This window comes from Streptomyces sp. NPDC001135 (assembly GCF_053598395.1).
Window position 1 is genome coordinate 57,672 of the sequence record NZ_JBSFKD010000010.1, and the last position, 57,671, is coordinate 115,342.

Sequence of the window (57,671 nt, forward strand, 5' to 3'; positions counted from 1 at the left end):
GTGTCGGTGATCGTGGTGATCAGGCGGCGGCCGATGCCGCGGTTCTGGTGGCCGGGGTGGACGTGCAGCTCGGTGATCACGAAGGAGTCGTCCAGCCAGAAGTCGTTGCCGCCCGCGCGGAGGTAGGGCTCCACGACGGTGGACCACCAGTGGGTGCGGGAGTTCGGCATGCCGTACACGAACCCCACGAGGTGACCGCCCACCGTGGCCCCGAGGGCCCTCGCGCCCCGGTACTGCATGTGGCGCTGGACGATCTGACGGCGTACGGCGACCTCGTCGGGGCCGAGGCCGAAGGCGACGGCCTGGACGGCGAGGGCCTCGTCGACGTGGGCTACGAGGTCCAGGGGGCCGATCACGAGGTCCATGACGGGAGCGTACAGGTGGGTACAGGGGTTCAGAACAGCACGCTCATGAAGGCGCCGACCTCTCGGAAGCCCACTCTGCGGTACGTCCTTCTCGCCGCAGTGTTGAAGTCGTTCACGTACAGGCTGACGACCGGGGCCACGTCGGCGAGCGCGTACCGCAGCACGGCCGCCATGCCGGGGGCGGCGATCCCCCTCCCCCGGTACTCGGGAGCCACCCACACACCCTGGATCTGGCAGGCCTGGCTGGTCGCCGCGCCGATCTCCGCCTTGAAGACGACCCTGCCGTGCTCGTCGAGGCGTGCGAAGGCGCGGCCGGCACCGACGAGTTCGGCGACGCGGGCCTGGTACAGCAGCCCGCCGTCACCCGCCAGCGGCGATACGCCGACCTCTTCCGTGAACATCGCCACGCACGCCGGCATGATCGTCTCCATCTCGTCCTTGCGGACGCGGCGGACGTAGGGGTCCGGGGCGATGTCGGCGGGCATGCGGTCGGTGACCATCAGGGGCTGGTGGGCTCGGACCTCGCGGGCGGGGCCCCAGTGGGGCTCCAGCAGGCGCCACAGCGTGGCGGTCGGTTCGACGGGGCCGACGATGGAGGAGCAGCGCCGGCCGGACCGTCTCGCCCGGTCCGCGAAGGCGCGGACGGCGCGCGGGGTGGCGCAGACGGGGACCAGGTTGGCGCCGGCGTAGCACAGTGACGTGAGCATGCCGTCCTCGTACCAGCCCCACATCTCGCCCCCCAGGCGCCACGGGTCCAGCCCGGCGACCTGGACCCGGGCAGCCACGAAGGCGTTCGCCACCGGCTCGCGGTCGAGGACGGCGAGCGCGGCGTCGAGGTCACTCGGTTCGAGCACCCGAGAGGTGGTCTGGGTCAACACGTACGGGGCCTCACCCTGGGGTTCTGCTGGTCTCGGAACTGTACCCCGAGGGATTGCGGAACGCTTCCGGGTGAGAACGGCTGCGGCCCGGGCCGGTGCAGGTCCCGGCCGGCCGCGGGCATCCGGCCAGCGCGCCTTCGCCCGTCTCGGGCAAGGGTGGATCTTCCAAGCCCGGCCGGAGGATCGCCGCCGACCACCCCGTCGAGACCGCCTGGCGATCAGGATGCCACCCGAAGAGCAAGCCCCCAGCCCGAGCCTTCTTCCCCTTCCCGTGCGCTGACGCGTCGACAGTTGGTCAAGAACGTAAATAAGTTGACCATAAGATGGCGCCTCCCCAACTCGTTGAACTAAGGAAACAGATGGGCAGACAGATACGGCGCTTGGCGGCACTTCTCGCCCCTCTCGCCCTCGGTGCGGCAGTGCTCGCTCCGGCCACCGCTGAGGCGGAGACCGTCGTCTCCGGGAACTACACCGCGGTGTTCAACTACCCCACGCCCACGACGTACGACTCCTCGATCAACACCTCGGTCGGTGACCTGATCGATCTCGCGGCGCCCAACTCGACCCTGTACATGGGCATGTACTGGTTCAACAGCTCGGCCCTGCAGGCGAAGCTCTCCGCCGCCCAGAGCCGCGGCGTCACGCTGCGCATCATCTCCGAGTCGGCGAACCGGCCCAGCAGCAACCTGGACGGTCTGACGCTGACGGGCAACTCCAGCCTCACCTGGTGCTCACGCGGGTGCCTGGGCAACGGCTCGGGCGACACGAACGCGATCGACCACGACAAGTACATCGTGTTCGACGCGCTCACCGACGGACGCACGAACGTCGTCTGGCAGAGCTCACAGAACCTCGCGGGCGGCCAGGACGGCGAGATCAACAACGCGGTCGTCGTGTCCAACAACGCGGCCCTCGCCTCCCGGTACCGCGCGCACTTCAACGACCAGATCAGGCATGCCGGCGACAGCCTGCACACGACGTACGACTACACCACGGGCGACCCGAGCTCTCCCGTCGAGGCGTTCTTCTTCCCCCGCGACACCGCCTCGGACGCCACCCACTACGGCAACGCCGACATCCTCGCCTCGTTCATCGACAAGGTCGACTGCTCGATCGACGGAAAGATCAGGATCTCGGCGGCCGAGCTCGACCAGCGGTCCACCCGCCCGGCCGTCTACGACGCCCTGCAGGCCAAGCGGTCCCAGGGGTGCAGCGTCGACGCGAACATCCGCGATCTCAGCAACGGCGGCGGCAACAACGGCGTCAACGACCTGACCGCCCTCGACATCGCGGCCTACGGCAACCGCCCCGGCGGGTGCCGCTACAAGTCCTCGGCGACCGCCTCCTGCAACCACGGCACCACCCACTCCAAGTACCTGCTGACGGAGTGGACGAAAGCCGACGGCAGCAAGGTCCAGCATGTGTACACGGGCTCCCACAACTGGACCTCGGGCTCGCTGAAGACGAACGACGAGACGCTGCTGCGTATCGACGACCCGGCGGTCTACCAGGCTTACGTCGCCAACTTCACCAAGGTGCACTCGGGCGCCGTCGACATCGACGCCTCGAAGTACGGCTCGACGTCCCAGCACTACTCGCGGGTCAACGTGCAGGCCGACGGTGACCAGCACTACAGCGCCATCGCCTCCGGCGGCACCTCGTCCGTCTACACCGCGGTGGTGTACGAGCAGGGCGACCGGCACGACTCCTCGGACACCGAGCTGGGCACCGACGTGTACATCCGCATGTACAAGGACGGCGTCGCGCTGTGGAACGAGAAGCTGCTGAGCAACAGCGGCACCGCCGGCAACACGACCTGGTCGCACCAGAAGCCCGACGTCGGCGTGGACGACCAGGGCAACGCGATCGTCGCGTGGGCCAAGGACGACGACGGCAACAAGTTCGCCGACATCGCCGTGGTCAAGGTGGCCCCGGGCGGCACGGTGACCGCGCTGCCGCGCCCGCACGCCTCCGGCAGCGGGGACCAGCTGCGGCCGACGGTCGCGGTGGCCGGCGACGGCTCCTACACCGTCGCCTGGGAGAGCACGGCCGACGGCTCCACGCTCAACCAGATCTACGCGAGCAGTTGGTCCGGGACCGGTGCGCTGCGCTACCAGGACGTCCAGGTCAGCACGATCAACTCGGGTGCAGCCGGGTCGAACCGCCGCCCCGACGCGGCGATCGACGACGCCGGTAACACCGCGATCGTCTGGGAGGAGGACGCGGACGGCAACGGCGGCATCAACATCGGTCTCGCGAAGCTGAACGCCTCGGGCGGCTTCGCCGTGGCCCGCAAGGTGGCCAACTCCCTCGCCGACGGGCAGCAGACCGTTCCCGCGGTGGCGTCGGCCGGCGACGGCCGGTTCGTCGTGGCGTGGACGGACGAGTACACCACTGGCACCGGCACGCTGGTGCGGCCGCAGCGGATCTACGACCGCGTCTTCTCCGCGACCGGCAGCGCCGCGGCGGCCGAGCAGCGGACCACCGAGGACGCCACCAGCAGCGGCCCGTACGTCGACAGCGAGCGGCCGGTCTCCGACCAGGACACCGCCGATGTCGCGGTCGCCGACGACGGCAGCTTCGTGGTCGCGTGGAAGGAGGCCTTCGACGTGAACGTCGGCGGGACCCTGTACGCGGGCAAGGACGACGTGTGGGCCCGCGGCTTCAACGCCGACGGCACGACGACCGGCCGGCTCCCCGCCTACCGGATGAACGTGGTGACCGGCGGCGGCCAGGGCGGCCCGGCCGTGACCCTGGCTTCGACCGGCCGGCTCGCGCTGACGTACTCGGACGACTACGACGGCAACGGCTTCAACGAGATGCGGCTGCGGGACGCGTTCAGCAACTCCTGAGCGCACAAGGGCGGCACCCCTGGCATGGGGTGCCGCCCTTGGTACTGCGCTCGCCCGCGCATGGATTTCATGTGCACCACTTCAGCCCCAGTAGTACTCGGACCATGGTGCTGTCCACGGTCCACGTGGCGTCACTGCGGCACCTCGGCCATTGTCAGGAGCCCATCGTGGGTGTATTCGATCAAGATACGGTCGTCAACGGAAAACAGCCACACATCCGCACTTGTGTACAGGATCTCCTCGGCATGTCTTTTTGCCTCTTCTGCAGGCAGTGCAACAGTCGGGACTACGGCGTTGCCCCAGAAAATGACCAAGAGGGATTCCGGCGAGGTGGCGCGTGTCAGCCAGCCACCCATCACCTCAGCCGCCTCGCGTTCTCCAGAGGTGAACTCCTGGTCCAGGAAATCGACCGCCTCCCAGTCGATACCTTCCCAGGCGGAGTGAGGAAACCTGTTCAGGCTGCACGCCTCGAAAGTGTCGCTTTCCCCTTTCTCGAGGATCATCACATCCTGCCGCTCTTCGGGTTTCATCCCTCTCAGGAGATCATCGAGTCGCGCCCTGCCGCTGCCGTACGGGTGACGGTTACTCACTATGTATTCCTTTTCAGGATTCGCAGCATGTCCGCTTCTGTTCCGTCCCACCGTACTGCATAGCGAGCCTCGCCCTTTCCGATGGCCACATTGATGTGCGGCCCCTTGACGGGGTCATAGTCTATGCGGAATTGCTTCCATTCGCCGTTGACCCGCGTTTCAAATCCCACAACCTCGCCGTGAGCCGCAGAGTTCTCCAACCTGCTTATGTAGGGCTGCCTCGTATGAGGGTCGATTTCCCCCATGATGTCGAGAGCCTTGTTCCTTGCCTGCTCGAAACTGTCGAACGGTATGTTCCCGTCAGGATCCTTTCCGACGGTTATCTCCGGTGGGCGCTTCGGCTTCTTGTCGTACTCCGGAGCCAGGCCCAGCGGGTCACACCAAGTGTGTGGATTGTCGACGTACGCCGAGGGATTGGGCGCCGGTGCGAGGCCGAGGGGGTCGGGGGTGAGATACCGGGCGGCTTCGGGGTCGTAGTGGCGGAAGTAGTTGTAGTGGAGGCCGGTCTCGGGGTCGTAGTACTGGCCCGGGAAGCGCAGGGGTGTGTAGGTGGTGCTGTTGGCCGCCCATGCCGTCGCTCCCCAGAGGGTGCTGCGGGTGCGCCAGGCGATGTCGCCGTGTTCGTCTATGAGTTCGTTCGGGGTGCCGACGAGGTCGGTGACTATGGCGAAGAAGCGGGAGTCGATCTCGTCCTGGGGTGCCTCGGCCGCGGTGATGCGTTCCGTCTGGGCCAAGGGGCGCAGGCCCTGGTGGTCCCAGGTGAGGGTGACCGGGTTGGGGAGGGCCGAAGAGGTGGTCGTCTGCTCGCAGAGAGTGGTGCCGTCCCAGGTGAAGTCCACCCTCTCCAGGACCGTTTCGCCGTCCTCGGCCAGGCGGAGTTTCGCGGTGCGGCGGCCCAGGGGGTCGTAGGTGTAGCGCCAGCGGGTGCCGTCCGGCGTGGTCGCCGAGGTGAGGCGGTCTTCGGTGTCCCATTCGTAGTGCCAGGTGTCCGGCTTGCGGGACAGGCGGGTCTTCTGGCGGAGGGTGATGCGGCCCAGTGCGTCGTGTTCGTAGCGGACGTGGCCGGCTCGGGTGATGCGGGTGCCCGTGTAGGTGCGGGGGCCGGTTGCCTCCGCGCCCGGGTGGTTCGTCGGCCAGGTGGCTTCTGTCTGGTTGCCCGCCTGGTCGTAGGCGTAGCGTTCCGTCCAGCCCGCCGCGTGGACCGCCGTCACCCGGCCCGTCGCGTCCAGGTCGAAGCGGCGGGTGCCGGAGAGGTGGTCTTCCACGGCGGTCGGATTGCCGTCGGCGCGGTAGGTGTACGCCCGGCTCTGCAGCGTGCGGCCCTGCGCGCCGGTCACCGACTGGGTGGTCAGGCGGCCCAGGGGGTCGAAGGTGTGCTCCAGGGTGATCGTTTCGGCTATGTGGCGGGTCAGTTCGCGGCCCGCCTCGTCGTAGGCGAAGTCGATCGTGCGGCCGTTGGTGGTCAGCCGGGTGCGGTTGCCCGCCGCGTCGTACGACCACGTGGAGACGGCACCTGTGGGTGTCGTGCGGCCGGTGCGGCGGCCCAGGGAGTCGTAGGTGTACGTCAGCGTGCGGCCGTCGACCGTTTCCGAGTGCAGGCGGCCGTAGCGGTCGCGCAGCAGTGTCAGGGTCGTGCCGTCCGGGCCGGTGGCCTGGGCGAGGTTGTCGGTGAAGTCGTAGGCGTACGTGGTGACGGCGCCTGCGGCGTTCTTGGTGGTGATCCGCCCCAGCGCGTCACGCTCGAAGGACGTCACCTCGCCGAGGGCGTTCCGGCATGAGGTCAGGTGGCCCGCCGGGTCGTGCTCGTACGTCAGCGTGCGGTCGTCGAAGTCCGTCTCCGACAGCAGGCGGCCTGCGGGGTCGTAGGCGTACTCCCACGTCAGGCCCTGCGGGTTCGTGACCTTCGTCAGGTGCAGTTCGCTGTCGTGGGCGAACTCGTAGCGGACGCCGTCCGGGCCCGTGCGGGCCGACAGGAGGTCGAAGTGGGTGTATTCGAAGTGGGTGACGCCACCCAGGGGATCGGTGTGGCTGGTGCAGTTGCCCTCGCCGTCGTACGTCCAGCTCTCCGTCGTGCCGTCGGGAGCCGTGCGGCGCGCCAGGTGGCCTTCCACCGTCCATTCCAGGTGGGTCGTCGCGCCGGTCGGGTCCGTGATCGCGACCGGGCGGCCGAAGGCGTCCCGGGTGTAGCGGGTGACCGCGCCCAGGGGGTCGGTGACCTCGACGGGGAGGCCCGCGCGGTTGCAGATCACCCGCGTCGTGTTGCCCAGCGGGTCCGTCACCGACGTCAGGTGACCGGCCTCCGAGTAGGTGAAGCGGCTGGCCTGTGACGCGGGGTCCGTCACCGATGTGCGGTTGCCCCGTTCGTCGTAGGTACGGCGGTGGGTGTTGCCGTCCGTGCCGGTCACCTTCACCGGCAGGCCCAGGTCGTTGTACTCCGCTCTCGCCTCACGGCCGTCCGGGCGGACGACCGAGACGAGGTTGCCCTCGTCGTCGTAGCGGAACGTCGTCGTGTGGCCCAGGGGGTCGGTGTGCGACAGCAGGCGGTTGTAGCGGTCGCGGGTGAAGCGGGTGGCCGCGCCCAGGGGGTCGATCTCGGTGACGACCTGGCTGTTGGCGTTGATGAGGTAGCGGCGGGTGTGGCCCTCGCCCGTCACCGTGGTGGTGACGCGGTGGCCGGTCGCCGGGTCCGTGTCGTCGTACGACAGGCGCAGGGCCATGTGGCCGTGTGAGCCGCTCTCGGCGATGCAGCGGTCCCGGTCGTCGTACTCGTAGGTGTAACTGCGGTCGTTCGTGTCCGTCCAGGACACCACCCGGCCGCGGTCGTCGTAGCCGAAGCGCAACGGGAGACCCGAGGAATTGAAGACCTCCGTCAGGTGGCCCTCGGCGGAGTAGCCGTAGCGCTTGATCTCCACATCGGTGCCGTCCGGGGCCGCGCCCGCCAGGTGCAGGGCCGTGATCCGGTCGCCCGCTGTCGTGATCTTCAGGCGGTAGCCGGCGGAGGAGGCGATCGCGAGCGGGGTGCCCTCGGTGTCGTACTCGAAGGTCAGCCAGTTGCCGTTGCGGTCGTCTATCTGTTCCAGGACCGCCCGGTCTTCCGTCTGGTCGGCAAAGTGCCAGACTCGGCCGGAACTGGGGTCGGTGATCGTGTAGCCCTCGTCGACCCGGGCCAGCGGCCAGCGGCTGCTGCCGTGGGCGGGAAGCGACGGGGCGCCGGGCTCGGGGTGGGGGTAGGTCAGGAGGCGGCCGTCCTCCGTGACGAAGATGACTCCCTCGGCGTCGATGGCCAGGTGCTGGTCGACGGTGGAGGACCAGGACGGGCCGAACCAGTGGCCCAGGCGGTAGCCGGACTCCACGCGGCGGGTGAAGGTCAGGGGCAGGGTTCCGGGGAGTGCGACATCCGTCTGCGGCAGGTACATCTTGCCGGTGACCAGGTCGACCGGGTCGGTGTTGTCGTCCTGGACCTTGTTCTTCGGGTTCTCCGCCACGCCCTCCGGGTCCTCGCCCGCGGCCCGGCGGGCGTCACCTGCCGCGGCCCGCTCACCCGCGCTCAGGTCGGAGCCGAGGCCGTCGAGTTCGCTGGGCAGGGCGCGCGCGCCGGGGATGGAGATGCCGTCGAAGAGGGCGCGGAAGCCGCCCGCCTCGCCCGCCGCCTTGGCGAGGGCTCCCCCGCCGCCGAACATGCCGCCGAACACCATGCCGGTCGTCGCCGCGTCGCTCGCCTCGTCCAGGCTGAAGCCCTTGCTCTCGCCGGTGGCGATGGCGACCGGCTGGGTGACGGCCAGGTCGACGGCGACCGACTCGACACCGCCGAACGCGGCCGTGGCCAGGGTGGTGCCCGCGATCGTGGCGACCTCGGTGGAGACCTCGATGCCCAGGGTCCCCGCGAGTTCCACGATGCTCGCCGTGGCCGCCGCTGCCGCGCCTTCGGAGATACCGGCCGTGAAGATGGCGAGCGCGGTGCCCGCGACGATGGTCGCGCCGACGATCTCCAGCTCGTGTTCCAGCTTCTTGACCGCCTTGTGCACGACGTCGGCGTACTTGTCGAGCGCCTTGGCCATGCCCCGGGCGGCGTCGGCCATGTCCTTGAGCCAGCCGTGGCCGTTGTAGTAGTAGCGGCGCCAGTACGGGTCGTCGAAGGCGGAGATCGCCTCGCCCTTGTTGTTGTCGATGATGCCGCGGGCCGACTTGTTCGCCGCGGACAGTACGTCTTCGATGTCGTCGGCGAACTGCCGCCAGGCCTTCGCCGCGTCCCGCAGTCCGTCCTCGTCAGCCGCCGGCCACCACATGCCGGTGAGGTCCTGGACGATCTGCTTCGCCTTGTCGGCCGCGCTCACTTCGGCTGGCCCCCGCCCTCGCCGTGGCCGTCGTGCTTCACCTGGATCCGGCTGAACATCGAGCGGACGAGCTGCTCGTTGTCGATGTGGCCGTCCGCCATGTCGGTCATCGCCTGCTCGATGCTGGCGAGTCCCTGAGCGAGGATGGTCGCGGCCTTCTCGATCTTCGTGACGTTCGGTCCGTAGACCTTGTGGAACTCCTTGCCCTGCTTGTCGTCGCCCCACGGTGAACCGGCCGCCGCGAGCGCCGTCTTGAGCTTGGTGAGCGCCTTGGTGAGATCAGTGCTGTGCGTGTGGAAATGCGGAGCCGTCTGCTTCAGATCCGCCATCTTGATGTCGAGTATCTTGCCGTCGCCGCCGCTGCCGCCCTGGTCACCCATGGTGCCGCGCCCCTCCCCGTCAGTCTGCTCACCAGCCCGAAGACCCTAGTGGGCATGACGAGTTCGCAATCGGGAGCGGCACCAAAGGGACGGTAAAGTTCCGTTCAGGATTGCGTAAGCCCGAGGAACGCCTGCCAGGCGGCGGGGGGCAGCGTGAGGGTGGGGGCGGTGGTGGGATCCTGCTTGGAGTCGCGTACGTGGATGGTGGTGGGGCTGGTGGCGACCTCTACGCATTCGCCGCCCTCGCCGTCGCTGTAGCTGCTCTTGAACCACACGAACCTGGTCGGCTCTTCGACATTCATGTCTCTCCCAGCAACTTCTCTACGAGGGCCAGTGATTCGCGCGGGGACAGGGCCTGGGCCCGTAGGAGACCGTACCGCTCCTCCAGTTCCCTGACCGTCGAACGATCGATGAAGAGACGGCTGCTCTTGTACGCCTCCACATACGCGATCCTGCGCCCTTTCGTCGTCTCGATCAAGGTGAATCGTCCGGAGAGGGCCGCATGCTCCCCGCAGCCGTCCGGCATTACCTGGATCTCCACGTTGGACCGCTGACCGATGAGCAGGATCTGCTCCAACTGGCCCCGCACGACACCCCGTCCGCCCAGCCCCTTGCGCAGAACCGCCTCCTCCATCACGAAACTGATGGTGGGCATCGGTTTCCGTCCGAAGATCTCCTGACGGGCCAACCTGGCTGCCACGCGCTGCTCGATCGTCGCCTCGTCCAGCGGAGGTCGCCGAACGGTGAAGACCGCCCGCGCGTAGTCCTCCGTCTGAAGCAGACCTGGCACGGTCTGAACGGCGAAGAAGTGCAGCGCGACAGCCTTCTTCTCCAGCACCGCCGCGTCCTGGAAGAACGCCGGATACTGCGCCCTCTCCATCTCCTCGATGAACTCGACCAGCACCCCGTGCGCGTCCAGCGCCTCGTCGGCCTGCATGATGAACCTCGCCGAAGGGATGCGCCTGCCCTGCTCGAACGACGCGATGGTCGCCCCCGAGTAGCCAGTGATGCGGCCGAGTTCGGCCCGTTCCATGCCCCCCTGGGTCCGCAGCCGCTTCAACAGCCGCCCGAAGATGAGCGGTACGCCCGAGCCGGGCTCGGACTCCCCCTCCGCCTCCGGTACTTCTTGCTCTGCCTGCACTTCGTCGCTCACATACACCCCCAATGCCCTCGCGCCACCGCCGGTCACGGCGCGCCCGCGTACAGCCGCACCTCCCGCTCGTACAACGCCTGCTGGTCAAGGTGCTGCCGCTGTTCAACGTTACTGAGCGTGCGGAAGCGTAAGCAGCATAAAGTCAGAAATCTCCACCCCCGAATTCACCATGCGCCTCACCTCCACCCCGCGCGGAGCGCGGCTTGCCCGGCGGCTCGTCTCGCACCGGCTGGACGAGTGGGGGCACCCCTACGACGGACCCGTCAATGAAGCCGTCACACTGATCGCCGCCGAGCTCGTCGCGAACGCCGTACGGCACGGGCACGTACCCGGTCGGGACTTCCGGCTCCAGCTCATCGAGTCGGCCGGAGCCCTGCGGGTGGAGGTTTCCGACACCCGTGCCGAGCGGCTGCCCGAGGTACGGGTTCCGCAGGATGAGTCCGGCCGTGGGCTGCTGCTGGTGGAGGCGCTCGCCGACAAGTGGGGTGTCACTCCGCGGGAACGCGGCAAATCCGTCTGGGCGGAGGTACACGTGAGTCCCGCCACCACACGGTGACGGGACTCGCAGGACAGTCGAAGGGATCAGCCCGTGACCGACACCGACGGCTCGCCCGACTCCACGCCCTCGTCCTGCATCTGCTCGGCCAGCTTCATGGCCTCCTCGATGAGGGTCTCGACGATCTTGGACTCGGGGACCGTCTTGATGACCTCGCCCTTGACGAAGATCTGGCCCTTGCCGTTGCCGGAGGCGACGCCGAGGTCGGCCTCGCGGGCCTCGCCGGGGCCGTTGACGACGCAGCCCATGACGGCCACGCGGAGGGGGACGTCCATGCCCGTCAGGCCGGCGGTGACCTCCTCCGCCAGCTTGTAGACATCGACCTGGGCGCGGCCGCAGGAGGGGCAGGAGACGATCTCCAGGCCGCGCTGGCGCAGGCCGAGGGACTGGAGGATCTGGAGACCGACCTTGACCTCCTCGGCGGGGGGCGCGGACAGGGACACGCGGATCGTGTCGCCGATGCCCTGGCTCAGCAGGGCTCCGAAAGCCACCGCCGACTTGATCGTGCCCTGGAACGCCGGGCCGGCCTCCGTGACACCCAGGTGCAGCGGGTAGTCGCACTGCGCCGCCAGCTGCTTGTACGCCTCGATCATGATCACCGGGTCGTTGTGCTTCACCGAGATCTTGATGTCGCGGAAGTCGTGCTCCTCGAACAGCGACGCCTCCCACAGGGCCGACTCGACCAGGGCCTCGGGGGTCGCCTTGCCGTACTTCTGCAGCAGGCGCCTGTCGAGGGAGCCGGCGTTGACGCCGATGCGGATCGGGGTGCCGTGGTCCTTGGCGGCCTTGGCGATCTCCTTGACCTTGTCGTCGAACTGCTTGATGTTGCCTGGGTTGACGCGGACCGCGGCGCAGCCGGCCTCGATGGCGGCGAAGACGTACTTGGGCTGGAAGTGGATGTCCGCGATGACCGGGATCTGGGACTTCCTGGCGATGGTCGCGAGGGCGTCGGCGTCGTCCTGGGTGGGGCAGGCCACACGGACGATCTGGCAGCCGGACGCGGTCAGCTCGGCGATCTGCTGGAGGGTGGCGCCGATGTCGGACGTACGGGTCGTGGTCATCGACTGGACCGAGACGGGCGCATCTCCGCCGACCGCCACGCTTCCGACCTGGATCTGCCGGCTCTTCCGGCGCTCGGCGAGCTTGGTCGGAACGGACGGCATGCCGAGAGAAATCGCAGTCATCTGCTGTGCAACCCCAAGTCGTGGATCAAGGTCCGGTCCCGCGGGCCGGCGGGCTCCAGGCTTCGAGGTTACGGCACGGGCCTTGGCGCGAGCACATCCCACCCGGCAAACCCACCCGATGGAAGGCGGCCCGGAACCACGCGTCCCGGGCCGCCCCGAACGTCGGATGACGGGGAGATTCTCCCCGGGTTAACCACGTCCGGCCGACCACGTCCGGCTCGTCGCCCCGCTAACTGATCTTGACCGGGTTGACGAGGTCCGCGACCAGGACGAGCAGGGTGAAGCAGACGAAGATCCCGGCCACCACATACGCCACCGGCATCAGCTTCGCCACGTCGAACGGGCCGGGGTCCGGGCGGCGCAGCACCCTGGCCACGTTCCGCCGCAGGGCCTCCCACAGGGCGCCCGCGATGTGCCCGCCGTCGAGCGGGAGCAGCGGGAGCATGTTGAACAGGAACAGGGAGAGGTTGAAGCCGGCGAGGAGCATCACGAATCCCGCGACCTGCTGGGAGGCGGGGATGTCGAGGGTGGCGATCTCGCCGGTCACCCGGGCCGCTCCGACGATGCCCATCGGGGAGTCCGGCTCGCGCGGGCCGTCGCCGAAGGCGGCGTCCCACAGGCCGGGGATCTTGCCGGGCAGGGCGGCGAGCGAGTCGACGGCGTCACCGACCCGGTCGGACATCCAGGTCACGGACTGGCCGAAGTCCTGGTGGACGACGCCGGTGGCGGCGCTGAAGCCGAGGAAGCCGGCCTCGACGTACTTGCCCTGGACGTACTGGCCGCTGGAGTCCTTCTTGGCGACCCTGTTCGTCGCGATCGTCGTGTGCAGGGTCAGCTCCTGGCCCTTGCGGTCGACGACGATCGCGACGCTCTTGCCGGCGCTGTCGCGGATGAGGTCCGAGAGCGTGTTCCAGTCCTTGGTCGCGACGCCGTCAAAGGAGACGATCCTGTCGTGCGGCTTCATGCCGGCCTGCGCCGCCGGGGACACCGGGTCGGACTTCTTGCAGGTGTCGCGGTGCTGGCTCTGGTCGATGGAGCACGGCGAGACCGAGGCGACGGTGGTGGTCTGCTGCTGGATGCCGAAGCCCATCAGGACCGTGAAGAACAGGCCGATCGCCAGGATCAGGTTCATGAACGGGCCCGCGAACATGACGATGACGCGCTTCCACGGCTTGCGCGTGTAGAACATGCGCGTCTCGTCACCGGGCTGCAGTTCCTCGAAGGCGGCCGAGCGGGCGTCCTCGATCATGCCGCGCCACGGCGAGGTGGAGCGGGCGGAGACCCGGCCCTGGTCGTCGGGCGGGAACATCCCGATCATGCGGATGTAGCCGCCGAGCGGGACGCCCTTGATGCCGTACTCGGTCTCGCCCTTCTTCCGCGACCAGATGGTCGGGCCGAAGCCGACCATGTACTGCGGGACGCGGATGCCGAAGAGCTTGGCCGTGGACAGGTGCCCCAGCTCGTGCCATGCGATCGAGACCAGCAGGCCGACCACGAAGACCACTATGCCGAGGATGAACATCAAGGTCGTCATGCACGCGCCTCCGCGGTCGCCGTCGTGGCTGTCAGTTCACGGGCCCGGGCTCGCGCCCAGGTCTCCGCTTCGAGGACGTCCGACACCGTGAGTGAAGTTCCCGTGTCCGGGGTGCCGTGCTCCTCGACGATCCGGGTGACGGTTTCCATGATCCCGTTGAAGGGCAGGGCGCCGCTGCGGAAGGCCTCGACGCACTCCTCGTTGGCCGCATTGAACACCGCCGGAGCGGTCCCCGCGAGCCGCCCCACGTGCCGGGCGAGGTTCACCGAGGGGAAGGCCTCGTTGTCCAGCGGGAAGAACTCCCAGGTGGAGGCCCTGCTCCAGTCGAAGGCGGGCGCGGCGTCGGGGACGCGTTCGGGCCAGCCCAGACCGATGGCGATGGGCCCGCGCATGTCGGGGGGCGTCGCCTGGGCGATCGTGGATCCGTCGGTGAACTCGACCATCGAGTGGACATACGACTGGGGATGCACGACCACCTCAATGCGGTCGAAGGGAATGTCGTAGAGGAGGTGCGCCTCGATGACCTCCAGGCCCTTGTTGACGAGGGTCGCGGAGTTGATCGTGATCACCGGGCCCATGGCCCAGGTGGGGTGGGCGAGGGCGTCCTCGACGGTGACGTGCGCCAGCTCGGCCTTGCTACGGCCGCGGAAGGGGCCGCCGGAGGCCGTCACCACGAGCTTGCGGACGTCGGCCCGCGTCCCCGACGCCAGCGCCTGGAAGAGGGCGGCGTGCTCGGAGTCGACCGGGATGATCTGCCCCGGCTTGGCGAGCGCCTTGACCAGGGGCCCGCCGACGATCAGGGATTCCTTGTTGGCGAGCGCGAGGGTGCGGCCCGCCTCCAGGGCGGCGAGGGTGGGGGCCAGGCCGATGGAGCCGGTGATGCCGTTCAGCACCGTGTGGCAGTCGGAGGCGGCGAGCCGGGTGGCGGCGTCCGGTCCGGCGAGGATCTCGGGGAGCGGCTCGCCGGGGCCGTACTCGGCGGCGAGGGCCTCGCGCAGGGCGGGTACGACGTCCTCGCGGGCGACCGCGACGGTCCGCACCCGCAGCCGGTGCGCCTGCTCGGCGAGGAGGGCGACGCGGCCGCCGTTCGCGGACAGGGCGGTGACCCGGAAGCGGTCGGGGTGGCGCAGCACGAGGTCGATCGCCTGGGTGCCGATGGATCCGGTGGAGCCGAGGATCACCACGTCCTTGGGGCCGTCGCCCGCGAGGGGGTCGTAGACGAGGTGCGGATCGGCGAGGGGTGCCGGATGGGTGGGGCTGTCGGTCATCCCTCCATTGTTGCCGCAAGCGGTGACGGTCCGGACAGGGCGTCCCCCGGGCGGGTGCGTGAACGGGTTTCGTCACCGTGTGGAGTGACCTTCCCCTCGTGAAGTCTCAGTGAAGATCATGTGATAACACTTCACTCGCATCACTTTCGCGGACGACATCGCGTCGGACACGTACCAGGGCCGCCGCGCCCACGTCTGGAACCACGGCCGGGACACGGCCACCCTCACCAGGGTGAGCGGGTCCAAAGTGGACTCCTGTTCCTGGACCACGCGGGCCCCGAGCGACAAGTACTGCTGAAAATGTGCACGTCGGGTCCCGGGAGATGGCATCCTTCTCCGTCGGGGCCCAGTCAAGAAGGGCCAAAGGGGGAGGAGTTCCACCATGAACCGTATGCGCGCGACCGCGGCCGTCCTGGCCACCGCGGGAGTTCTGAGCGCCGCTCAGCTCGGCGTCGCCGGAGCGGCATCGGCCGCCACCCGGACGTCGACCAGCGCCGGCTGCCCGATCAACATCGTGTACCCGAGCCGCTTCTACGTCGACTCGCACGGCTGGGTCACGAACGGGGGCCTGTACTTCGGCATCAAGAGCAAGACGTCCCAGAGCTTCAAGAAGGTCACGTTCAACGTCACGAACGTCAAGAACCTCCGCTTCGGCAAGGCCAAGCCGACCGGCGGCCGGATCACCCGCAACTCCACCACGTCGGTGTCCGTCTACACGGGGACGTTCAAGGGCAAGGCCAGCCTCGGCTTCAGGGTGCCCTCGCACCTGCTCAACAAGAACTCCTACCAGCTGAAGTTCAGCCTGTACGGCTCGGGCTGGAACTGCGCCGTGAAGCAGGGCACCTGGGGAGCCTGATCCCAGGCGCCCTGTCGGCCGGCGCAGGAGGGGCTCAGTCGCCGTAGGGGCGGCGCTCACTCGGCCGGGTAGCCGGTCCGGGGGTCGCGTCGGCGATCCACGGACCGTCCCCGGACGGGTCGACGATCCCCTCCTCGAGCCAGGTGTAGGCCCCGCCGAGGACGCCCTTGACCACACTGCGGTCGAGGGCGTCGGTGTTGGTCCACAGCCGGCCGAAGAGTTCCTCGACCCGGATCCGGGCCTGCCGGCAGAAGGCGTCGGCCAGCTGGTAGGCCTCGCGGCCGTGTTCGTCCCGGCCGCGCAGCATCTCGGCCCGGACACAGGCCGCGCTCATCGCGAACAGCTCGGCGCCGATGTCCACGATCCGGCCGAGGAAGCCCTGCTTGGTCTCCATCCGGCCCTGCCAGCGGGACATGGCGTAGAAGGTGGAGCGGGCCAGTTTGCGGGCGGTGCGCTCGACATAGCGCAGGTGCCCGGACAGGTCGACTCCGTGCTTGAACTGGCCGTAGGACGTGGGAAGCTGACCCGGCCCGGCGACCAGCTTCGGCAGCCACTTGGCGTAGAAGACACCCGCGTTCGCGCCCGCCTTCGCCTTGTCGGACAGGGACTTGTCGGGGTCGATGAGGTCACCGGCGACCGTGAGGTGGGCGTCGACGGCCTCGCGCGCGATCAGCAGGTGCATGATCTCCGTCGAGCCCTCGAAGATGCGGTTGATGCGCAGGTCACGCAGCATCTGCTCGGCCGGGACGGCCCGTTCACCGCGCGCCCTGAGGGACTCGGCGGTCTCGTAGCCGCGTCCGCCGCGGATCTGGACCAGTTCGTCGGCCATCTTCCAGGCCATCTCGGAGCCGTAGAGCTTGGCGAGGGCGGCCTCGATACGGATGTCGTTGCGGTCCTCGTCGGCCATCTGCGAGGACAGGTCGAGGACGGCCTCCAGGGCGAAGGTGGTGGCCGCGATAAAGCTGATCTTGGAGCCGACGGCCTCGTGCAGCGCGACCGGCTTGCCCCACTGCTCGCGCTCCGCCGACCATTCGCGGGCGATCTTCAGGCACCACTTGCCGGACCCCGCGCACATCGCCGGCAGTGACAGCCGGCCGGTGTTGAGGGTGGTGAGCGCGATCTTCAGGCCCGCGCCCTCGGGGCCGATGCGGTTCGCCGCCGGGACCCGCACCTGGTGGAACCGGGTGACCCCGTTCTCGATGCCGCGCAGCCCCATGAAGGCGTTGCGGTTCTCGACGGTGACGCCCTCCGCGGTCGCCTCCACCACGAACGCGGTGATGCCGCCCTTGTGCCCCTCGGACTTCGGGACGCGCGCCATGACGACGAGCAGGTCGGCGACCACGCCGTTGGTGGTCCACAGCTTCACCCCGTCGAGGACGTAGTCGTCCCCGTCCGGTACGGCCGTGGTGGCCAGCCGCGCCGGGTCGGAGCCGACGTCCGGCTCGGTGAGCAGGAAGGCGGAGATGTCGGTGCGGGCGCAGCGCGGCAGGAAGGCGTCCTTCTGCTCCTGGGTGCCGAAGATCTTCAGCGGCTGTGGTACGCCGATCGACTGGTGGGCGGAGAGCAGCGCGCCGACGGCCGGACTCGCGGAGCCGGCCAGGGCGAGGGCCCTGTTGTAGTAGAGCTGGGTGAGGCCGAGACCGCCGTACTTGGGGTCGATCTTCATGCCGAGGGCGCCGAGCTCCTTCAGGCCCGCCACGACCTCGTCGGGGATGCGGGCCTCGCGCTCGATGCGGGCGGAGTCGATCGTGGACTCGCAGAACGCGCGCAGCTTGGCGAGGAACTCCTCGCCGCGCAGGACGCTCTCGGGGTCCGGGAGCGGGTGGGGGTGGATGAGGTCGAGCCGGAAGCGCCCGAGGAACAGTTCCTTGGCGAAGCTGGGCTTGTGCCAGTCCTGCTGCCGGGCGGCCTCCGCCACCTGGCGTGCCTCGCGCTCGGTGACGGTGGTGCGTGAAGTGGTGGGGGCGGACATGAGGCTCACCTCGCCGCGAAGAGGGATGATTCGGACCGTTCGCTACCGACCAGTGCTACTGGATCGTTGGTACCCGAAACGGGCCGACCCCACCACCCCTCGCGGTCCGTTCAGCGGAATTCCCAGCCGATGGCGGTCAGCCGATGTCGACGGATGAGGACTTCGCGTCCAGGCGTCCCGAGCCCTTGAGGACCTCGATCCCGGACTCGCTCCCGGAGACGTACTACGGTTCGTGCGCCGCCCGCGTGAGAGGGGGCCGGCACCGGAAGGCAGCGGTGCCGGACCCCTCCCCTCAGGGCGGGCCTGCACCCCCAGCCTACATGGAAACGATTCCCATTACCTAGTATCGCTGGAACCAGTGGGCGCGGAAGTGGCGGGCGGTCGAGAAGGGCTGCTGCGGATCGGTGAGCAGGCGGTGGACGAACTCCCCGGTCGACCCGTCGAACCGGTAGGCGGTGCCGTCGTCCTCGTAGGCGATGACGGGCCACGCGTCGGGGTCGGGGCCCTCGGTGAGCCAGTGGAACGTGTCGGCCTGCTCACTGTCGGCCCACTTCAGCAGCCCGCCCGGAGCCGGGTAGGGCCAGTGCGGCTCCCACAGCCGGTTGCCGTGCACCTCGGCCCACCGGGCCAGCCACTCGCTGTACTCGACGAGGTCGGAGTGCGGGTCGCCGGGCAGGTAGAGCTGGAGATAGCCGTCGAAGGCGCCGCGCCCGAACACCTCGGCCAGCCGCTTGTAGTCGCTCGGCAGCGCGGTCCCGAGCCTGGCCTCGGCCGCCGCCCAGTCGACGGCGTGCGGCCGGTCCGCCACCCATCCCGTGACGGCGACGACCCGGTCCACCCAGGAGGCGTCCTCCGGCAGCCCCGCCGCGGAGGGTGCGGTCCGCCCGGCGATGACGACGACGGTGCGTACGCCGTCGCCGGTGCGGGCGGTACCGCAGCCGACCCAGCGCCCGCCGGCGGCCCACGCGCACATCTCGACCACGTCGCCGCCGAACGGAGCGAGGAGCGGCAGCCCGGTCCGCTCGGAGGCCGCCGGGTCGGCGCTCCCGTCCCTGACCAGCGTGCGCGGCTGTCCGTACCAGCCGCTCAACTCCTCGCGCAGCGCGGCCGGCCCGGTCCCGTCGGACGCCGTCAGGCACACGTGCCCCCTCGGATGCCCGGCCTCCCGGCACTCCAACTCCCGGTTGTGCGACCAGACCAAGGGGTGGATGGCCGCGAGCACTTCATGGGTGTCCATGGCGGGGCAGTGAAGCACATGCCACTGACAGCGGATCGCACGGAGGTGCTCCCTGCCGTACCGCTGGACACGCCGACGGCCCGGGTCGGGGACCCGGGCCGTCCTGGGGACTTCCCCTGTGTGTGGCGGAGCGTCAGCCGTGGTGGGCGGCCTTCGCCAGGGCCGGCACGAAGCGCAGGGCGTCCAGAGTGCCCACGCCCGTGGCCATGTCGTAGCCGTTGACCGCCTTGTAGCCCTTGACACCCTGGTAGGTGTTGTCGGTGCCGTCGTTGACGTCGACGATGCCCGGGTTCTTCTGCTTGAGAAGGGTGTAGAGGGCGCCGTTGATGTCCCCGACGCGGTGACCGGCCGCCTGGTCGGCGAGGGCGACGATGCCCGAGAACAGCGGGCTGGCCTCGCTGGTGCCGCCGCTGACGTCCCAGCCGGTGGCGGTCGGGTCGTAGCTGGAGTAGACCCAGGCGCCGCCGTTGACCGCGGCGGCCATCGAGATGTCCGGGGTGCCGCGGCGGGTGCCCACGACGTTCTTCACGCCGTCCTGGAAGGACGGACGCGTGAACACGTGGGACTGGCCGCCGCCGCCCGCGCCGTAGTCGTTGTAGACGCTGTCCGGCTTGACGCGCTCACCCTTGTCGTTCAGGTGGAGCTGGGTACCGCCGATGGAGGTGACCAGCGGGTCCGACGAGGGCCAGGAGTTGACGCGCTTCTTGTAGTACGTCTTGCCGTCCAGCTTCATGTCCGTGGCGCCGCCGTCACCCGAGGAGGCGAGGACGGTCACGTGCTTGCGCTGGGCGTCCTCGAAGGCGTACCGCAGCTTCTTGATGCTGGAGAAGTCGCCCTTGTCGAAGCCCGGGAAGGTGTTCTCGGTGGCGCCGAAGCTCTGGCTGATGACATCGCCGACGCCCTGGTCGATCAGGTGCTTCTCGGCGGACATCATCTCCGGCAGACCGGTGGTCCCCTCGGTCTCCGCGACCGCCGTCTCCACCAGGACGATCTTGGCGCCGGGCGCGACGGCATGGGCCATCTCGACGTCCAGGGTCGTCTCACCGGCCCAGCCGGTCATGTCGGAGTTCTTGGGGTCGAACTTGGGGACGTGGCCCCACTTGACCACCTTGACCTTGGTGCTGGGCAGCCCGAACTGCTTGCTGTACACGTCCAGATCGTGCTGGACGGTCGGGGACCCGAAGGAGTCGACGATGACGATCGTGCGGCCCTTGCCGGTGATCCCCTTCTTGTACAGGGGGTTCAGGTTGTACGCGGTGCGGTACTGCAGCGGGTTGTAGCAGTTGATGTGCCACTTGGCCTGGCACTGCGCGATCGGGAGCGGGCTGGCCACGCCGTGGACCAGGTTGTGCCCCGCGATGGCCGGTGCCGCGAAGGTGTGCGGTACACCGGCGGGCGCGGCGGTGGTGGCGCCGGCCTGGGAGGTGGCCGCCAGTGCGGCGGCGGCGAGCGCGACGGTGGCGGCGGACGCCGCGACGCCGCGCCCGGTACGGGCTATGTGCATGTGGTCCCCTGAGTGTTCCTGAAGCGTCCTGAGCGGGAGGACCCGGCCCGGACGAACTGGTCAGGCGCATCTCATCGGGTGGGTCATGGACAGAACAAGACACAGGGCAACACTCTTGAACGACCGATGTCGAATCCTTTACCAGGGGCCAGAAAACGGGGAAACGGACACAGGGTTATCCCTCGGTCCGGGAACAGGAACGGCCGGAGCCCCCGCACAGTGGGCTCCGGCCGTTCTGTCCGACCTGTCCGTGGCAGGTCAGAGCGCGAGACCGGTGAGAACCAGCACGCGCTCGTAGGTGTAGTCCTCCATCGCGAACCGCACGCCTTCGCGGCCCACACCGGACTGCTTGGCGCCGCCGTACGGCATCTGGTCGGCGCGGTAGGACGGGACGTCGCCGATCACCACGCCGCCGACCTCGAGGGCGCGGTGGGCACGGAAGGCGACCTGCAGGTCGTGGGTGAACACGCCCGCCTGGAGGCCGTACTTGGAGTCGTTGACCGCGGCGAACGCCGCGGCCTCGCCGTCCACCTTCTGCACGGTGAGGACCGGCCCGAAGACCTCCTCGCAGGCGAGGGTGGCGTTCGCGGGTACGTCGGTGAGGACGGTCGGCGCGTAGGAGGCGCCGTCGCGGTCGCCACCGGTGAGGAGCGTGGCACCGGCCTCGACGGCCTCCTTGACCCACGACTCGACGCGCTTGGCGGCGTCCTCGCTGACCAGCGGGCCGACGTCCGTCTTGGCGTCGGACGGGTCACCGGTGACCTGGGCCTCGACGGCGGCGACGATGCGCGGCAGCAGACGGTCGTACACGGAGGCGTCCGCGATGACCCGCTGCACGGAGATGCAGGACTGGCCGCCCTGGTAGTTGGAGAAGGTCGCGATGCGGGTCGCGGCCCAGTCCAGGTCGGCGTCGGAGGCGAAGTCGCCGAGGACGACCGCGGCTCCGTTGCCGCCCAGCTCCAGCGTGCAGTGCTTGCGCGGCACCGAGTCCATGATCGCGTAGCCGACCTTCTCGGAACCGGTGAAGGAGATGACCGGCAGGCGCTCGTCCTGGACGAGGGCGGGCATGCGGTCGTTGGCGACCGGCAGGATGCTCCACGACCCGGCGGGCAGCTCGGTCTCGGCCAGCAGCTCGCCGATGACCAGGCCGGAGAGCGGGGTGGCCGGGGCCGGCTTGAGGATGATCGGGGCACCGGCGGCGATCGCCGGGGCGACCTTGTGGGCGCACAGGTTCAGGGGGAAGTTGAACGGCGCGATGCCGAGCACGACACCCTTCGGGAAGCGACGGGTGAGGGCGAGCCGGCCCTGGCCGCCGGCGTCGGTGTCGAGGCGCTGGGCCTCGCCGCCGTTGAACCGCCGGGCCTCTTCGGCGGCGAACCGGAACACGGAGACGGCGCGGCCGACTTCCCCCCGGGCCCACTTGATGGGCTTGCCGTTCTCGGCGGAGATCAGCTGGGCGATCTCCTCGGTGCGCTCGACCAGCCGCTTGCTGACGTGGTCCAGGGCGGCGGCGCGCACGTGCGCCGGGGTGGCGGCGAACTCGTCCCGCACGGCGTACGCGGCGGCCACGGCCTCCTCGACCTGGGCGTCGGTCGGCACACTGACCTTGCCGACGAGCCGGCCGTCCCACGGGGAGGTGACGTCGAAGGTGTCCTCGCCGGTGACCTGGCGGCCGGCGAGCCAGAAGGCATGGGTGGAAGTCATGTCGTGAGTCCCGGCCCTTCCGCGTTCGGGGGTGTTCTTTCGGTTCGCTGTCCACGGTAGGGCGGGGGCGGCCGGGGGTCGTTTGTCCGAGTCGTAGCAGTCGGGGTGGGGGGTGTGCCGGAATGGCGGGGTCACGCGCGGCGCATCGACAGCGCGAACCGGCCGGGGCCCGGCGAGGAGGGCGTAGACGGCGGAGCGGGGGCGGCGGAGACGGGGACGGTCAAGGAGGGAAGAGCACCATGCCCCCTCGTCTCCTCGCCCCCTGCCCCTGCCCCGGCCGGGCAGGTCACTCCGTCGACGTCGCCTTCAGGGCGAGCCAGAGTTCCATCCGGACGTCGGGGTCGTCCAAGGAGCGTCCCAGGATCTCCTCGACGCGTCGCATCCGGTACCGCAGGGTGTGCCGGTGGACACCGAGGTCCGCCGCCGCCGCGTCCCACTGCCCGTGCCGCGACAGCCACGCCCGCAGGGAGGCGACCAGATCACCCCGCCCCGTCGCGTCGTGCTCGTGCAACGCCCGCAGCAGCCCGTCGGCGAACGCCTTCACCGCGTCGTCGGCCAGCAACGGCAGTACGGATCCGGCGGCGAGCTGCTCGTGCTCCACCAGCACGCGCCCCCGCCGCCGGGCCACGGACAGCGCCTGCTCGGCCTGTTTGTAGGCCGCCGCCGCGGCGATCGGCCCGGCCGGCGCGGACAGCCCGACGACCAGTTCGTCCTCGTCGGACGCGGCCTGCTCGGGCACCGCTCGCGCCGCTTCCAGCGCCGCCGCGTACTGCGTACAGGCGGCCACCGCCGCGCCCCCGTCGGTGGCGAGCACCACCAGCCGCTCCCCTTCGGGCACGACCAGCACGGCTTCCCCGGAGCGCGCGGCGGCGGACTCCACGGTCTCCGTCAGCCCGCCCAGCGGGTCCCCGCCGGTGTCGGTGGCGGCGAGAACGGCGGCCGGGGCCGCCTGCCCCGTGGCCCCGGGCACACGCGCGTGGGTGTGGGCGTGGGCGTGCGCGTTGGCATGGGCATGGGCATGGGCATGAGCGTCCGCGTGCGCCCGTGCGGCCGAGCCGGACACCGATTCGGCGACGATCACCCGGAACGGCGCGTCGAGGAGCCCGCCGTACAGGTCCCCGGCGACGGCACGGGCGTGGTCGGGCTGCCCGGCGAGCAGCATGCGCAGCACCGCCGTACCGATGCGCTGCTCGGCGGCGTGCAGGGAACGGGAGCGTTCGGTGGTGAGGGTGAGCAGGGCGATGGCGGAGTGGACGGCGTACCGTTCGGCGGTGCCGAGGGCTGCGGCCGTACCGACGGCGAGCGCGGCGCGTGGCCGCCGCCCCGTGCCCAGGGAGTGCAGCTCGACCCGGTCCTCGTGATCGGGCCCGCCGACCACGGAGGAGGCGGGGGCGGGCCGCTCCCGCAGCCGCTCGACCTCGGCGGTCAGCCGGGCGGCCCGTCGGCCGGCCCACTCGGGCGCGGCGGCGACGACGGCTCCGGAGGCGTCGTACAGGGCCGCCCATCCGTCGACCTGCCCGGCGAGCGCGCCGAGCAGTCCCTCGGGCCCGGCGCCCAGGGCCTGCTTGGTCAACTCGCGCTGCGCGGCGAAGCCGGCCGTGACGGCCCGGTACTGGTCGGCGGCGATGGCGGCGGACACCGCCTTGCTGATGGCGAGGAAGGGGGTGCGGCGGGGTACCTCCAGCAGCGGCAGCCCTTCCGCCTGCGCGGCCTCGACGAGAGCTTCGGGAATCTCCTCGTAGTTCACCCCGACGGCGAACCCGAGCCCGACGACACCGGCGCCCACCAGGCGTTTCACATACCGCCGCATGGCCTCCGGGTTCTCCGCGTCCAGCTTGAGCGCGGTGATCAGCAGCAGCTCGCCGCCCTCCATGTACGGCACGGGGTCGGCCAGCTCGCTGACGTGGGCCCAGCGGACGGGCACGTCGAGGCGGTCCTCGCCCGCGCGCACGGTCAGTTTGAGCGCGGAGTGGTGGACGAGCGAGGCGAGGGTCGGGGGCATGAGGCCTTCACGGTGAGGGAGATCGGGAGATCTTTCGGTGATCTTTTGGCCGTAACGTATGAACGACCTATGCCGATTCTGCCTCACCGTACGGTCCCCCGGCGCCCCCTCACCCCCGAAGGTCCACCAACAACGGGGGCGCGTGCTCCCCGCGCACACTGGTCAACGACAACACGGCATGCCCGGCAGGCACCCCATGAGCCAACTCGGAAGCCGACCAACGCTCCCGCTCCACCTGCCGCACGGTGACGGCCTCCGTGGTCACCGCTTTGCCGGTCACCAGCTTGCGCAGGGCATGGATGGCGCGTGTCATCGGCTGGTCCGCGAACACGGTGTGCCGGGCCACGTCCTGGGTCTCCACCCACTGCGTGCCCCAGGCTTCCGCAAACCTGGCACCGTCCCATGTGGTCACACCGGAGAAGGCCATGCGGCAGCCCACGGCCGCGTACAGCGGCCCGTGCAGTACCTCGGGAACGTCACCGACCGTGCGCAAAGTGAGCACCACGGCCGCGTTGCAGGAACGCAAGCGCTGGATGCGGCGCACGGACTCGGTCGTCACGGCACCGGTGGCGTCGTCCAGGACGAGGCAGGCGAAGTGGGCCCGCTCGCCTGTCGGCACCACGGCACCGAACTGGGCGAGCAGCAGCCGGGTGACGATCCGGGACGCCTCTTCGTGTCCGCGGCCGGGCAGGTCGATACGAACGCGGAGCGGATGGTGGGCGACGGAGCGCAGGGAGAACGGCCGAGCGCTCCCGCCGCCCCCGCCGAAGAACTCGGCGAACACCGGCCGGTCCAGCACTGCGAGCCGGTCGGCGAGGACCGGTCCGGGATCGCCCGCAGTGCCCGACTGCCGGGCGCGGGCATCGAGTTCGCGGCGCATCACGGTGTGCTCGTCCCCGGCGAGCGCAGCGCGCAGCGCGGCAAGGGTCGAGGACTCACCTTCCAGTAGTTCGCGCAGCACGGGCAGGGTCGGGAAGCGCCCGTAGGCCGCCCGGTAGGGGCCGAGGAGCTGGGCGAGCGCGGTGACCGCCCGCTGACCGCTCACCGAGTCGAGGTCTCCGGCCAGCCCCTCCGCCAGAAGGACGGCCGCCTCGTCGGGGTCGTCGGAGTCCGCGTAGGGATCGAGGTCGTGCACGGAGGCCGGGTCGCCGAGGCGGACGACCACGTCGTACGCCGAATCGGGGCCGAGCGGGGTGCCGGCCGCACCCACGGCGATCACCGCGCACTGCCCGGCGAGCGCCTGCAGGCCGAGCGACTCGACGACGGGCCGGATCAGGTGGCGCGTCTTACCGGAGCCCGACGGCCCGACGGCCAGCAGCGAGGTGCCCAGGGTGTCCGGCGCGAGAGCGGCTCCTGCGCCTCTGTAGGCGAGCGGGGTGCGGTCGCCTGCCACCCACTGCCCGATACGCACCTGTCCTGCGAGCAGATCATGCCGAGCCGCCCGGCCTGGCAGGTCACGGACACCGGAGGGGTGGGTCCAGGCGGCGCCACCCTCGCGCAGCACCGTGTCGGCGAAGGAGGAGATACGGGCCCGGGCACGTGCCACGGTCCACATGTGGCCGATCCTGGCGCAGTCCACGTCGTTCATCCGGCCGGCGTCAACCTCGGCGGCGAGCACGTCCGCGGCCTGATGCTGACCGGCCTCGCGCAGTTCGGGCCACTGCGACGGCCGCCGGTCGGCGGCCGGTGGCTCAGCCTCGGCCATCCTGGCCTGCGCCCGCGCGGCGAGCGCCTCCTTCGCGAGAGGCCACCAGCCACCGACCCGGGCGAACGGCCACAGCACCAGCAGGGTGATGAGCGCGTACAGTCCGTCGGTGAGCGGCTCCGACGCGAACACACCATAGTCTCCTGTGATCAGAACGATCAGGGAGAACAACGGGTCCTGAACGGGCAAGGCGTCCCAGGCGAGTCCGAACGCGTTAGGGAAGACGAAGGCCAGTGCGATCAGCGCCCCGAGAGCGGCGATGAGGGCACGAGCGGGCTGCTCACGCCGGGTGACGACGTGGCGGGTGATGTCCGCCCAACTGCCCAGGCGCGCCATGCCGTAGATGAGGATCGCGAAGAACACTCCGTCGGCAACCGTCTTGGCCTCGGCTCCCTGGTAGCCCTTCGGCGACGCGGTGCCGCTCCACCACCAGTCCTCGGGGGTGAGCAGCTTGAGAACGGTCCACTGGTACGGGATCGTGCCGTGTCGCCACAGTGACCACAGGAGCAGTCCCGCAGCCAGGGGGACGACGAAGCCGACGATGGTCACAGGGGCCAGTCGCTGTCCCTGGCGTGCCGCCCTGGGGGGGCGGTAGCCGTAGCGCCAGATGCCGGGCTCGACGGCCGGGCGCGGCTGGTCGAGCCACTCGGCGACGGGCGAGCGGGGTTGCGCCTGATGGGGGGTGTGTCCGGGTGCGGCCGGCACCGACGGCGGGGCCGGCGCACGCGTCGGCCGTGGCGGCACGGCAGGGGCGCCGTATGGCGGAGCGGCGCTGCCGTACGGCGCAGCGGGCCCGTTGCGTGGCGCCACGGGCACATCCGTCGGCTCCGCTGGGCGCGGCACAGGGTGCGCATGTGTGCCCTGCGTGTCCTGCGTCCCGTCGCTGTCCATCGCCCTGCCCCCTGACCAGCCGCTCCGTCCACCGTCAGCGAGTCAATCTAATGCCCTCGCAAGGGGAGTTCAGCGATTGCGTGGCTGGGCACGCGGTGAGATGCGCGCACGCCGTCGCGTCGTCCTCCCAGTTCCTCTATATCCACTCCGGACAACCGTTCTCCCCGACAACGCCCACATGGAGCATGCCCACCCCCCGCCCCCGGCCCTAGCCTGCGAAGAAAGATAGGTAAGCGGCTGAAAACGCACCGCCCGGAATCGTCCGGGACCGCCCGGTACGCAGATCAACGCAAGATCATCAGGGAGCCCCCAATGACCGCACTTCCGCAGGAGCGTCGCGTCGTCACCGCCATCCCCGGCCCGAAGTCGCAGGAGCTGCAGGCCCGCCGTACCGCCGTGGTCGCGCAGGGTGTGGGCTCCGTACTGCCCGTCTTCACGGCGCGCGCGGGCGGCGGGATCATCGAGGACGTCGACGGCAACCGGCTCATCGACTTCGGGTCCGGTATCGCCGTGACCAGCGTCGGCGCGTCCGCCGAGGCCGTGGTGCGGCGGGCCTCCGCCCAGCTCGCGGACTTCACCCACACCTGTTTCATGGTCACCCCCTACGAGGGCTACGTGGAGGTCGCGGAGGCTCTCGCCGAGCTGACCCCGGGTGACCACGCCAAGAAGTCCGCGCTGTTCAACTCCGGCGCCGAGGCCGTCGAGAACGCCGTCAAGATCGCTCGTGCCTACACCAAGCGGCAGGCCGTCGTCGTGTTCGACCACGGTTACCACGGGCGGACCAACCTGACCATGGCGCTCACCGCCAAGAACATGCCGTACAAGCACGGCTTCGGGCCGTTCGCGCCCGAGGTGTACCGGGTGCCGGTGGCGTACGGCTACCGCTGGCCGACCGGGGCGGAGAACGCCGGCCCCGAGGCCGCCAAGCAGGCCATCGACCAGATCACCAAGCAGGTCGGCCCGGACAACGTGGCCGCGATCATCATCGAGCCGGTGCTCGGCGAGGGCGGCTTCATCGAGCCGGCCAAGGGCTTCCTGCCGGAGATCGTGAAGTTCGCCAACGACAACGGCATCGTGTTCGTGGCCGACGAGATCCAGTCCGGCTTCTGCCGGACCGGGCAGTGGTTCGCCTGTGAGGACGAGGGGATCGTCCCCGACCTGATCACCACCGCCAAGGGCATCGCCGGCGGGCTTCCGCTCGCCGCCGTCACCGGGCGTGCGGAGATCATGGACGCCGCGCACGCCGGCGGGCTGGGCGGTACGTACGGCGGCAACCCGGTCGCCTGCGCGGGTGCGCTCGGTGCCATCGAGACCATGAAGGAGCTCGACCTCAACGGCAAGGCCAAGCGCATCGAGGAGATCATGAAGGGTCGCCTCACCGCCATGGCCGAGAAGTTCGAGATCATCGGTGATGTGCGCGGGCGCGGTGCCATGATCGCCATCGAGCTGGTCAAGGACCGGACCACCAAGGAGCCGAACCCCGAGGCCACCGCCGCGCTCGCCAAGGCGTGCCACGCCGAGGGCCTGCTGGTCCTGACCTGTGGCACCTACGGCAACGTGCTGCGTTTCCTGCCCCCGCTGGTGATCGGCGAGGGCCTCCTGGGCGAGGGTCTCGACATCATCGAGCAGGCCTTCTCGCGCATCTGAGCGAGCGGTCCGCACCTCTGACGGGCACCTGCGGCAGGCCGTGTGAAGAAGGTGTGCGAGGTGGATGACGGGACGCGATTCCGTCTGCCCAAGCGCCCCGGGCTGCCGTAGGTTCTACCCAGATGAGAGATACACCCCGCCCACAGGGGACTGTGGGCGATCTCAGGCCGAGGCCTCCCCAGCTTCGACCTGGTCGTGCCCTCGCGCACACAACCGGCGCCTGACGGCTCCGGGATCTCCTCACCGATCGGACGGTCGCCGCCCCAAACCCCCCGGGGCGCGCGACGTTCCGATCCGGACGGCCGCCTCGGAACGCCCCCCCTGTTCCGGGGCGGCCGACCTCCTTCTCGCCGAGCCCGTCTGTCAAGCTGGGCGCCGTGTCGACCGCAGTCCGCCGTGCCCCGCTCCTCAGCCTCCCGGCCGTCCTCTTCGCGCTCATCACCTGGCAGGTGGCCGGTCACGGCCCGTTGCTGCGTCTGGACGCCCGCCTCAGCCGGGCCCTCGTCCACCCGGACCGGTTCTCCGAGCTTCTCTCCGACCTCGGGAACATCCAGGTCGCCGTCCCGGTGCTGGCCCTGGCCCTCGGGTACGCGGCCTGGCGGGGGCGCGCCGCCGGTGCGGACCGGTGGTGGCTGCCGCCGCTCGCCGCGGCCGTCCTGATGGCGCTCGTCCCGGCGCTCGTCGTACCGCTCAAGGACTGGACCGCGCGGCCGGGGACGCCCGTGATGCCCCCCGGTGCGGGGTACTTCCCCTCCGGTCACACGGCCACGGCGGCCGTCGCGTACGGCTCCGCCACCCTGCTCCTGCTCCCCTGGCTGCGCTCCTCGGCCGCCCGCCGCACCCTGGTCACCGGCTGCGCGGCCCTCGTCCTCGGGGTGTCGTACGGCCTGGTCCGCCACGGCTATCACTGGCCGCTGGACGTGGTGGCCAGCTGGTGTCTGTGCGCCATGCTGCTGACCGCCTTCCCCGTGTTCGCCGGCCTCGGCGGCCGAAGCGGGCGCCGGGGTCCTTCCGGAACTCCCGGTTCTCGTGACCGTCCCGGTTCACCGGCCACGCCATCGGGCCCCGCGGTGACGGCCGGGTTCCGTGGGCCGTGTACGAGCCGCGGTTCGTCTTCTCCGTGAGGCCGTCGCGCTCCTAGTGAGATCGTCGGGTTCCTCGTGAGGTCGTCGCGTTCGTCGTGAGGCCGCCGCGCGGGGCGTTGACCACCGGCGGGTACACCCCGGGGCACCGGTCCCGCCGCCCCGGGCCCTAACCGTCCCCCTCCCCGCCCCTGGCCTGGTCCGCCGCCGCCTGGTCCGCCGCCGCCTCGTGCATCGCCAGTTCCAGCAGCGCCGGGTCGGTCAGCGTGCCCGAGCCGTCGGGCGGCACCAGCCAGCGCACGCCCTGGGCGGCCCGGCCCGGATACGGCACGACGATCCAGGTGCCGGGGCCCGCGGTACGGATGCCGGTGCCGAGCCAGCGGGCCGCGGTGCCCGGGGGCACGAAGAACCCGACCCGGTTGTCACCGAAGTCGGCGAGTACCGGACCGGGCCGGTCGAGGACCCGGGTGAGCACGTCCAGGGTCGGGTATCCGAGGTCACCCGGCAGGATCAGCACGTCCCAGGCCCTGCCGGCGGGCAGCAGCGCGACACCGAGGGGGTTGCGCTCCCATTCCCAGCGGCAGGCCTCGGGATCCGGCGCGACGGACACCAGCCACTCCACGGCCGTCTTCGCCCCAGTCATCAGAAGGCCTCCCTCTTCTCTCGCCCGACCGTTCTTCCGCGGTCGTGTCAGGAGGAGAGAGGGAGGCCTTCCGCGGGCATTACGCGGGTTTCGCGACCCGATTCAAGTGATCTGGCTCACACTCGTGCGGGTTCAGCTGTCGAATCCCAGCCCCAGCCGGTCCATCGTCCGCAGCCACAGGTTGCGCCGGCCGCCGTGCGCGTCCGCGCGGGCCAGGGACCACTTGGTGAGCGCGATCCCGGTCCAGGCGAACGGCTCGGGCGGGAACGGCAGCGGCTTCCTGCGGACCATCTCCAGCTCCGTCCGCTCGGTGCGCTCCCCGTCCAGCAGGTCCAGCATCACGTCCGCGCCGAAGCGGGTCGCGCCCACACCGAGGCCCGTGTAGCCCGCGGCGTACGCGACCTTCCCCTGGTGCGCCGTGCCGAAGAACGCCGAGAAGCGTGAGCAGGTGTCGATCGCGCCGCCCCAGGCGTGGGTGAAGCGGACGCCCTCCAGCTGCGGGAAACAGGTGAAGAAGTGGCCCGCGAGCTTGGCGTACGTCTCCGGCCGGTCGTCGTACTCGGCGCGGACCCGGCCGCCGTAGTGGTGGATCGCGTCGTAGCCGCCCCACAGGATGCGGTTGTCGGCGGACAGACGGAAGTAGTGGAACTGGTTGGCCGAGTCACCGAGGCCCTGTCTGTTCTTCCAGCCGATCTCCGACAACTGGTCGCCGGTCAGCGGCTCGGTCATCAGCGCGTAGTCGTAGACCGGGACGGTGTAGGAGCGCACGCGGCGCAGCAGGTTCGGGAAGATGTTCGTGCCGAGGGCGACCCGTCGGGCGTGGACCGCGCCGTACGGGGTGCGTACGGCCATCCCGGCGCCGTACTGCTTCAGGGTCAGCGCGGGTGTGTGCTCGTACACCCGCACTCCGAGCCGCACACACGCCTTCTTCAGGCCCCAGGCCAGCTTGGCCGGGTGCAGCATGGCCACGCCCCGGCGGTCCCACAGGCCGGCCTCGAAGGTCGGCGAGTTCACCTGCTCGCGTACGGCGTCGGCGTCCAGGAACTCGATGCCGTCGGCGAGGCCCTTCTCCTCCAGCTCCCGGTGCCAGTCCTTCAGTTCCCACGCCTGGTAGGTCTCGGTGGCGACGTCGATCTCGCCGGTGCGCTCGAAGTCGCAGTCGATGCCGTGCCGGGCGATCGCGGCCTCGATCTCGTCGAGGTTGCGCCGGCCGAGTTCCTCCAGCTTCTGGATCTCGTCGGGCCAGCGGGCCAGGCCGTTGGGCAGGCCGTGGGTGAGGGAGGCGGCGCAGAAGCCGCCGTTGCGGCCGGAGGCGGCCCAGCCCACCTCGCGGCCTTCCAGCAGCACCACATCGCGCTGCGGATCGCGCTCCTTGGCGTTCAGCGCGGTCCACAGCCCGCTGTAGCCGCCGCCGACGACCAGCAGGTCGCAGGTGTCGGTGCCGGTGAGGGCGGGTTCGGCGGGTGGCTTGCCGGGGTCTTCCAGCCAGTACGGGACCGGCTGGGCTTCGGAGAGAGAGGAGATCCAGTTGTCTTTGCCACGGCTCATGGCGCTTGGGGCCATGATTTCAACTCCCTACAGAGGACTTTCCGGAAAAGGCCTACGCCTTTTGCTTGTTACGGCGATTGCTGACGACCATCGAGGTCAGGACGAAGAGCACGGCGACGAGGAACATGGCCGTACCGATGACGTTGATCTGGACGGGTGTGCCGCGCTGCGCCGAACCCCACACGAACATCGGGAAGGTGACGGTCGAGCCGGCGTTGAAGTTGGTGATGATGAAGTCGTCGAAGGAGAGCGCGAACGACAGCAGCGCGCCCGCGGCGATGCCCGGTGCCGCGATGGGCAGGGTGACCCGCAGGAAGGTCTGCACGGGCCCGGCGTACAGGTCCCGGGCGGCCTCCTCCAGGCGCGGGTCCATCGACATCACGCGCGCCTTGACCGCGGTGACGACGAAGCTGAGGCAGAACATGATGTGCGCGATCAGAATCGTGTAGAAGCCGAGCTGGGCGCCCATGTTGAGGAACAGGGTGAGCAGCGAGGCGGCCATGACGACCTCGGGCATCGCCATCGGCAGGAAGATCAGCGAGTTGACGGCGCCGCGGGCGCGGAAGCGGTAGCGGACCAGCGCGAAGGCGATCATCGTGCCGAGCAGGGTGGCGCCGATCGTCGCCCACACGGCGATCTGCAGGCTGATGGACAGCGAGCCGCACATGTCGGCGACGCCGCAGGGCTGCTTCCAGGCGTCCAGTGAGAACTGCTGCCACTCGTAGTTGAAGCGGCCCTTCGGCTTGTTGAAGGAGAACACCGTGACGACGACGTTCGGCAGCAGCAGGTACGCGAGCGTCAGGAGTCCCGCGATGACGACGAGACGGCGCTTGAGCCAGGTGACGAAGGGCATCAGACCAGATCCTCCGTCCCGGAGCGGCGAATGTAGATCGTGACCATGGCCAGGATCGCGGCCATGAGGATGAAGGAGAGGGCCGCGGCGGTCGGGTAGTCCAGGATCCGCAGGAACTGCGTCTGGATGACGTTGCCGATCATGCGGGTGTCGGTGGAGCCGAGGAGTTCGGCGTTGACGTAGTCACCGGCCGCGGGGATGAAGGTCAGCAGCGTGCCGGAGACCACGCCCGGCATCGACAGCGGGAAGGTGACCTTGCGGAAGGTGGTCCACGGTTTGGCGTACAGGTCGCCGGCCGCCTCGTGCAGCCGCCCGTCGATCCGCTCCAGCGAGGTGTACAGGGGCAGGATCATGAACGGCAGGAAGTTGTACGTCAGTCCGCACACCACCGCGAGCGGGGTGGCGAGGACGCGGTCGCCGGCCGTCCAGCCGAGCCAGTTGGTGAGGTCCAGGACGTGCAGCGAGTTCAGGGCGTGCACGACCGGGCCGTTGTCGGCGAGGATCGTCTTCCAGGCCAGGGTGCGGATCAGGAAGCTGGTGAAGAACGGCGCGATCACCAGGATCATGAGCAGGTTCTTCCAGCGGCCCGCGCGGAAGGCGATGAGGTAGGCCAGCGGGTAGCCGAGCACCAGGCACAGGATCGTCGCGGCGGCCGCGTAGAAGACCGACCGCAGGAACTGCGGCCAGTACTCGGACAGGGCGTCCCAGTACGTCACGAAGTGCCAGGTGACCTTGTAGCCCTGCTCCAGGGAACCCGTCTGCACGGACGTGGAGGCCTGGTAGATCATCGGCAGTGCGAAGAAGACGACCAGCCACAGCAGGCCGGGCAGCAGCAGCCAGTACGGGGTGAACCGGCCGCGCTTGCGCGGGGGCCTCTTCTCCTCGGTGGCGGGGGCGAGAGGCGGTGGCGCCTCGGTGAGCGTCGACATCAGGCGGCCGCCTCTTCCTCGGTCCCCGCGTCGATGTCCTGGGCGGCGTCCAGGCCGAAGGTGTGCGCGGGGCTCCAGTGCAGGACGATGTCGGCGCCGGGGACGAGCCGGCCGTCGCGCTCGACGTTCTGGACGTACACCGAGAGTTCGTCGCAGACGGGGCTGTCGATCACGTACTGGGTGGAGACCCCGATGAAGCTGGCATCGGCGATCTTGCCGGTGAGGCGGTTGCGGCCCTCGGGGATCGAGCCGGCGTCGTCGGCGTGCGTGAGCGCGATCTTCTCGGGGCGGATGCCGACCAGCACCTTGCCGCCGGCCGTCGTGGGGGCGGAACATCGCGCCTCGGGCAGCACCAGTTTGCCGCCGGCCGCCTTGAGCACGATGTCGTCGCCGTTCTTCGTGTCGACCTCGGCCTCGATGAGGTTGGAGGTGCCGAGGAAGTTCGCGACGAACGTCGTCTGCGGGTTCTCGTAGAGGTCGGTCGGCGAGCCGAGCTGTTCGACGCGGCCCGCGTTCATCACGGCGACCGTGTCGGCCATGGTCATGGCCTCCTCCTGGTCGTGCGTGACGTGCACGAAGGTGATACCGACCTCGGTCTGGATGCGCTTGAGCTCCAGCTGCATCTGGCGGCGCAGCTTGAGGTCGAGGGCGCCGAGCGGCTCGTCGAGGAGGAGCACCTTGGGGTGGTTGATCAGCGCGCGGGCGACCGCGACGCGCTGCTGCTGGCCGCCGGAGAGCTGGTGCGGCTTCTTGCGCGCCTGCTCGCCGAGCTGGACCAGCTCCAGCATCTCCTCGACCTGCTTCTTCACGCTCTTGATGCCGCGCCGGCGCAGACCGAAGGCGATGTTCTCGAAGATGTCCAGGTGCGGGAAGAGGGCGTAGGACTGGAAGACGGTGTTGACCGGCCGTTTGTACGGCGGCAGGTGGGTGACGTCCTGGTCGCCGAGGCGCACGGTCCCGGAGGAAGGTTCCTCCAGGCCGGCGATCATGCGCAGGGTGGTGGTCTTGCCGCAGCCGGAGGCACCGAGCAGGGCGAAGAAGGAGCCCTGCGGCACGGTCAGGTCCAGCGGCTGTACGGCGGTGAAGCCGTTGTCGTAGGTCTTGCTGATACCGGAGAGGCGGACGTCGCCGCTGTTGTCTGGTGTCGTCATCGTCGTCACGCCCCTGTGAGCTTCGAGAACTTCGTCTGGCAGGCCGTCTCTTCCTTCTGCGTCAGCGCGCGGAAGGCGTGGGACCTCGCCTGCATGGCCTTGTCGGGAATGATCAGCGGGTTGGTCGCCGCCGACTTGTCGATCTTCGCAAGGTAGGGCTGCACGTTCGCGACGGGACTCACGTAGTTGATGTACGCGGCCAGCTCGGCGGCCGGCTCGGGCTCGTAGAAGTAGTCGATGAGCCGTTCGGCGTTCGTCTTGTGGCGTGCCTTGTTGGGGATCAGCATGTTGTCGGTCGACGTCATGTAGCCGGCGTCCGGGATGACGTAGCCGACGTGCGGGTTGTCCGACTGGAGCTGGACGATGTCGCCGCCCCAGGCCACGCACGCGGCGAGGTCGCCCTTGGTGAGGTCCGAGGTGTAGTCGTTGCCGGTGAAGCGGCGGATCTGGCCCCTGTCGACGGACTTCTGCAGGCGGGCGATCACCTTGTCGTAGTCGTCGTCGGTGAACTTCGCCGGGTCGATGCCCATGTCGAGCATGGTCATGCCGACACTGTCGCGCATCTCCGTCAGGAAGCCGACACGGCCCTTGAGCTTCGGGTTGTCGAGCAGGTCGGAGATCGACTTCACCTCGACGCCGTCGAGCGCCTGCTTGTTGAACGCGATGACGGTGGAGATGCCCTGCCAGGGGTACGAGTAGGCGCGGCCCGGGTCCCAGTCGGGGGCACGGAACTGGTCCGACAGGTTGGCGTACGCGTGCGGCAGGTTGGCCGGGTCCAGTTTCTGGACGTACCCGAGGCGGATCATGCGGGCGGCCAGCCAGTCGGTGAGCACGATGAGGTCACGTCCGGTGTCCTGGCCCGCGGCGAGCTGCGGCTGGATCTTCCCGAAGAACTCGTCGTTGTCGTTGATGTCCTCGGTGTACTTGACCTGGATCCCGGTCCGCCGGGCGAACACGTCGAGCGTGGGGTGGCGCTTGCCCTTGTCGTCCACGTCGATGTACTCGGGCCAGTTGGAGAAGTCGACGACCTTCTCCTTGGCCGAGTGGTCGTCGGCGGAGACGCCGCCCTGCGTCTTGGTCGCCGCGGGGATGCCGCAGGCGCTCAGCGCGCCGAGTCCGCCGGCCGCGAGCGCACCGCCCGCGGACGCCCGCAACAGGGACCGGCGGGTCATGGCGGCCCGGCCGTTGCGGAGGCTGCGCCGCATCGCGGCGACTTCGACCGGTGTCAGGCGGTCGGGCTCGTACTGCTCCATGCGCGTGGTGCCCTTTCGGGAGGGAGGGGTGGTCGGCCTGGTCGGGGCCGGGTCTTCACACCCGGCAGCAGCCGGCTGTACGTGGTGCCCGGCTCGCGCCGGGCGGCGGCTGCTACCGGTCCCCGAAGATCGTGCGGTGCCAGTCCTTCCGGGCGACCGCCGTGTTGTCGAACATTACGTGCTTGACCTGGGTGTACTCCTCGAAGGAGTACGCCGACATGTCCTTGCCGAAGCCGGACGCCTTGTAGCCGCCGTGCGGCATCTCACTGATGATCGGGATGTGGTCGTTGATCCACACGCAGCCCGCCTTGATCTCACGGGTGCAGCGGTTGGCGCGGTACACGTTCGTGCTCCACGCGGAGGCGGCCAGGCCGTAGGGGGTGTCGTTGGCCAGCCGGATGCCCTCATCATCAGTGTCGAAGGGCAGGACGACCAGTACGGGGCCGAAGATCTCGGACTGGACGATCTCGCTGTCCTGGGCCGCGTCGGCGACCAGGGTCGGCCGGTAGTAGGCGCCGTTCTCCAGATCGCCCTTCGGTGCCTCTCCGCCGGTTACCACGCGCGCGTAGGCACGCGCCCGGTCCACGAAGGCGGCGACCCGGTCCCGCTGGACGTGCGAGATGAGCGGGCCGAGGTCGGTACCGGCGGCGAACGGGTCCCCGAGCCGCACGGTCTCCATCAGCGCGGCCGTCCGCTCGACGAACGCCTCGTACAGCGGTCGCTGCACGTACGCGCGCGTGGCGGCCGTGCAGTCCTGTCCGGTGTTGATGAGCGCACCGGCGACGGCGCCGTGGACGGCGGCCTCGAGATCGGCGTCGTCGAAGACCACGAAGGGCGCCTTGCCGCCCAGCTCCAGATGGAGGCGCTTGACGGTGGCGGTGGCGACCTCGGCGACGCGCCTGCCGACGGCGGTGGACCCGGTGAAGGAGGTCATGGCGACGTCGGGGTGGCCGACCAGGTGCTCCCCCGCCTCCTTCCCGGTCCCGGTGACGATGTTGATCACACCGTCGGGGAGGCCGGCGTCGGTGGCGGCCTGGGCGAAGAGGAGCGAGGTGAGCGGGGTCAGCTCGGCCGGCTTCAGCACGATGGTGTTGCCGGCGGCGATCGCCGGGAGGATCTTCCAGGCGGCCATCTGCAGCGGGTAGTTCCAGGGCGCGATCGAACCGACCACACCGATCGGCTCGCGCCGGACGTACGACGTGTGGTCGCCCGAGTACTCGCCGGCGGACTGTCCCTGCAGGTGCCGGGCGGCGCCCGCGAAGAAGGCGGTGTTGTCGATCGTGCCCGGTACGTCGAACTCGCGGGTCAGCTTCAGCGGCTTGCCGCACTGCAGCGACTCGGCGCGGGCGAAGTCCTCGGCGCGCTCGGCGAGCACGGCGGCGAACCGGTGCAGGGCGTCGGAGCGCTCGCCCGGGGTGGCCGAGGCCCACCCCGGGAAGGCCTCGCGCGCGGCGGCGACGGCCGCGTCGACGTCGTCGGTGCCGGCCAGCTCGTAGGTGTACACCTCCTCGCCGGTGGCGGGGTCGACCACGGCGTGGGTACGGCCCGAGGTCCCCTTGGTCAGCCGGCCGGCGATGAACTGCGCGCCGTCGGCGAATCGCTCCTCGGCGGGAAATCGTTCCGGGGTGGCGGTGCCCGGGTTGTGCATGTCGCTCTCCTCCGCCGTTCGCCCCGTCCCGGGGGGTGGGTGGCGTAGCTCCAGCTCGATTTGAGTGCCGATCCTGACAGAGGGAGTGGACTCCAACAAGTGATTCCGTTGTTGCCTTTTGGTTACGCGACGGAATCTGTCGACCAGGTGTCGAGTCCGGAGGGAAAAGGGCGGACGGAGTGTCAGTGGTACGTGCCAGACTCGCGTGCATGGGCAAGATCGACGGGGTGGAAGCCCTGATCAAGGAGGTCCGGGCAGGGTCCCGGATCAAGTATCTGCACTTCTGGGGGCACCGGCCGCGGCCGGACGGCAGGATCGGCGCGAGCTGCCTGAGCCAGTGGTGGCCGTCACCGTTCGTGGTGGACGGCGTGGAGTACGCGACGGCCGAGCACTGGATGATGGCAGGCAAGGCGCGGCTGTTCGGCGACGCGGAGGCGGAGCGCCGGGTACTGGCCGCGGAGCACCCCGCCCAGGCCAAGAAGGCGGGGCGGCTGGTCCGGGACTTCGACGAGGCGGTGTGGGAGCGGGAGCGCTTCCGGATCGTGGTCGAGGGCAGTGTCCACAAGTTCGCGTCGGACGACGAGCTGCGCGTGTTCCTGCTGGGCACGGGCGACCGGGTGCTGGTGGAGGCGAGCCCGGTGGACCGTGTATGGGGCATCGGCCTCGCGGCGGACGACGAGGCGGCCATGGATCCGGAGCGGTGGCGGGGGCCGAACCTGCTGGGGTTCGCGCTGATGGAGGCGCGGGAGCGGTTGGCGGGCGCGGGGGCCTGAGCGGCCGGGAGCCAGGGGGCTCGGCTCGCTGCCCAGCCCCCGCGTCGCCTCCCGGTCCGTCGGGACCGTCAGACCGTGCCGGCGCTGAACATGCTGGCGAAGAACAGGAAGACCAACGCCGGCAGGAGCACGGTGGCGATGATCCCCAGGACGAGACCGGCGGTCGCCGCGCCGCGGTTGGTGGCCTCACCACGGTTGGCCTTGCCCCGGCCGACGGCACCGAAGATGATCGCCAGGATGCCCAGGATCATCCCGAGGATCTCCATGGCGATGGTCAGGCTGCAGACCACTCCGATGATGCCCAGCACCAGTCCCGCGGTGCCCATGCCGTTGCTCGGCTGCATCGGCATCGCATAGCCGGGGGCCTGCGGGTAGGCCGCGGGCGGCGCGGCCGGGTAGGACGGCCCCGACTGGGGGTGGCCGTAGCCGGGCCCGGGCTGCTGCGCGTAGCCGTATCCCGGTGCCTGCTGCGGGGCCGGCGCACCGAAACCACCAGGTTCCGGGGTGAAGTTGGACATGAAGCGGGTTCCCCTCCGTTTGACGATCAAGGCATCGTAATGGCCGCACGGACCAGAGGGGGCGGGTTCCCGGCCGACCGGTGCCGCGAGGGCCGCGGCCCGGCGGATTCAGCGGCCGGCGGCCACCGTCACCGAGACGCCGCGTGCGGAGTCGTCGTACGGGTCGGAGTGGGTGCGGCCCTCGTGGATGGCGGCGGTGATGCCGATCGCGAGCAGGACGATCACGACGATGCCGAGCACGATGCCGATGACACCCATGACCAGGCCCGCCTGGGCCTGGCCGTGGTTGGTGGCCTCGCCGAGATCGGCCCGTCGGCGCCCCTTGATGCCGAAGACCACGGCGAGGATGCCCAGCACCACCGAGACCACGCCGTACATGCAGAACAGGCACAGGGAGAGGATGCCGAGCACCATCGCAGCGGTACCCATGCCGTTCTGCGGGGCCATCGGCATACCGGGCCAGCCGTAGCCCGCGGGGTAGCCGGGATAGCCGTAGCCGCCGGCGGCGGGCGGTGCGGGTATGCCGGGGCCCGAGGGCGCGATCGGCGGGGGCGGTACCGCCTCACTGCCCACCGGGGCCGTGCCCGGCCCACCGAATCCGGAGGCGGCGGCCGGTGGTGCGAAGCCGGGAGGCGACGCGGGCGCGGTGAAGCCGGGGGCAGACGCGGGCGCGGTGAAGCCGTCGGTCTGCAGGGAGGTCATCGTCGCCTGGTCGTGCACGGACGGCGGCTGCACGGGCGGCTGGGCCTCCGCCCCGGACGGCTTCTTCTCGAGCGAAGGGCGGTTCTCGGGCGGCGCCCACAGGTTGTAGTCGCCCCCCGGGGCGCCACTCGGCTGTGCTCCGTCACTCACGGGCCTGTCCCCCTCGGTCGTTCGTGCCGCCATGCTACGGCCTCGCCACCGCACCACCGCGGCCCGGTCCCCCGCCGGACGCACACAGGGCACGCGGTGCGCATGCCCGCCGCACCGCCCCTCCGCCGACCGGCCCGCACCCGCCGCCCGCCTACGATGTCGTCCGTACCACCGATCAGCCGATCACCCGCGCCTCGCCCGCACCGGGCCGACGGCGCCCTGTCCGGGGAGGACCCCATGACCGACAGCAGCTCCGTACCCGCCGCCGGCACGGCCGACCGCGACCTGCGGGCCTTCATCGCCGGGCTGCCCAAGGCCGAACTGCACGTCCACCACGTCGGCTCCGCCTCCCCGCGCATCGTCTCGGAACTGGCCGCCCGCCACCCCGACTCCAAGGTGCCCTCGGATCCCGAGGCCCTGGCCGACTTCTTCACGTTCACCGACTTCGCGCACTTCATCGACGTGTACCTGTCGGTCGTGGACCTCATCCGCACCCCGGAGGACGTCCGGCTGCTGACCTACGAGGTGGCCCGCGACCTGGCCCGGCAGCAGGTGCGGTACGCCGAGCTGACCATCACGCCCTTCTCCTCGACCCGGCGCGGCATCGACGAGCTGGCGTTCATGGCGGCGATCGAGGACGCCCGCAAGGCGGCGGAGGCCGAGTTCGGGACCGTGCTGCGGTGGTGCTTCGACATTCCCGGTGAGGCCGGGCTGGAGTCCGCCGAGGAGACGGCACGGCTCGCCACCGACGACCAGATCCGCCCCGAGGGGCTCGTGTCGTTCGGGCTGGGCGGGCCCGAGATCGGCGTACCCCGCCCGCAGTTCAAGCCGTACTTCGACCGGGCCATCGCCGCCGGTCTGCACTCCGTGCCGCACGCCGGCGAGACGACCGGCCCGCAGACGGTGTGGGACGCGCTGAACGAGCTGCGCGCGGAGCGGATCGGGCACGGCACCAGCTCCGCGCAGGACCCGAAGCTGCTCGCGCACCTCGCCGAGCAGCGCGTCCCGCTGGAGGTCTGCCCGACGTCCAACATCGCCACCCGCGCGGTCACCACCCTGGACGAGCACCCGCTCAAGGACTTCGTGCAGGCGGGGGTACTGGTCACGATCAACTCCGACGACCCGCCGATGTTCGGCACCGACCTCAACAACGAGTACGCGGTGGCCGCCCGGCTGCTGGACCTCGACGAGCGGGGCCTCGCCGGGCTCGCCAGGAACGCGGTGGAGGCGTCCTTCCTGGACGCCGAGGGCAAGGCCCGGATCACGGCGGAGATCGACACGTACACCAGCGCCTGGCTCGCCTCCTGACGCCCACCACAATGGGGGCATGCAGACCGTGACCGCCGTGGCCCACCGCGGCGCCCCCTACCGCTTCCGCGAGAACACCGTCGACTCGCTGCGTTCCGCGCTCGACCAGGGCGCGGACGCGGTCGAGATCGACGTACGGCTCACCCGTGACGGCGTCCCCGTGCTGCTGCACGACGAGACGCTCAAGCGGCTGTGGGACGTCGACCGGCCGCTCGGCGCGCTGTCCGCGGAGGAACTGCGCGGGCTCACCGCGGGCGGTGTGCCGACGCTCGCGGAGGCACTGGCCGCGACCGGTGACTGCCGGGTGATGGTGGACCTGTGCGGGCGGCCCGACCGGCGGATGGTGGACCGGGTCATGGACGTGGTCCGGCACAGCGGGGCCCGGGAGCGCGTCTACTACTGCGCGGGCGCCGAGGCGATGCTCGCCGTCCGCGCCGCCGACCCGGCCGCCGAGATCGCCCTGACCTGGACGACCCTCGCCCCGCCCCGGCCCGCGCTGCTCGACGTGGTCCGCCCGCGCTGGCTCAACTACCGTTTCTCGCTGGTGAGCCGGGAGCTGGCGGCCCGCGTGCACCACGACGGGCACCTGCTGTCCGTGTGGACCCCGGACACCCGCCGCTCGATGAGCCGCCTGCTGGACCTGGGCGTCGACTCGATCACCACGAACCGGATCGACGCCCTGCACGCCCTGCGCAACGGCGGCTGAGCCGTGGCGCGCCAGGAGGGTCGACGCGCGCCCTGGGCGGGCCGGGTTCGCGTGCTGTCCGTGGTGGGCGCGGTCCGCCACCGGTTCCTGTCTGCGCGCTGCCGGGCCGGGGGTTGACGGTCTTCGCGGCGGGGGGGGGCGAACCCGGACTCGAATCGTGCCGGAGCCGCAGCTGCGGGAGATGTTCACACGGCCGTCGGGCGCGGCCGTCAAGCAGCAGCCGGAGCGGTGAGCGGCGTGCTGAGCGCCTCCAGGCGCTTGATCCTCGTCCGTACGACGTACAGCGGGACGACTCCGAACACCCCGAAGGACATGTCGATCAGGCTCCACCAGAAGGGGATCCCGCGGATCGGACCGCAGACGAGGGCGAGCGGGATGATGCCGGCGCAGGCGATCATCGCGAACTCGACGACCCAGATGTTGCGGACGGGGTCGCGGTACGGGCCGTAGAAGGCGACGGCGATGACGAGGTGGGCGAAGGCCAGCCAGTCGGTGCCGTAGAGCAGGAACGGGTAGTCGGCGTCGGCGGTGTCGAGTCCGTGGCGCACCCGGGTGATCCAGGCCGTGAGCCCGGGCAGGTGGTCGGGCACGGACAGGGCGCGCAGCGCGCTGTCGGTCCAGCGCAGTTCGTGCACCAGGGGGAAGGCGGTGGCCCCGCTGAGCACGAGGCACACGACGAAGAGGGCCAGCCAGACGCGAATGCCCTTGAGCAGGGCGGCTCTGTCGCTCATGGGGCGAGCGTACGCCTGCATTTGAACGCGTTCAAAACTGGCCCCCGCTCCCAGCGGTCACCCCAGCCGTTCGTCCAGCGGCACCTGCCACACACCCGGCAGATGCCCGTCCAGTTCGCCCGGTTCGAAGCGGCACATGCCCACCGCGTGCCAGAACTCGCCGGTGACGTCTCCCTCGTACTTGTAGCCCCCGGACGGGGCCAGGGCCGCCCAGCCGCCGGGCAGGCCGACCAGGGTGACCCGCAGGGTGACCGGGGTGTCGGCGGGGACGTTCCACAGCCGTACCGTGCCGTCCTCGCCGCCACTGGCCAGCAGGGAGCCGTCGGGGCTGAACGCCACCGCGAGGATCCGGCCGGTGTGGCCCGTCAGAACAGCCGTCTGCTCGCCGGTGTCCGGGTTCCACAGACGGACGGTCCGGTCGTCGCCCGCCGTCGCCAGCAGCGGGCGCGAGGGATGCACGGCCGCGGTCCAGACCTTGCCGGTGTGGCCCGTCAGCCGGTGGTCGCTCTCGCCGTCCTTCCAGATCACCGCCGTACCGTCCCAGGAGGCGCTGGCCAGCCAGGAGCCGTCGGGCGCGAAGGCCACCGCGTACACCCGGTCGGTGTGGCCGTCGAGTTCGGCGGTGATCCGGCGGTCCTCCAGGTCCCAGATCCGCACCTTGCGGTCGTCGCAGCCGGTGGCCAGGACCGCGCCGTCGGAGCGGAAGTCGATCGCGCGGACCCGCCCGTAGTGCTCGCCGATGGTGGCGACATGCGCTCCGGTGGCCCGGTACCACAGCCGTACCGTGTCGTCGTCGTTGGCGGTGGCCAGCAGTTCGCCGTCGGCGCTGAACGCCTCCGCCCACACGTGGTCGGTCTCGACGTCCAGTTCGCGCTGGTACTCGCCGGTGGCCGCGTTCCACAGATAGACGTCCCCGTCGCTGCTCGCGGTGGCCAGCAGCGGGCCCACGGGTCCGAACACCGCGGAGACCAGGCGGTCGCTCTGCCCGGTCAGTTCGCGCAGCCGCCGGCCGGAGGCCGAGTGCCACACGCGTACGACACCGTCGTTGCCGCCGGCCGCCAGCATCGAGCCGTCGGCGTTGAACGACAGGGTGCCGATGCGCCGCCCGTGGCCGCGCAGGATCCGCCGGCCCTGGCCGGTGGCCGGCTCCCACAGCCGTACGACACCGTCGTTGCCGCCGGTCACCAGCAACGCGCCGGGGCCCTGGACGGGTGTGTCGCCGTGCGGGCGGAACTTGCACACCCACACCGAGCCGCGGTGCTCGGCGGGCTGCCGGCCCAGTGGCGCCGCGACCGGCTCCGCCGCCGGATCGATCCGCCACAGCCGGACCACCCCGGCGCTGTCCCCGGCGGCGAGCAGGGTCCCGTCGGGGTCGAACAGCACCTGGTAGACGGCCCCGCGGCAGCCGCCGAGCAGCCCGGCCGAGCATCCCGCCGCCAGGTCCCACAGCCGTACCTCCCCGTTGGTGTCGCCGCTGACCAGCAGGGCGCCGCCGGGGTGGAAGTCCAGGGTGTAGACGCGGCCGGAGTGCCCGGTGAACACATGCCGCGGGGTCCCGGTGGCGAAGTCCCACACGCGCACCGTGCCGCCGTGCCCCTCGTCGCCGCGGTCGGCGGTGGCCAGCAGGGTGCCGTCCGGGCTGAACCGCGCCCGGTACACCACCCCGTGGTGACCGGGCAGCTCACCGGTCTGCCGCCCGGTGGCCAGGTCCCACAGCCGTACGACGGTGGAGGCGTCGCCGGTGACCAGGGTGGCGTCGCCGGGTCCGAACGCGACGGTGTAGACGGGCGCCGCGTGTCCGGGCAGCCGGTGCAGCGGGGCACCGGAGGCGGTGTCCCAGAGGGTGACCACGCCGTCGGCGTCGCCGGTGGCCAGGCGCGAGCCGTCGGCGTTCAGGGCGAGGGGCCACACGCCGTTCGAGTGGATCTCCAGCCGGTGCAGGCAACGGCCGGAGACCGGGTCCCACAGGCGTACGGTGCCGTCGGAGCTGCCGGTGGCCAGGACGCGTTCGCGGAACTTGACGGCGTAGACCCGGCCGGTGTGGCCCTGCAGGGTGCGCAGGGCGATGCCGGTGGCGGCGTCGCAGACCAGGACGCCGCCGTCCTCGCTGCCCACGGCGAGCAGTTCGCCGTCGGGGCTGTAGGAGATGGGCTCGGGCAGCCGGATGCGGGCCTCGTAGCCGTACGGCACCCCGACCGTGGAGGGCCGGAACCCGGAGTCGACGGCCATGCCGGGCGCGATCGCGGCTCCCTGGAGTTCCGGGGTGTCCGCCAGCGGCCCGGTGGTCGCCGAGATCAGCGCCGCCCGCCGCCACCGGCCGCCGTCCACCCGGGCGCCGGTCAGGTCGGTGCCGATCAGCCGGGCCCGCCTGAGGTCGGCGCCGCGCAGGTCGGCGCCGGTCAGGTCCGCGCCGTCCAGCCGGGCGCCGGTCAGCCGGGCGCCGCACAGGACGGCGCCGGAGAGGTTGGCGCCGACCAGCCGGGCGTCGGTGAGGTCGGCGCGGGTGAGGTCGACGCCGGAGAAGTCGCGGTGGGACAGGTCCTCCCCGGCCAGGGCGGCCCCGCGCAGATCGGTGTGCGCGGGCACGCGCAGCCGGCTGAGGATCTTCACGGCGTTGGCGTGGCCGGCGTCCGCCGAGGCGTCCCCGGGGGTGCCGGACAGCTCCCGCTCGGCCCACGCCTGGCAGACCCGGTGGTCGGCGAGGTCGCACAGGAACTCGACTGCCAGCTGGCTGAGTTGGCGCCGGCCCAGCAGGGCGCTGTCGCCGTCGGTGAGCCCGCGGGCGCACTCCCGGGCGACCAGCCACTCCACCACCGAGCCGTGGATGAACCGGAACACACCGTCGTCACTGCGGACCAGCAGGCTGCCGGAGCCGATGGCGTGCGCGGTCTGCGGTACCGACAGCCGGGCGTCCGCGAGCCCGCTCAGGGTCTCGGCGACATCGGTCAGTTCGTCCAGCCGCAGCGAGTCCTGCCCGCTCTCCCACAGCCGCAGGGCGAGCGCGGTGACCGCGTCCCACAGCTGGTCCAGGGAGAGCCCGGGGGCCCGGCCGGGGCTGGCGCTGCCCCGCTGGGCCTCGAAGGTCAGCCAGGCGGTGAGGACCTCCTCGTACAGTCCCGCGGGGCTGAGGGCGCGCCCGGCGCCGGCGACCGCCCGCAGCCGGTCGTCGTCGAGGTCGGCGACGAAGCCGAGCAGCCGGGGGTTGCGGCACAGGGCGAGCAGGTCGGGGATGGCGTCCAGCAGCCGCAGCCGGTGGTCGGCGGCGCGTTCGTCGCCGTCGTAGCGGTTGACCAGGTAGGCGCGGATCTGCTGCGGGCTGAACTCCTGGACGGCCAGGACCCGGCGGTGCGGGAGCAGGCCGACGCGTTCGCCGAGCGCGGTCAGCACCTGGCCCTGGGAGCGGAAGTGCTGGGTGCGGCTGGAGACCACGATCTTGGCGCTGTCCACGGCGGAGTCCAGCAGCACCTGCAGACGCTCGGCGGCGCGGTCGTAGGTGACCTGGTTGACGAGTTCGTCGAAGCCGTCGAAGAGCAGCACGATCCGGCCCTGCTGGAGCATGTACCTGAAGGCCCGCAGGTCGATGTTGTCGACACCGTGGGCGGCGAGGTGCGCGGCGACCAGCCCCTCGAAGGAGTACGCCCGGTCCAGGGCGTGCAGCTCCACCAACAGCGGGACCAGGTGCGGCAGTTCGGCGGGGACGCGGCGGGCCAGCTCGCGCAGCGCGAAGGTCTTGCCGTGCCCGAAGTCGCCGAGCAGCAGCAGGAAGCGCCCCTGGTCGGAGTCGAGCAGCCGCAGCATCTCGTCGACGAGCCCGTCGCGGTCCTCGGCGTCGAGGCGTTCCACCTCGCGGTACCGCTGCGGCAGGTACATGCCCGGCGGATAGCGCGGGTCGGTGCGCAGCCGCTCGCTCTGTGCACCGACGTATCCGCGCAGGTCCAGCAGGCCCTGGAACTCGGTGAAGCTGCGCACCCGGACGCCTCGCCGCCGGGCCGCGTCGCGCAGCTCACGGGCGGGCGGCGGGCCGTCGTGGACGAGTTCGGCCTCGGTCTCGGCGTCGGCGGCGTGCACGAGGGCCACGAACCGGTCGACGTCCTGCGGGGCCGGGGTGCCGGTGTGCACGGCCACGCGCTGCTGCCGGACGAATCCGGACTGGGTCCAGGTGACCAGCAGTTGCGGCAGCGGCCCGTCGACCTGGCGGATCTGGGCGCCCTCGTGGCGGGTGCGGCACACCTCGGCGACCCGGGCGAGCAGTATGTCCAGCGGGGTCGTCAGGGCGCGCGGCTCCGGCTCGGGCTCGGGGAGGCCGTTGCGGCCGGCAGGGGGCACGGGGTCCGTGCGAGGTGTGCCGTCCCCGGACTGCCCGGGCCCGCCGGGGTCCTCGGGGCCGAAGGCGCTGTGGGCCCGGTGCCAACGGACCGGCCGCCGCTGCGGCTCCCGCGGCCCGTCCCAGACGGCCAGTCCCTCCCGGCCGACCCGCAGCAGCTGGTGCCGGCCGGGCCCGGCGGCGCCGATCACCGGCACCTCGCCGGAGGCGGTGGCGAGTCGGGGCAGCGCACCGGCGTCGGCCGGACCGTGCAGCAGCAGGTGCAGCCGGGGAGCGGTCAGCCGGGTCAGCACATCGGTGTCCCGCAGCGGCCCGGCGCCGTCCAGGGCGGCCGTACCCGGCGCACCGGCCCGGCGGACACCGGGGGCGGCGGGCCGTGCGGCACCCGGCGAGTGCCGTACGACGCCGATCCTCAGCCACCCCTCGGTCTCATGGGGCCGCAGGGCCTGCGCGAACCAGGCGGCCTGCTCCCGCCCGATCAGCCCGTACTGGTCGTCACGCCGGTGGCTGTAGGCCATGGACGAGTTCAGCCCCGCGACCACGGTCTGCAGCTCCGGCACGGGAAAGAGGGTCCACGGCTGATCACTGTCGAAGACGACGTCCAGCCCCTGGTACAGCTCCTGGAACAGCCGGGCGAAGTGCCGCCACTTGGGCCAGTACGGCGGCCGGGGCGGCATCTCGTCCGCCTCGCAGGTGCTGAAGTAGGCCTGGCAGGCCGCCTGGTTGACGTCCTGGCCGCCCGGGACGAGGGCGACCCGGTGCGGTTCGAGCCCGAGCAGCGCCCGCATCCCGGTGAGGAACGCGAGGGCCTGTTCGAACTCGCGCCGGCTTCCGGAGGCGGTCAGGTCGCCGGTGACCACCAGCAGGTCCGGGGAGGGGGCCCCGGCATCCGCCAGCTCGACCAGGTCGCCCCAGATCGCCGCCTGCAACTCGGCCGGGTCCTGCCCCCGGCCGAAGGCGGGCCCGGCCAGCTGGAGCACGGTGACCGCCTCCCGCTCGCCGGCCACCGCGGACACGCGCGGATACGACGGCGGCGCGGCGGGCCTGCGCCGCCCCGCCCACCCGGGTCCGCCGAGCGGCCGTCCGGGCCCCGGGGCGGCCGGGGCGGCCGGTACGGGCCGGCCGTTCGCCCCCGGGTATCCGGGCGGCAGGCTGGGCCTGGCCCGCCCGTCGAGGGCCTGCCGGACCCGGGCGAGCAGCAGTTCCCGCGCCGCCCCCGCGTCGGCGACCGGCACCAGGTCCACGTAGGTGATGGTGGCCAGCAGCCCCTCCACCGGAATGTCCTCGACCCGCACGGTGATCAGCCGCCGCTCCGGTGCGTCCGGATCCGCCCGCAGCGCGGCCTGCCACTCCATCCGCCCGTACCGGGACCGCTCGTAGTTCCGCGACAGTACGGCGATGACGGCGGCGGACTCGCTCACCCCCCGGTCCATGAAGTCCACGAAGTTCGTGCCCGGCACGAAGTCCCAGGCCTGCAGGACCGTGCGGTATCCGGCCTCCTCCAGGGTCCAGGCGATCCAGGACGCCCAGCGTTCGTCGGCGGGCGAGTAACTGATGAAGAAGTCCAATGGCCCGGTGCTGTCCCCCGGGGTGTTCTGACGAGCCACCATGTATTGATGATGCCGTGAAAAGAGAGGTTGATACCGGTCGTTTCCAGGCGTTCGACGACGCCCTGGTCACAGCGACGTACAAACGTGCGACCCTTCCAACCGTGCGTGCCTTATTGCAGCGTCTGCATGTCCTCGACCGGGTGGCGATCGGTCTGCTGGCGACCGGACTGCTGTGCGTGGCCACGGGATGGCTGCCGACGGGTGCCGCGTCCGACGCGATGACACGCATCGCGCCGCTCCTCGCGTTCCTGGGCACGGTCATCGTGCTGGCCGAACTGACCAGCCGGGCCGAGGTGTTCGACGTGGTGGCGGCGAGGGTGGCGCGGGCCGGGCGGGGCAGCTACGCGTTGCTGTTCCTGCTGTGCGTGCTGTTCGCCGCGGTCACGACCATCGCCCTGAACCTGGACACGACGGCTGTCCTGCTGACCCCGGTGATGCTGGCGCTCGCCTCCCGGGTGGGCATCGCCCCGGTGCCGCTGGCGATGACCACGGTGTGGCTCGCCAACACGGCGAGCCTGCTGCTGCCGGTGTCCAACCTGACGAACCTGCTGGCCGCCAACCGGGTGGCGCTGTCCCCGCTGGGCCTGGCGGGACGGATGTGGGCCCCGCAACTCGCCGCGCTGGCGGTGACGATGGCTTGTTTGTGGCTGTTCTTCTGGCGCCGGGGGCGGCGTGGGGGGCCGGTGGGGGACACATCCGGTCTGATGGCGGCCGTGCCGGTGTCGGGGCCGGGTGCCGCGCGTGCGGCCGATGTGCGCGGGGATGCCGCCGACCGCTATGTGCCGCCGGCCGTGCACCGCCCCGCCGACCGGGTGCTGTTCCGCGCCTGCGCGCTGGCCTGCGCCGGCTTCCTGCTCGCCATCCTGGTCGCCGACGTACCGCTGTGGACGGCCTCCGCGACGGCCGCGCTCGTCGCCGTGGCGGCGTTCGGGCTGCGGCAGCGGTCCGCACTCCGGCTGTCGCTCGTCCCCTGGCGGCTGCTGGTGATGGTGCCCGGCATGTTCCTGGTGGTCGAGACGTTCGACGCGCACGGGCTGCACCACCTGCTGGCCTCGGCGGTCGGCACCGACGGCGGCACGCTCGGCCTGTTCCGGGCGGCGGCGGTCGGCGGCGGCCTGTCCAACGCCCTCAACAACCTGCCGGTCTACCTGGCCGGGGAAGCGGCCGTTCCGGTGGGCAACCACGACCAGCTGCTGGCCCTGCTGGCCGGCACGAACGCCGGACCGGTGATCGCCCCGTGGGCGTCCCTGGCCACGCTGCTGTGGTACGAGCGCTGCCATGCGTACGGGGTGCGGGTGCCGGTCCGCCGGCTGACGGGGACCGGCGCGGTACTGGCCGCGTGCGCGGTGACCGCGTCGGTGGGGGCGCTGGCGTTGACCCGCTGAGCGCTGGAGACGTAGCGGAACCCAGAATTCCCATTCTGTTTCCCGGCGGCGGACCCCCGGAAATGGAGGCGACCCGCACCGGCCGGGGGAAAACTGGTTTACATGCTCATGCCAGCCATTGCGTCCCGCCATTAAATTGCGGCGCATGTCTAAACCAAGGGTACGCTTACCGATCGGAATCCGGCCAAGATCCGGGCGCTGACCTGGGCCGTCGCTGGCGCGTGAATATGCCTGACCAAAAAGCGCAGTACATCTAAATCGAGGCCGATCGTCGGACGGACACAAGAGACGGGCTCCATAATTGGAGCCTTTCTCTTAAAGATGTATGACGCCCTACCAATCGTTAACGGAAGGCGTAATTGTGGGTTCGCTCACAAACGATCGGAAGTGAATTCTCAAACCTTCGGAAAGCTGATAGCCGTGGGACACCCGCCGCACGACTCCGCCCCTTGGCGGACCGAAGGGACAGCACATGGACCTCGACGTCCTCGGAAGTATCGAGTCCGGGATCATCCACGCGATGGCAGCCGACGGATGGGCCGCCCTGCGCACGCGCATCGCCCGCTCCATGGCCGGCACCACCGCCGAGCGCGACGAGATCGCGGACACACTCGACGGCCCCCGCGCGGCCGTCCTGCGCGGAGACGAGGGCACCGCGCGACTCCAGCTCCGCCAGCTCCTCCAGGCCTACGCCGCCAGCCACCCTGACGCGGAAGCCACCTTCCAGTCCCTGCTCACCTCCCTGTCGAGGCCCACCATGACCGACAACAGCGTCAACACCGGCAACGTGACCAACTCCAACATCGCCGGAAGCGGCGGACGCATCGCCACGAACGGCGGCATCGCCGGCGACGGCAACACGATCGCCGGCCGGGACGTCCGCCAGGACAACAGCGTCCGCAACAAGACCACCCACAAGGGCGCCGGCTCGGCGGTGTTCGTCGTCGCCGGACTGGTCGTGCTCGTGCTCATCATCCTGTTCGTCAACCACGCCAAGGCCCAGCAGGCCGACGGCTCCGACGGCGGCTCCCCCACCACGACCCAGAGCACCCACGACCCGCTCGCCGGTGTCACGGTCAAGACGTGCGGCGAGTGGCTCCGTCTGCCGCAGAGCGAGGGTGACCAGGTCGCCCGCGACATCGCCCTCCGCCTGGGCAACCGCGAGGCCGCCCGGGACCCGTTCCTCGTGCAGAACGTGCAGTACGACTGTGACGGCATCGAGAACAGGCGTCTCGCCGACGTCCTCGCGCCGGGCAAGATCAGCTGACCCCCAGCCGCCCAGTCCCGAGGGCCCGCCCGGCAACGACCGGTGCGGGCCCTTCCCCGTGCCCCGGCGGCGGGGCCGGCAGGAGCGCGCGGAGGTCGGGCGGGTCGAGGTCATCGAGGACGGTGACCGGACCCGGGGGCCGGCGATGACGTACCGGCCGCCGAAGGACGCGTCGTCGCCGGACCTGTCGGGGCGGCTTTCGCCGGGTGAATGTGCTCGGTGCCGGCAGAGCCGGAGCCGACGAGGTCGAGGAGGTCCGGCAGCAGCTCCGGGCGCCCCGCGACGAACGAGCGCCCGGTGTCGGGACCGCCGAAGCCGCCGGAGAACTCCCCGCCGTCGAGGTGGCGCAGGGTGATGCCTGCCTCGCGGGCGAGCAGCGCACCGGCGGGCAGGTCGATCGCCTCCGCGCGGTAGCCGACGAAGCCGTCGATGTCGCCGCGTGCCAGCATCGCCCAGGCCACCAGGGGTGCCCAGAGCTGGAGCAGGCGCCGGGAGCGGAGTTCGAGGGTGTGCCGCAGGGCGCAGGCCACGGGGTCGTCGCGGGAGACGCCGTGGCCCTGGGTCCAGGCCAGCAGGGGCCCGGCGGCCGGGTGCGGGCGGTGCCGCGCGGCCACGGCGAGCCGCCCCTGTGGACCCCGCGCCCCGCCACCCCGCAGGGCGGACCAGGTACGGCCGGTCATCGGATCGTGGACGACCCCCACGACGGGGTGGTCGTCCACGCACAGCGCGATGCCGACGACGTAGACCGCCAGCCCGATGACCACGTTGTTGCTGCCGTCGAGGGGATCGACGAGCCAGGTGCGGCCGCCGCCGTCGCCGGCGAGTTCGCCCGACTCCTCGGCCAGGATGCGGTCGTGCGGGAAGCGGGCGCGGATCCGGCCGACCACGAGCCGCTCGGCGGCCACGTCCAAGTCCGTGACGACGTCGCCGAGTCGGCCCTTGGGGCGGGCGGCGGCGAAGCCGTCGGGGAAACGGGACCGCAGCAACGCCCCGGCCTCCTCGGCGGCGGTCACGGCCGTGCGGTGCTCGGTGCGGTAGCCGGGGTCAGGGTTCGGGCTCATGGATCCTCCTGAGGGCGGCCCGAGCGATCCGGGCGGTCTGGGTCGCGTCGCACGTGCTGCGGACCATGCGGTGCCCCGGCGCGGACAGCGGGCCCAGCGAGAGGTCCACCCGGCCGGGCAGGGTCCGCCCCAGCACCAGGGTGGCGGTGGGACGGTCGTCCGGCACCACGGTGGTGTGGAATTCACCCGCCGAAAGGGCGTAGGTCTGGCCGGGCGTGCTGGTGTGTTCGGCGCCGGGGCGACAGCGCACCAGCCGCTCGGTGGGCCGCAGTTCGTCGACGCCCGAGGGATCGCTGAACACCTCGAAGACCCGGTGGGTGGCCGCGCCGGGGTCCTCCTCGATGTGCACGCGCCGGTTGCCGAGCCGGCCGTACAGCACGGTGCTGGTCAGGTCCCAGCTGTGGCAGTGCACTTGGGGGGCGGTCCGGTCGGGCACCGCCTCCGGTGTGCGGAAGACGTGGACGCAGACGCCGTCGCCGCCGTCGCGCAGCACGGGGAAGCAGACGAACCCCAGCGGGTGGCGCACCGCGCGCAGGTCGCGGCGGCCCGAGGCGATCCGGTCCAGTTCCGCCACGGCGTGCCGTGTCAGCTCGGCGGCGGCATACCGCCGGGCGGCCCGTTCCAGGGCCGGGTAGTCCATGTTCCTTCCCCCCTTGGCCGGAACACGACGCTCACCTGCGGTACGGGTTCTCCGCGCGCAGCGCCTTGTCGATGATGTCGCCGACGTCACGATCGGTGAAGCTCGACGGAAGTGGCAGGCCGAGCCGGTCGAGCAGGCGTCTGACCTCGTCGACGGTCGGCTCGTCCGCGAGCGGGACGGCCTCGCGCAGATCGAGCTTGACCGCCTGTTCGCGGCTCTGGTGCAGCTCGGTGACGTAGTAGTCGTAGAGCGGCCGGTCCCGTTCCACGGACAGGCTGACCCGGCTCGGGTCGTCCTGGGTGATGATCAGGCAGGTGTCCGAGAGGTCGAAGCGCAGGGCCGGTGCCACCGAGGAGAGGTGGACGTCGATCTCCAGGGTGTCCAGCCGCTGCCGGTGCCAACTGGCGGCGACGACGGTGGCGTACGCCTCCTTGCGGGTGCGCTCGACGGTCCACTCCCCGAAGCCGCCGCCGAAGGTGCTCCGGAAACGGGCATACGCGGTGCACACCTGGTCGTCGGCGGGATTGATGATGTCGATCTTCATGCTGAGCGAGCGCCGCTGACGCTGTGCCTCCAGCACGCACTCGGGCAGCGTGACGGCGCGCAGATAGGTGCCGGTGCCGCCCTTGAAGACCCAGCGGGTGGTGGCGCGCCGGGCCCGCTCGTGCGCGAGGGCGACCTCGGCGCCGGACAGCGTGCGCACCATCGCCAGGTCCTCGATGGCCCGGCCGGTCCCGGCGGTCGCGGCCCGGATGTCGGCCAGCCGCCGACGGCGCTCGGTGAGCCCGCCGTACACCAGCGCCGCGAGCACCAGCAGGGTGGCGCCCGAGACGATGTTGCTGTCCATGTTCTGGTTCAGGACGTCCATGAGTCCGACGACCAGGGCGACGCCGATGGCGACGATCCCGTCCGCGTTCCGGACCGCCCACGCGATCCCGTCCTCCAGCCGGCGCCCGGCACCCTGCGGCGTACTGCGCGTCACGTCCACCCTCCCCCGACGGTGGCTTCCATCGTAGGAGCAAGGGGAGCCGGACAACCATGCGTCAATCGGCCGTACCGGGCGAACGGACCGGCCGGGCCGGCCTCCGCGGCCTCGGCCCGGCGTGGGCGTCTCGACGTGGGTGTGGCCGGTAACGGAGGGTCAGGTCCAGTGGCCCGCGGCGGCGGCCTCGGTCACGAAGTCCTCGAAGGAGCGGGGCGGTCGGCCGAGGGCCCGCTCCACACCGTCGCTGAGCGCGGCACCCGAACCCCGGCCGACGGCCGCCAGGATGCCGGCGAGAAGCCGCGCGACGTCGGGTGAGGCGCCGGCCGCGACCTGGCGCTGGACGAAGGTGTCCGGATCGACGTCGACGTGTCGGACCGTACGCCCGGTCGCCTTGGCGATGAGGTGCGTGGCTTCACCGAAGCCGATCGCCCGTGGACCGGTCAGCTCGTAGGTCCGGCCGCTGTGACGGTCCTCCGTCAGCGCGGATGCGGCGACCTCGGCGATGTCCTGGGCGTCGATGAAGGGCGTACGCCCGTCACCCGTGGGCAGAGCCAGGGTTCCGGCGAGGATCCCGGGCAGCCAGGGTCCCTCGCTGAAGTTCTGCGAGAACCAGTTCGGGCGCAGGACGGCCCAGTCGACGCCGGAGCCGCGCACGGCCTGCTCGGCGGCGTACAGGGGGTGGTCCTTCTCACCGGCGCGCGGGGCGGACAGCAGCACCAGCCGCCGCACGCCCGCGGTCACCGCCTCGGTCACGAACCGGGGGAGGCGCGCCTGGTGGTCCGTGCTCATCCGCAGGTCGGGCTCCACGAGGTAGGCGGCGGTGACCCCGTCGAGCGCGGGCCCCCAGGTCGTCGGGTCGTCCAGGTCGAAGGGGACGTCACCGCTGGTGCGGGACGCCGTGCGGACGGGCCGTCCGGCGGCCTTCAGGTGCCGGACGATGCGGCTGCCGGTCTTGCCGGTGCCGCCGAGGACGAGGATGTTCTTCATGCCGCCCAGACAACTCCAAGGGCCCGTGGACGTTCCATGGGAGAACGTCGAAACCACCTTGGTGATCGTCTAACGTGGCGCTGTGGATGTCCTGAGCGATCTGCTGCACCGGGCCCGTGCCAGGAACGCGTCGGTCCGGCAGCTGGTCCGGCGTCCTCCGTGGGCGCTGACCTTCGCCGGCACCCCACCGCTCACGGTCGTGACCACGCTCGCCGGCCACGCCTGCGTCCGGTTCGACGAGGCGGGCGCCGCGCCCGTACACCTCGGTGCGGGTGACATCGCCCTGGTCACCGGCCCCGGCCGCCACACGATCGCCGACGCCCCCCGCACCCCGCCTCAGGTCGTGATCGACGGGGGGAACAAACACGTCGTGGACGGTCACCACCACGCGCCGGACACGGTCCGGAGCCTGGGCCCGCGTACCTACGGCGACGGTCTGCCCGGGGCCACGATCATGCTCCGGGGCGCCTACGAACTCCGCGGCGACGTGGGCGACCGCCTGCTGGGCATGCTCCCACCGGTGGCGGTCGTGCCCTCCGGGCCCGCGACCCGGGCGGCACTCGATCTCCTCGCCGCCGAGGTCTCCCGCGACGAACCGGGGCAGGACACCGTCCTCGACCGGGCGCTGGACCTCGTGCTCGTGCTGGCGTTGCGTACCTGGTGCGCCGGACCGGCGGGAGCGCCCGCCTGGTACCGGGCGCTGGCCGATCCCGCGATCGGCCAGGCCCTGCGCCTGCTGCATGAGGATCCCGGCCGTCGCTGGACGGTCGCCGGGCTGGCCGCCCGGGCCGGCATGTCCCGCGCCTCGTTCGCCGCCCGCTTCACCGCACTGGTCGGTGAACCCCCGATCACCTACCTCACCGGCTGGCGGATGACCTTGGGGGCGGACCTGCTCCGCAACACCGAGGCGACCGTCGCTGCCGTGGCCCACGAGGTGGGATACGACGATCCCTTCGCTTTCAGTGTGGCGTTCAAGCGCGCCCGGGGCATGAGCCCCTCGACCTGGCGCCGCCAGGCCCCTTGACCGCCGCGACGCACGTCAGGCGGGTCAGGTGGTTGCCCGGCCGAGGTGGCGGGCGAAGAACCGGACCGCGCTGTCGGCCTCGAACCGGGGAAGTTCCTTGTGCCTCCCCGAGTTGGCGTGCAGCGTCTTCTCCTTCGAGGCGAAGGCGTCGAACAGTGCGAGGCCGGCCTCGCGCGGGATGTGCTCGTCGTCCCACTGCAGGTCGAACTCGACCGGGATGGTGATCTGCTTCGCCTTCTCGGCCAGGACGTCGGGCCAGTGCTGACCGAAGACCGCGGCCGTGATCCTGGGTTCGATCGCCACGAACGGTATGCCGATCGCGGTGCCCATGTTGATGCCCCAGTAGCCGACCGGCCCGTCGGCGCCGATCTCCGGGAGTTCCTGGAGGGCGTCCAGGGTCGCCTGGTACTCGGGCACGGCGAGCTCTGCCAGGTGGGCGTTGTAGCGGACGACGATCGGGCCTTCCGGCTCGCCCGCCGCCCTCGCCCGGAACAGGTCGGCGATTTCTTCCTCGTCGTGCGCGGTGCGCGGCCGGTCGCCGTGGCCGGGCGCGTCGATGACGGCGACGTGGAAGCCGCAGCCGGTCACCAGGAGGCGGGCCCGGCCGGCCATCGCCGGGTGTTTCTTGTGGTTGCCGCCGCCGTGGCCCATCAGGACCAGGGGCGCGTGATCGGCGCCGGAAGCCGGCGACCAGAGAACTCCGGGGACGTCGCCCACGGTGAAGTCGCGCTCGACGACACCGTTCGCCGACGACTCGGCGGTGAACTTCAGAGAGTGCATGGGGTGTTGCCTTTCGGGAGAACCTTGTGGTCGAGGCGCTCTCCCGGCGACACCTACGTCAGCCGCCGGCCGTGACGGGAAGGGGGAGCACCCACGTCGATACAGCGTTCATGGGTCTCACCTCCTCGGGCGGTGTCACGGTCGACGGAAAACTAGCAGCCCGATGATCACCCCTTCAACCCTTTTCCCCGCCCGTGGTCACGACTTCGGCGGACCGGTCCCGGTCCTCGGGCGCGGCCTAGAGACCCACGATCGTGTTCCACCGCTTCGCGAACTCCAGCCGTTCCGTGGAGGTGATGTCGCGGGCGACGGCGAGGCGGGACCGCATGCCGGAGTCGGGGAAGATCAGGGGGTTGTCGGCGAGGGCGGCGGTGTCCTCGTCCTTCGATGCCGCCAGGATCTCCTTGGCGGCCGGGACCGGGCAGACGTAGTTGACCCAGGTGGCCAGCTTCGCGGCGACGGCAGGGTCGTAGTAGTAGTCGACCAGGCGTTCCGCGTTGGCCTTGTGGCGGGCCCGGTTGGGGATCATCAGGGAGTCCGACCACAGCTCGGCACCCTCCTCGGGTACGACGAAGCGGATGTCGGGGTTGTCCGCCTGGAGCTGGATGACGTCGCCGGAGTACGCCTGGCAGGCCAGCACATCCCCACTGACCAGGTCCTTGGTGTAGTCGTTGCCGGTGAAGCGGCGTATCTGGCCGCGGTGGACCTCCCGTTCCACCTGGTCGCAGACGCGGTGGAAGTCGTCCGCCGTCCACGCGGTGATGTCCACGCCGTTGCCCTGCATCAGCAGCGCGAAGGACTCGTCCAGGCCGGACAGGAGCGTCACCCGGCCCTTCAGATCGCTCGCCCAGAGGTCCTTGACGTGCCGGATCTCGCGGCCCAGCTTCCTGTGGTTGTAGGCGATACCGGTGATGCCCGACTGCCACGGCACCGTGAACCGGCGTCCCTTGTCGAAGGCGGGTGAACGCAGGAGCGGGTCAAGGTACTTGGCCACGTTCGGC

43 protein-coding genes and 1 pseudogene (2 of these 44 cut by a window edge) are annotated in these 57,671 nt (G+C 70.8%); 11 read left to right on the plus strand and 33 right to left on the minus strand.

The features are described 5' to 3' along the window. Nucleotides 1-365 carry the 5' portion of a GNAT family N-acetyltransferase gene (locus ACWC94_RS14905; RefSeq protein ID WP_450796946.1) on the minus strand. It extends 166 nt beyond the left edge of the window, so only the first 365 of its 531 coding nucleotides appear in the window; it begins with the start codon at nucleotides 363-365; the stop codon falls past the left edge of the window. 29 nt (nucleotides 366-394) lie between these two features. Then, entirely contained in the window at nucleotides 395-1,243 is an 849-nt protein-coding gene (locus ACWC94_RS14910) for a GNAT family N-acetyltransferase (RefSeq protein ID WP_450796947.1), read from the minus strand. Between the two features lie 359 nt (nucleotides 1,244-1,602). Between ACWC94_RS14910 and ACWC94_RS14915 the strand changes: the two genes are divergently transcribed. Continuing rightward, nucleotides 1,603-4,095, plus strand: coding sequence for a phospholipase D-like domain-containing protein (locus ACWC94_RS14915; protein ID WP_450796948.1), 2,493 nt, complete (start codon nucleotides 1,603-1,605; stop codon nucleotides 4,093-4,095). 131 nt (nucleotides 4,096-4,226) lie between these two features. Here the strand turns inward: ACWC94_RS14915 and ACWC94_RS14920 are convergent, their stop codons facing one another. The 5 genes from ACWC94_RS14920 to ACWC94_RS14940 form a co-directional block, all read right to left on the minus strand. Further along, on the minus strand, nucleotides 4,227-4,685 hold the full coding sequence (locus tag ACWC94_RS14920) for a CDI toxin immunity protein (RefSeq protein WP_450796949.1): 459 nt from the start codon (nucleotides 4,683-4,685) through the stop codon (nucleotides 4,227-4,229). Then, nucleotides 4,685-9,019 (minus strand): DUF6531 domain-containing protein, encoded by a 4,335-nt coding sequence (locus tag ACWC94_RS14925; RefSeq protein ID WP_450796950.1) that lies wholly within the window; start codon nucleotides 9,017-9,019, stop codon nucleotides 4,685-4,687. Before ACWC94_RS14925 ends, ACWC94_RS14920 begins: the two co-directional genes overlap by 1 nt. After that, on the minus strand, nucleotides 9,016-9,399 hold the full coding sequence (locus ACWC94_RS14930) for a WXG100 family type VII secretion target (RefSeq protein WP_363217611.1): 384 nt from the start codon (nucleotides 9,397-9,399) through the stop codon (nucleotides 9,016-9,018). The genes ACWC94_RS14925 and ACWC94_RS14930 overlap by 4 nt, the downstream gene beginning before the upstream one ends. Before the next feature lie 104 nt (nucleotides 9,400-9,503). After that, the gene (locus ACWC94_RS14935) at nucleotides 9,504-9,701 is read right to left on the minus strand and encodes a DUF397 domain-containing protein (protein WP_450796951.1); all 198 of its coding nucleotides are present in this window, start codon (nucleotides 9,699-9,701) and stop codon (nucleotides 9,504-9,506) included. Further along, entirely contained in the window at nucleotides 9,698-10,552 is an 855-nt protein-coding gene (locus ACWC94_RS14940; protein ID WP_450797078.1) for a helix-turn-helix domain-containing protein, read from the minus strand. Before ACWC94_RS14940 ends, ACWC94_RS14935 begins: the two co-directional genes overlap by 4 nt. Before the next feature lie 169 nt (nucleotides 10,553-10,721). On the opposite strand from ACWC94_RS14940, the gene ACWC94_RS14945 reads away from it, so the two are divergent. Next, nucleotides 10,722-11,108, plus strand: a complete 387-nt coding sequence (locus tag ACWC94_RS14945; RefSeq protein WP_450796952.1) for an ATP-binding protein — start codon at nucleotides 10,722-10,724, stop codon at nucleotides 11,106-11,108. 26 nt (nucleotides 11,109-11,134) lie between these two features. Here the strand turns inward: ACWC94_RS14945 and ispG are convergent, their stop codons facing one another. The 3 genes from ispG to dxr all read right to left on the minus strand — a co-directional run bounded on the left by ispG (nucleotide 11,135) and on the right by dxr (nucleotide 15,094). Then, nucleotides 11,135-12,292, minus strand: coding sequence for a flavodoxin-dependent (E)-4-hydroxy-3-methylbut-2-enyl-diphosphate synthase (gene ispG / locus ACWC94_RS14950; protein ID WP_450796953.1), 1,158 nt, complete (start codon nucleotides 12,290-12,292; stop codon nucleotides 11,135-11,137). Between the two features lie 229 nt (nucleotides 12,293-12,521). Then, complete coding sequence (locus tag ACWC94_RS14955) at nucleotides 12,522-13,814, minus strand: M50 family metallopeptidase (RefSeq protein WP_450797079.1); 1,293 nt, start codon at nucleotides 13,812-13,814, stop codon at nucleotides 12,522-12,524. Nucleotides 13,815-13,822: 8 nt separating this feature from the next. Beyond that, entirely contained in the window at nucleotides 13,823-15,094 is a 1,272-nt protein-coding gene (gene dxr, locus ACWC94_RS14960; RefSeq protein WP_450796954.1) for a 1-deoxy-D-xylulose-5-phosphate reductoisomerase, read from the minus strand. A gap of 382 nt (nucleotides 15,095-15,476) precedes the next feature. Between dxr and ACWC94_RS14965 the strand changes: the two genes are divergently transcribed. Then, on the plus strand, nucleotides 15,477-15,950 hold the full coding sequence (locus tag ACWC94_RS14965; protein ID WP_450796955.1) for a hypothetical protein: 474 nt from the start codon (nucleotides 15,477-15,479) through the stop codon (nucleotides 15,948-15,950). Between the two features lie 34 nt (nucleotides 15,951-15,984). Here the strand turns inward: ACWC94_RS14965 and ACWC94_RS14970 are convergent, their stop codons facing one another. From ACWC94_RS14970 to ACWC94_RS14995, 6 genes are all read right to left on the minus strand, one after another. After that, complete coding sequence (locus tag ACWC94_RS14970) at nucleotides 15,985-17,922, minus strand: acyl-CoA dehydrogenase family protein (RefSeq protein WP_450796956.1); 1,938 nt, start codon at nucleotides 17,920-17,922, stop codon at nucleotides 15,985-15,987. 340 nt (nucleotides 17,923-18,262) lie between these two features. After that, nucleotides 18,263-19,159 carry an SMI1/KNR4 family protein gene (locus ACWC94_RS14975; protein ID WP_450796957.1) on the minus strand — a complete coding sequence of 299 codons (897 nt, stop codon included), beginning with the start codon at nucleotides 19,157-19,159 and terminating at the stop codon, nucleotides 18,263-18,265. Nucleotides 19,160-19,292: 133 nt separating this feature from the next. Next, nucleotides 19,293-20,663 (minus strand): S53 family peptidase, encoded by a 1,371-nt coding sequence (locus tag ACWC94_RS14980; RefSeq protein WP_450796958.1) that lies wholly within the window; start codon nucleotides 20,661-20,663, stop codon nucleotides 19,293-19,295. Between the two features lie 258 nt (nucleotides 20,664-20,921). Beyond that, a complete protein-coding gene (locus ACWC94_RS14985; protein ID WP_450796959.1) occupies nucleotides 20,922-22,367 on the minus strand; it encodes an aldehyde dehydrogenase family protein in 1,446 nt (481 codons plus the stop codon). A 286-nt stretch (nucleotides 22,368-22,653) separates the two neighbouring features. Next, nucleotides 22,654-24,369 (minus strand): PucR family transcriptional regulator, encoded by a 1,716-nt coding sequence (locus ACWC94_RS14990; RefSeq protein ID WP_450796960.1) that lies wholly within the window; start codon nucleotides 24,367-24,369, stop codon nucleotides 22,654-22,656. Nucleotides 24,370-24,478: 109 nt separating this feature from the next. Then, the gene (locus ACWC94_RS14995; protein ID WP_450796961.1) at nucleotides 24,479-26,965 is read right to left on the minus strand and encodes an ATP/GTP-binding protein; all 2,487 of its coding nucleotides are present in this window, start codon (nucleotides 26,963-26,965) and stop codon (nucleotides 24,479-24,481) included. 312 nt (nucleotides 26,966-27,277) lie between these two features. Here ACWC94_RS14995 and gabT point away from each other — a divergent pair, with 312 nt between their 5' ends. Continuing rightward, a complete protein-coding gene (gabT, locus tag ACWC94_RS15000; protein WP_450796962.1) occupies nucleotides 27,278-28,612 on the plus strand; it encodes a 4-aminobutyrate--2-oxoglutarate transaminase in 1,335 nt (444 codons plus the stop codon). A 377-nt stretch (nucleotides 28,613-28,989) separates the two neighbouring features. After that, nucleotides 28,990-29,736, plus strand: coding sequence for a phosphatase PAP2 family protein (locus ACWC94_RS15005; RefSeq protein WP_450796963.1), 747 nt, complete (start codon nucleotides 28,990-28,992; stop codon nucleotides 29,734-29,736). 127 nt (nucleotides 29,737-29,863) lie between these two features. Here ACWC94_RS15005 and ACWC94_RS15010 read toward each other — a convergent pair whose 3' ends face one another. The 7 genes from ACWC94_RS15010 to ACWC94_RS15040 form a co-directional block, all read right to left on the minus strand. Then, nucleotides 29,864-30,337 carry a hypothetical protein gene (locus ACWC94_RS15010; RefSeq protein WP_450796964.1) on the minus strand — a complete coding sequence of 158 codons (474 nt, stop codon included), beginning with the start codon at nucleotides 30,335-30,337 and terminating at the stop codon, nucleotides 29,864-29,866. Between the two features lie 132 nt (nucleotides 30,338-30,469). Beyond that, the gene (locus tag ACWC94_RS15015) at nucleotides 30,470-31,900 is read right to left on the minus strand and encodes an NAD(P)/FAD-dependent oxidoreductase (protein ID WP_450796966.1); all 1,431 of its coding nucleotides are present in this window, start codon (nucleotides 31,898-31,900) and stop codon (nucleotides 30,470-30,472) included. A 37-nt stretch (nucleotides 31,901-31,937) separates the two neighbouring features. Further along, the gene (locus tag ACWC94_RS15020) at nucleotides 31,938-32,738 is read right to left on the minus strand and encodes an ABC transporter permease (protein ID WP_450796967.1); all 801 of its coding nucleotides are present in this window, start codon (nucleotides 32,736-32,738) and stop codon (nucleotides 31,938-31,940) included. After that, nucleotides 32,738-33,667, minus strand: a complete 930-nt coding sequence (locus ACWC94_RS15025) for an ABC transporter permease (RefSeq protein WP_450796968.1) — start codon at nucleotides 33,665-33,667, stop codon at nucleotides 32,738-32,740. Before ACWC94_RS15025 ends, ACWC94_RS15020 begins: the two co-directional genes overlap by 1 nt. Further along, complete coding sequence (locus ACWC94_RS15030; RefSeq protein ID WP_450796969.1) at nucleotides 33,667-34,818, minus strand: ABC transporter ATP-binding protein; 1,152 nt, start codon at nucleotides 34,816-34,818, stop codon at nucleotides 33,667-33,669. The genes ACWC94_RS15025 and ACWC94_RS15030 overlap by 1 nt, the downstream gene beginning before the upstream one ends. Before the next feature lie 5 nt (nucleotides 34,819-34,823). Further along, complete coding sequence (locus ACWC94_RS15035; protein WP_450796970.1) at nucleotides 34,824-36,071, minus strand: polyamine ABC transporter substrate-binding protein; 1,248 nt, start codon at nucleotides 36,069-36,071, stop codon at nucleotides 34,824-34,826. Nucleotides 36,072-36,183: 112 nt separating this feature from the next. Next, nucleotides 36,184-37,719 carry a gamma-aminobutyraldehyde dehydrogenase gene (locus ACWC94_RS15040; protein WP_450796971.1) on the minus strand — a complete coding sequence of 512 codons (1,536 nt, stop codon included), beginning with the start codon at nucleotides 37,717-37,719 and terminating at the stop codon, nucleotides 36,184-36,186. Between the two features lie 209 nt (nucleotides 37,720-37,928). Here ACWC94_RS15040 and ACWC94_RS15045 point away from each other — a divergent pair, with 209 nt between their 5' ends. Beyond that, a complete protein-coding gene (locus ACWC94_RS15045) occupies nucleotides 37,929-38,492 on the plus strand; it encodes an NADAR family protein (RefSeq protein WP_450796972.1) in 564 nt (187 codons plus the stop codon). Between the two features lie 68 nt (nucleotides 38,493-38,560). Here the strand turns inward: ACWC94_RS15045 and ACWC94_RS15050 are convergent, their stop codons facing one another. Together ACWC94_RS15050 and ACWC94_RS15055 are read right to left on the minus strand one after the other, a co-directional pair. Further along, nucleotides 38,561-39,010 (minus strand): DUF4190 domain-containing protein, encoded by a 450-nt coding sequence (locus ACWC94_RS15050; protein ID WP_450796973.1) that lies wholly within the window; start codon nucleotides 39,008-39,010, stop codon nucleotides 38,561-38,563. Nucleotides 39,011-39,118: 108 nt separating this feature from the next. Continuing rightward, the gene (locus ACWC94_RS15055) at nucleotides 39,119-39,862 is read right to left on the minus strand and encodes a DUF4190 domain-containing protein (RefSeq protein WP_450796974.1); all 744 of its coding nucleotides are present in this window, start codon (nucleotides 39,860-39,862) and stop codon (nucleotides 39,119-39,121) included. Nucleotides 39,863-40,044: 182 nt separating this feature from the next. Between ACWC94_RS15055 and ACWC94_RS15060 the strand changes: the two are divergent. Continuing rightward, nucleotides 40,045-41,170 (plus strand): annotated as a pseudogene (locus ACWC94_RS15060) (adenosine deaminase). A 19-nt stretch (nucleotides 41,171-41,189) separates the two neighbouring features. Then, on the plus strand, nucleotides 41,190-41,876 hold the full coding sequence (locus tag ACWC94_RS15065) for a glycerophosphodiester phosphodiesterase (RefSeq protein WP_450796975.1): 687 nt from the start codon (nucleotides 41,190-41,192) through the stop codon (nucleotides 41,874-41,876). Nucleotides 41,877-42,085: 209 nt separating this feature from the next. Here the strand turns inward: ACWC94_RS15065 and ACWC94_RS15070 are convergent, their stop codons facing one another. Both ACWC94_RS15070 and ACWC94_RS15075 read right to left on the minus strand, forming a co-directional pair. Continuing rightward, a complete protein-coding gene (locus ACWC94_RS15070; protein WP_450796976.1) occupies nucleotides 42,086-42,607 on the minus strand; it encodes a hypothetical protein in 522 nt (173 codons plus the stop codon). A gap of 57 nt (nucleotides 42,608-42,664) precedes the next feature. Continuing rightward, nucleotides 42,665-48,541: a WD40 domain-containing protein gene (locus ACWC94_RS15075; RefSeq protein WP_450796977.1), complete on the minus strand. Its 5,877-nt coding sequence runs from the start codon at nucleotides 48,539-48,541 to the stop codon at nucleotides 42,665-42,667. Nucleotides 48,542-48,642: 101 nt separating this feature from the next. Between ACWC94_RS15075 and ACWC94_RS15080 the strand changes: the two genes are divergently transcribed. Both ACWC94_RS15080 and ACWC94_RS15085 read left to right on the plus strand, forming a co-directional pair. Next, entirely contained in the window at nucleotides 48,643-49,926 is a 1,284-nt protein-coding gene (locus tag ACWC94_RS15080) for an SLC13 family permease (protein ID WP_450796978.1), read from the plus strand. 472 nt (nucleotides 49,927-50,398) lie between these two features. Continuing rightward, nucleotides 50,399-51,193: a hypothetical protein gene (locus ACWC94_RS15085; RefSeq protein ID WP_450796979.1), complete on the plus strand. Its 795-nt coding sequence runs from the start codon at nucleotides 50,399-50,401 to the stop codon at nucleotides 51,191-51,193. Nucleotides 51,194-51,303: 110 nt separating this feature from the next. Here the strand turns inward: ACWC94_RS15085 and ACWC94_RS15090 are convergent, their stop codons facing one another. The 4 genes from ACWC94_RS15090 to ACWC94_RS15105 all read right to left on the minus strand — a co-directional run bounded on the left by ACWC94_RS15090 (nucleotide 51,304) and on the right by ACWC94_RS15105 (nucleotide 54,866). Next, the gene (locus ACWC94_RS15090) at nucleotides 51,304-52,254 is read right to left on the minus strand and encodes an inositol monophosphatase family protein (RefSeq protein ID WP_450796980.1); all 951 of its coding nucleotides are present in this window, start codon (nucleotides 52,252-52,254) and stop codon (nucleotides 51,304-51,306) included. Continuing rightward, a complete protein-coding gene (locus ACWC94_RS15095) occupies nucleotides 52,238-52,894 on the minus strand; it encodes a hypothetical protein (RefSeq protein WP_450796981.1) in 657 nt (218 codons plus the stop codon). The genes ACWC94_RS15090 and ACWC94_RS15095 overlap by 17 nt, the downstream gene beginning before the upstream one ends. A gap of 31 nt (nucleotides 52,895-52,925) precedes the next feature. Beyond that, entirely contained in the window at nucleotides 52,926-53,876 is a 951-nt protein-coding gene (locus tag ACWC94_RS15100; RefSeq protein WP_450796982.1) for a hypothetical protein, read from the minus strand. 159 nt (nucleotides 53,877-54,035) lie between these two features. Beyond that, nucleotides 54,036-54,866 carry an SDR family oxidoreductase gene (locus ACWC94_RS15105; protein ID WP_450796984.1) on the minus strand — a complete coding sequence of 277 codons (831 nt, stop codon included), beginning with the start codon at nucleotides 54,864-54,866 and terminating at the stop codon, nucleotides 54,036-54,038. A gap of 82 nt (nucleotides 54,867-54,948) precedes the next feature. On the opposite strand from ACWC94_RS15105, the gene ACWC94_RS15110 reads away from it, so the two are divergent. Beyond that, entirely contained in the window at nucleotides 54,949-55,890 is a 942-nt protein-coding gene (locus ACWC94_RS15110) for an AraC family transcriptional regulator (protein ID WP_450796985.1), read from the plus strand. A gap of 24 nt (nucleotides 55,891-55,914) precedes the next feature. On the opposite strand, the gene ACWC94_RS15115 is transcribed toward ACWC94_RS15110, so the two are convergent. Further along, nucleotides 55,915-56,670, minus strand: a complete 756-nt coding sequence (locus tag ACWC94_RS15115) for an alpha/beta hydrolase (RefSeq protein ID WP_450796986.1) — start codon at nucleotides 56,668-56,670, stop codon at nucleotides 55,915-55,917. A gap of 238 nt (nucleotides 56,671-56,908) precedes the next feature. Continuing rightward, nucleotides 56,909-57,671 carry the 3' portion of an ABC transporter substrate-binding protein gene (locus ACWC94_RS15120; protein ID WP_450796987.1) on the minus strand. Its footprint extends 431 nt past the window's final position, so only the last 763 of its 1,194 coding nucleotides appear in the window; its start codon lies beyond the right edge, outside the window — the gene reads right to left on this strand; its stop codon occupies nucleotides 56,909-56,911.

Bases quoted from the DNA above. Each gene is read 5' to 3' on its own strand.
- ACWC94_RS15085 (WP_450796979.1), top strand. From the start codon at position 50,399: ATGGACCTCGACGTCCTCGGAAGTATCGAGTCCGGGATCATCCACGCG.
- ACWC94_RS15095 (WP_450796981.1), bottom strand. From the start codon at position 52,894: ATGGACTACCCGGCCCTGGAACGGGCCGCCCGGCGGTATGCCGCCGCC.
- ACWC94_RS14970 (WP_450796956.1), bottom strand. From the start codon at position 17,922: ATGTCCGCCCCCACCACTTCACGCACCACCGTCACCGAGCGCGAGGCA.
- ACWC94_RS14990 (WP_450796960.1), bottom strand. From the start codon at position 24,369: ATGCCCCCGACCCTCGCCTCGCTCGTCCACCACTCCGCGCTCAAACTG.
- ACWC94_RS15090 (WP_450796980.1), bottom strand. From the start codon at position 52,254: ATGAGCCCGAACCCTGACCCCGGCTACCGCACCGAGCACCGCACGGCC.
- ACWC94_RS15010 (WP_450796964.1), bottom strand. From the start codon at position 30,337: ATGACTGGGGCGAAGACGGCCGTGGAGTGGCTGGTGTCCGTCGCGCCG.
- ACWC94_RS15045 (WP_450796972.1), top strand. From the start codon at position 37,929: ATGGGCAAGATCGACGGGGTGGAAGCCCTGATCAAGGAGGTCCGGGCA.
- ACWC94_RS14980 (WP_450796958.1), bottom strand. From the start codon at position 20,663: ATGCACATAGCCCGTACCGGGCGCGGCGTCGCGGCGTCCGCCGCCACC.
- ACWC94_RS15025 (WP_450796968.1), bottom strand. From the start codon at position 33,667: ATGTCGACGCTCACCGAGGCGCCACCGCCTCTCGCCCCCGCCACCGAG.
- ACWC94_RS14930 (WP_363217611.1), bottom strand. From the start codon at position 9,399: ATGGGTGACCAGGGCGGCAGCGGCGGCGACGGCAAGATACTCGACATC.
- ACWC94_RS15030 (WP_450796969.1), bottom strand. From the start codon at position 34,818: ATGACGACACCAGACAACAGCGGCGACGTCCGCCTCTCCGGTATCAGC.
- ispG (WP_450796953.1), bottom strand. From the start codon at position 12,292: ATGACTGCGATTTCTCTCGGCATGCCGTCCGTTCCGACCAAGCTCGCC.
- ACWC94_RS15035 (WP_450796970.1), bottom strand. From the start codon at position 36,071: ATGGAGCAGTACGAGCCCGACCGCCTGACACCGGTCGAAGTCGCCGCG.
- ACWC94_RS15115 (WP_450796986.1), bottom strand. From the start codon at position 56,670: ATGCACTCTCTGAAGTTCACCGCCGAGTCGTCGGCGAACGGTGTCGTC.
- ACWC94_RS15070 (WP_450796976.1), bottom strand. From the start codon at position 42,607: ATGAGCGACAGAGCCGCCCTGCTCAAGGGCATTCGCGTCTGGCTGGCC.
- ACWC94_RS14975 (WP_450796957.1), bottom strand. From the start codon at position 19,159: ATGGACACCCATGAAGTGCTCGCGGCCATCCACCCCTTGGTCTGGTCG.
- ACWC94_RS14955 (WP_450797079.1), bottom strand. From the start codon at position 13,814: ATGTTCATCCTCGGCATAGTGGTCTTCGTGGTCGGCCTGCTGGTCTCG.
- ACWC94_RS14995 (WP_450796961.1), bottom strand. From the start codon at position 26,965: ATGGACAGCGACGGGACGCAGGACACGCAGGGCACACATGCGCACCCT.
- ACWC94_RS15015 (WP_450796966.1), bottom strand. From the start codon at position 31,900: ATGGCCCCAAGCGCCATGAGCCGTGGCAAAGACAACTGGATCTCCTCT.
- ACWC94_RS15050 (WP_450796973.1), bottom strand. From the start codon at position 39,010: ATGTCCAACTTCACCCCGGAACCTGGTGGTTTCGGTGCGCCGGCCCCG.
- ACWC94_RS14915 (WP_450796948.1), top strand. From the start codon at position 1,603: ATGGGCAGACAGATACGGCGCTTGGCGGCACTTCTCGCCCCTCTCGCC.
- ACWC94_RS15020 (WP_450796967.1), bottom strand. From the start codon at position 32,738: ATGCCCTTCGTCACCTGGCTCAAGCGCCGTCTCGTCGTCATCGCGGGA.
- ACWC94_RS14935 (WP_450796951.1), bottom strand. From the start codon at position 9,701: ATGAATGTCGAAGAGCCGACCAGGTTCGTGTGGTTCAAGAGCAGCTAC.
- ACWC94_RS14945 (WP_450796952.1), top strand. From the start codon at position 10,722: ATGCGCCTCACCTCCACCCCGCGCGGAGCGCGGCTTGCCCGGCGGCTC.
- ACWC94_RS14985 (WP_450796959.1), bottom strand. From the start codon at position 22,367: ATGACTTCCACCCATGCCTTCTGGCTCGCCGGCCGCCAGGTCACCGGC.
- ACWC94_RS15075 (WP_450796977.1), bottom strand. From the start codon at position 48,541: ATGGTGGCTCGTCAGAACACCCCGGGGGACAGCACCGGGCCATTGGAC.
- ACWC94_RS15105 (WP_450796984.1), bottom strand. From the start codon at position 54,866: ATGAAGAACATCCTCGTCCTCGGCGGCACCGGCAAGACCGGCAGCCGC.
- ACWC94_RS15040 (WP_450796971.1), bottom strand. From the start codon at position 37,719: ATGCACAACCCGGGCACCGCCACCCCGGAACGATTTCCCGCCGAGGAG.
- ACWC94_RS14965 (WP_450796955.1), top strand. From the start codon at position 15,477: ATGAACCGTATGCGCGCGACCGCGGCCGTCCTGGCCACCGCGGGAGTT.
- dxr (WP_450796954.1), bottom strand. From the start codon at position 15,094: ATGACCGACAGCCCCACCCATCCGGCACCCCTCGCCGATCCGCACCTC.
- ACWC94_RS15065 (WP_450796975.1), top strand. From the start codon at position 41,190: ATGCAGACCGTGACCGCCGTGGCCCACCGCGGCGCCCCCTACCGCTTC.
- gabT (WP_450796962.1), top strand. From the start codon at position 27,278: ATGACCGCACTTCCGCAGGAGCGTCGCGTCGTCACCGCCATCCCCGGC.